Below are 45,877 nucleotides of genomic sequence, written 5' to 3'. Positions count from 1 at the left end.
TCTTGTTGCCACTCAAATTTAAAGTATAACTATCTAACTCGCTATCAAGCTAGTTATTTCTATAACCGCTTTAGTTTTATACCAATATATTATCTTTCAAACTCTATGCAAATATACTAACATATTCACATAATCTCATTATATAAGTTTTATAATTAAACCTCAAGAAAAGAGTGATACCTCCTTAGCACTTTGTTCTTATACTTTAAGAGAGAATTTATTAGATGTAGTTACAAGATTAACTTTTTTATTAAAAGAGGAAAAAGATATAGCTGCTTTAGAAGGCTTGTACTTAAAAGAGATTTTATATAGGTTACTTATTTCAGACAATAACATGGTGTTAAGACAACTTGCATACATCGAAGGAAATGCATATAAAATATCTACTTCAATATCTTTTATAAACAATAATTTATGTGAATATCTAGCAATAGAAGAGCTTGCAAAAAGTATAAATATGAGTGTATCTTCTTTTCATAAACATTTTAAAGCTCTAATTTCTGTTAGTCCTTTACAATATATCAAAATACAAAGACTACACAAAGCAAAAAAACTAATGCTTTCCTCAAATATGGACATAACAGGTGCTTGTTATCATGTTGGCTATCAAAGTGCATCACAGTTTAGTAGAGAATATTCAAAATATTTTGGAATAACTCCCAGTTTAGATATAAAAAATATAAAGAAAAATTGGTCTAAATCTTAAAAAACTAGTAAAATCTGAAAAACTTAAAAGTATCTAAATCAAAAAGCTGTTAGATACGAAAAAGTGCAAAGGTACTTTGTAAGAGTCTTTAAAAACAACTAATGTTCTAACATTAAATCAGACAAGTGATTTAATTGGGATGAGACCTTTTCTCTTTGTTATTAATACGAAATATTTATATTAAAATGGATAGTATGTTCTTCAAATAATACATATCATGGAGAGAAGAATATATGAGTGCATTAATAATAATTAGAATTGAAGTATTAAATCCTTCAGAATTAAAAAACTACCAAGATATTGCACCTGGAATTATTGCTAAATATAAGGGTAAACTTGTCGTAAGGGGAGGGGAATTGATTTCTCTAGAAGGCCTCGAAGAAAAAAGAAGAATAGTAGTTTTAGAGTTTCCATCCTTAGAAGAAGCTAAAACATTTTATTATTCAGATGAATATGAAAAAGCCATTAAACTACGTAAGGATGTTGCAAATTTTGAAATGATTGCAATTGATTGTATAAACTAGTGAAGTGAAATCGAACTGTTAAATTGAATTTTTTAAAATATATAAATTTAATTTACCTTCTCCATTTTTAAAGAAAGTAAAACTACAGTTCTCTCTTAGATTAGAAATAAGACATACTAATAATGGAATAAAAATTCCAATAGATATTCAATTCTAAATATTTAATCTATTAAAATAAATAAGGAAAAAAGACAATGAGACCAAGTACACAATTAAAACAAGAGAATATTGAAGATTGGAACAGCGCTACAAATCACCCTTTTACTACAGAGCTTGCAAATAACAGTTTATCCTTAGATAAAATGCGACTTTATTTAGCACAAGATTATACTTTTATTGATAATTTTGTACGTCTGGGATCTTGTGCTATTTATCATGCTCCCTCTTTGCCTGATCGTTTACCTTTAGCTCATTTTTTAGGAATTATTGCAGGTCCTGAAAATACTTATTTTCAACGATCTTTTGATATGTTGAACGTCCCTTTAAGCCAAAGAGAAAATCCAACACTCTTAAAAGCAAGCAGTGATTTTCAAGCTTTAATGTTAAAAGCAGCCAAAAGTGGAGAATATGCGAATATGATTGCAGTGTTATGTGTTGCTGAGTGGATTTATTTATCTTGGGCACAACCCTTTGCCAAAACTGTTGAATCCCTTCCTTTTTATTTCGCTGAGTGGATTTCTTTGCATACTGGTGAGTACTTTGAATCAGTAGTCGAACATCTACGCAGGCAGCTCGATACAGCATTTAATGAAGCAGATGTTAAAAAACAAGAAACAATCAAAGACTACTTTAAACAAGCAGTTCTGTTAGAAAAACAGTTTTTTGATGCTTGTTATCAATAGTTTTAGAACAAAGTGAAGTTTCTTTTTCTTATTTTATTTTGAGTTTTTGTCCTTCTTTAGCTCAGAAAGAAGAAGACTTTGTTCACTCGGTTTCGAGTTAGATTCTTCATTATTTCCTAAAACTTTTGCTTGTACATTTTCTTTTCCGTGAAACTCTTTTTCATTTGTACTTATAACAATAAGACTGGCTATTTCATCCGTTTGTTTTGCAATTTCTTGCACTACACTTGTTACATTTACATTTTCTTGTGTTTGATGATCCAGTCGATTGACAGAGTCATTAATTTGTTCAACTCCAACTAATTGCTCCTTAGAAGCTTTTTCAACATCAACAATTAACTCAATAGTTTTAGAAATATTGTGATTTAAGTCTTCATAACCATGAATCATGGAATCAGCAATTGATTTTCCTTCATTTGCTTTCGTATTTGCATTTTCAACTAAATTTTTAATTTCTTTTGCTGCTTCTGCTGATCTGGCTGCAAGGTTTCTTACTTCTTGTGCAACAACTGCAAAACCTTTGCCGGCTTCGCCAGCAGTTGCTGCTTCTACGGCTGCATTAAGAGAAAGTATGTTTGTTTGGAAAGCAATTTGATCAATCACTCCTATAGCATCATTAATAGCACTTACTTGTTTATTGATTTCATCCATAGCAACCGTTGTATCAGTAGCTAGTTTTTGTCCTGTGGTTGCAGAACTTGTTAATTCATTTGCAAAAGAAGCCATTTTTGCAATATTTGTAGTATTTCCTCTTATATTTCCTGTCATTTCTTCTAGAGAGGCAGCGGTTTCTTCTAAAGAAACAGCTGTAATATTCGCATTTTTATTTAAAGTATCTACATTTGAGAGAAGTATATGTGAGCTATTTTGTAGACTTAATCCAATAGATTTATTTTCAATAAGCATACTTGTTATTAGTTTTGCAACTTCATTTAGTGCAAGGGCAATTTTACCATTGTCATTACGAACAGAGTTGGTAAAATCAAGTTCTCCAAAACTAATTAATACATCTAGAACTTTATTGGTGCTTCCTGCAATATTATTTTGAAGATTTTCTAACATTTTATTAAACGTTAATCTTAGTTCTTCAAGATTAATAGAATTGCTTTTATGCTCAAGTCTTTTGTAGAGATATCCTTGACTAACTTCTTCTGATATCATATTTAATTTTTGCAAAAATACATGCTCTTCTTCAATAATAGATTTTGATTTTTCTATATTATGATTGATGATATTTGATAAGATACCAATCTCATCGTATTTATTTATTTTTATAGCTTGAATCGTTTTTGATTCTTTATTCAAAAATTTAAAAAATTCTTCTAATCCTGCTTGTAGGTTTTTTAGAGGGTTCAAAATCATACTCCCAAATAAAACATAAATTGTTATTAAGATGAGAAGTAATAAAATTAAAAATATAGCAATAATTTGTTTATCCAATTCTTTTGCACTAATAAGTTGTGATTCAATGGGAACAATTACTTCTAAAGCACCTCTTACATCTCCTAGTTTCCAATCTGTTTTAGGAGAATCTGCTCTGCTATTATGACAGTTTACACATCCTTGTGCAACCATAAAATCAGGAATTGAGACTCTAACAGATTCTTTTCCTTCAAATATTTCTATTGAAGTAACAGGTTTATTAACTTGGCCACTTCTAAATGTTTTCATTGCTTTTGAAGAAAATGCATCAAGTGTTCCAATACTTCTATTAGGAAAAGGAAAATCGCTGTAAAGTTTTAATTTAATACCATCTTTATCCTTCCCTATTAAAGCACCCATATCATGGATCATTGTTGCGGGTAGAGGAATAGTATCACTCTTATCTTTATGATCAAAGTTTATTTTGAGTTTGCCATCACTGTTTTTCTTAACTTTTGCTATCACATTTGTTGCATAGTATTTTCTAAGTGTTTTATATTGTTTAACGGTATTAGTAGCATTAACAATACTTTGATTAATTATATTTTCTTTTATTTGATGGGAGATAAAAAAATATGTTCCTGTGATTATTAATAAGGAAATAATAATAATTGGTATAAAAAACTTTAATCGTAATTTCATGTCATTATTCATATTCTGCCTTTGAAAAAATTATTTTTTATTTTTCTATAACAATATTACATAATATAAATAAGTTAATTCTTAAAAATAAATTTTAAAATGTTATATTTGTTATTTTATAATTATCAAATAGTTATTTCTAATAAATTTAACTAATCCCTTTACTAAAGCATAATGGTATAAATGTCATCATTCTCTTAATCTAACTTATGATTATAATATGGAATATTTTATCTTCTTTTACTTGTAGCATTTTGATTAAAATAATGATTATTATTAATAGTAATAGTGCTACTATATTTTTAAAATAAATACGAATAAATAAGGAATTTAAATGAATAAAATTGTACCTTATAAAAAAAGAGCAGTTACTTTCATAAAAGAGATTGGCTATGAAGGTTGGAGAATGAAGGTTTACGGAATTTCATCCAAAGCAGAAGTTCTTTCAAAAGAACTCGTTTCAGAAGGAATAGAAGCTGTTCTATTTCATTTACCAAAACCTGCTTTAAGTGAACAGCGTTATGGAGTTGGATTTTTAATTATTCATCAAGGAGTTATACGTAATTGGTTTTTATTAGACTGGTGGGAAAAGGAAGATATTATTCATCATCGTTTATTTTCTTCTTCGTTAAATGAACCCAGTTCAATTACTTCAGAAAAAGATAGTTCTTTAATTGCTTGCGTACATGAATTAAGAGTCATTGCTTTTGAAAGTGAAGCATGGATAAAAACAGTTCTTTGTAGTGAACCAAACTTTGATGCGTACATGAAAGAAAAGTTTACTTCTAAAGGATAAAAAACGAAATTGAATTAGCACAAAGAAGAAAAAAAATATTTGCAAGAATAAATCTTAAATTTATTAAATAGGGACAGGTAAGTTTAAATAGAGAACTTTACTATTTGTAGTATATATTGTGTGTTGCAAGAAGTATCATTCTTTAAGTTTTTCTTTTTTACTGTCTATTTACTTTTGGTAAACAGCAAAAAAATGCCAAACAGAAGGTTCTTGATTGTCATAATAATCAGTAAAAATCAATTCTTTTAATTTATCCTTGTAAATAAATTCATTCATTTCTTTTTTGTCTAATGGTTTTGGGATGTCATTTTCTTGTTTTCCTAGAAGTCTGCTTCTACAAGATATTACCGCGTTTCCACCTTTATTTAATAAAGAAGATATTTTTTCTCTGGCTAATATTCTGTATTTTCCAGCTAATATTTGAATGGTATTACATTCATAAACTAAATCATAGTTTTCTCTCCAATTCTTGGGGTATGAAAATAAATCCGCCACTAAAAAATTTATTTTTGAATGGGGATACCTTTTTTTACACAAGTCAATAGCAGAGGGTGAAATATCAAATGCAGTTACTTCATAGCCTGCATCACTTAAGGATTTTGCATCATCTCCAACACCACAACCAATTACTATAGCTTTTTTATCTTTTGTTCTATTCTTTTTTAAATATTGAAGCAAATAAGGATTGGATTCTAAATCTGCCCAAAATACCTTAGTATAATCTCCTTGTGCATCTTTATAAATAGAATCACACCAAGATGTTGGTTCATCCTTGTCTTGATGCTCTTTTACCATTTGTTTGTATGCTTCAAAATCAAATTCTTCCATAATCTTCCTTTTTTTAGAAACTACAGTTTTCGTATACTAAGAAATAACAATAAATTATTTTCAGACCAAAAATCTCAAAGGTACTTATTCCGCATTGCACTATTTTAAAAAACTATAAATTATATTTTTCTTTAAAATCCTCACCTTTAAATTCTACCTTATCTTTTAAGTTTAGTTGAAACATAATATTAGGATTAGTATTTATGTCTTTTTTCTTTATATAATATTGACAATCCACATTGGTAATACTTAATAAATATCGCTCCCCAATATTAAAATTTGATACTCTTTTGTTCATTGTTAGTAAGTATTTGTTATTCGTTTTTTTTATTATGTAGTCTTCATTTAATAAGTCCATTTCTTCTTTAAAATGTGTTATGTCTTTACCTGGAATATGTGTATTCCCTGTTTTTTTTCTTCTAAATACTAGGCTAATATCAAAGTAGTTTTCTATTTCATTTATTGGTACGAAAAGTAAATCATCTAGGCTTAAATTGTTAAACTTTTTTGAAGATATAATCCATTCAACATCTTTATCATTATAAATTGTTTTTACCCAATTATATAATGTACTCTCATCAATATCTACATGAATAGAAGCAGTTTTTACGCCGGCAAAGGATGAATAGTTTTTATTTAAATATTTTATTATCTCTTGTGTATATGAATTTGAATCATTTTTACTTTTATCGCAAAAGCTAAACTTATTACCATCTGCTATCAATACAATTTGTCCTGCTTGTGTTGATGCAAACTTTGCTTCTATAGTTGTTATAACTTTATTTGCTTTTCTTGCTGTAATGTGGGATGTTGTTGCGTCATAGCCACCTTCCATTTTAAAGTTAGCATTACAATAATTGTTTAAAAAAACTGTTGCTTCATCTTGGAATATTTCCCACTTTTGTAATGTCATAATCTTGCCCTTAAAATAAATTACCGTATTATAGCTGATAATGTTAATTTTAAAATGTGAAGGGAAGCTTTATAGGGTGAAAATTTGATAAATTTTTGTAGCTATATTTAGCTATAATCACAAAAACACCTATAAGAAAAAGGATATTAATGGCCGCTAATGCGATTATTCACAAAGCTTTACTAAATATTGCAAACATGGATCAACACTATTATTGCGAACATAATTTAACACTGGCACAGCATCCGTCAGAAAATAATTTACGACTAATGATTAGACTGATTGCTTTTGTATTAAATGCAAATGAGGAACTGATGTTTTGTAAAGGAATATCGGAAGATGATGAGCCTGATTTATGGGAAAAATCATTGGGTGGGGATATTAAGATGTGGATAGATGTGGGACAACCAGATCTTAAGCGTATAAAAAAAGCATGTGGACGATCTGAGAAAGTAATAGTGTATACATTTAAAGAAAGTCTAAGCCTGCCTTGGTTTAAACAAATAGAAAATTCTCTTATTCGTTTTAAAAATCTTCAAATAATATATCTGAATATTGATGGGGATATAGAGTCACTAAACAGTCGTTCTATGAATATACAGTGTAATATACTGGATAATGAACTTACTCTTATTGATGATGATAAGAGTGTAATAATCGCCCAAGATATTTATAAATAATAAATTATAAAAAAGCGAATGAATTTTATTATCAAAGCTTCTGCGTAAATAATTAATGCAGAGCGTTAAGTTTATCTTGGAATTAAACTTTGAGAAGGCTATTTTTAAGTATTTGTAGATGAAGTATTGTTATTGCTTAATATTATTTTATCAAGAGAACATATTCTATCTTGTAATAAAGCAAATTCTAGGCACTCAAATATATTTCTTGCGCTTAAATAACGAAGATCTGTATGATTTCTTTTTTCTTTCCATTCTTCTTCATTAAGAGGAGAGGTATTATCAAAATTTGGTGGATAAATAGAGATTATTCGAATACCAGAACCTTTTAGCCTTTGTCTTAGTCTGTCTGCAAAGGTAGATTGAGCTGCTTTTGCTGCGCAAAAAGCTTCATTTGCATTTACAGAGAAAAAATTTTCCAAACTTGCAAGGCTATTAATAAAAACAATATCAGGACATGAAGACTCTTTTATTAAGGGTAAAAAATGTTTTGTAATTAAAATACTACCACTTGCGGTTGAGTTAATTGTTTCCATAATATCTTCATCACTTACATCCTCTATCTTTCCTTCTAACCAAAAAGATGCATTATTAATGAGAATATCTATTTTAGAAGTAATCTTTGTAACTTCTAAAGCAAAGTTTACTATATCCTTAGGTTTTGATACATTTGCTTTAAAAGTGTGTATTTTGGCACTTGGTACAAGCTTTATAATTTGTTTAGCAGTATCATTTGCTTTTTCAATGCTTCTAGCTGATAAAAATAACTCAGCTCCTAATTTAGCGAATAAGATTGCTAGTGTTTGACCAAAATCTGGACTTGCACCTGTAATTAGTATTTTTTTATTTTTAAAAGTCATTTATAATATCCTGTAAAATATTTTTAAAGCACTTGGATAATAGCCAATTTCAAATAAAAGAATCTAGTTCTTATTCAATGCTTATAAAGAAAAATTACACCTAAAAGCTATGCTTTTGTTATTGTAAGTATATGTTATTTAAGGGCAAGATACAAAATAAAGGAGATAAGCCCCTTTATTAAAAGGTTGATTTATATATTATTTACAAGACAATATTGTATTAAAATCATCTGTATTCTTGAATGGTGCTACTTTTACACTTTGAAGTTTTTTTTCAATAAACTTTGTGCTCATAATATGACTCCAATCACCATTGGCTGTAATTATTTCTATTTCACCCTTACAACTTTTTATACCACCTGAAATAAAATTATTTCCAATACGATGATTACTTAAGCCTCTTATACTTGCCAATTCATAAAAATCATTGTTTTTATAGGTCCAAACTCTTAATATATTGGCTAAATGTGGTCTATCAATATAAACAATATCCATAAAACCATCTTTATTTATATCTGCAATAGCACTAATCGCAAGCCACCTATATCGTTTGCCTATAAAAGGTGTACTAACAAATTCTTCGAGTTTATTTTCGTGATTTAATTTATAAACAACAATTCTAGCACCTAAATTTTGATGACTTTGAATAACAATAATCTCCAAATTCCCGTCATTATTTATATCCTTAAGTCTGGGGTTTATGTCTTCAAATACAAGCGATTTATCTAATGTAAGGCTAGCAGAATAAATACCATCTTTATTTTTTATCTTAAACCTCAAAATAGAAGCCTCAATTTCATCCCCTAATACGCCATGATCATATCTACTTGTAGCTCCATCATACCAAGCTTCATAAATACCAGTTTTGGCAAAATTATTCGTTACCAAAGAGCTTGGAAAATCACTGGAAATAATATTAGCATTTAGAGATAAAGTAAAAAATAAAATAATTATAAATTTTTGCATTTTTGTCCTTATTAATATTATTCTATCAAATAAAATATTAAATGGGACGAATTTTCGTCTAATGATATTAGTATAACCTTTCGTTCAAATTCGTGTCTTTGTTTATTTTATACTCTAAAGTTTGAAAAAGATTTTAAATTTTATTTTTCTTAAATAAAAATATCTTATACTAAGAAAAACAAAAGGATCAATAATGTTAGAAACAGTTGCTGTTATAGGATTAGTATTGCTTACATGGCTAAATATAAGCAGATATTTAAAAAACAAAAAATAATATCTTACTTCATCTCTAAGTTTACCCTAGGTTAACAAAACTCATTGTTTATAAAAATAGCAATAATAAAGTTTTTAGTTTACTATGGATAATATTAATTAAAGTAAAATTATTTATAATTTTTAATTAGTATCAATAGGAGTGCACATGAAATCATTTTTTCCCTTAGTTATGGTGATATTTTTATCTTTATCTTTTTCTGGTTGTAGGCTTCTTCAGGTAAAAGGAGAAGTTTCAGGAGTAGAAGTTGATGTTAAAACAAAAAAAGAAATAAAACAGGAAAAAACAAAATTTTGTCCTCCTGGTCAAGCAAAAAAAGGTAAGTGTTAAAAATAAAGGAAGTATATGCACGTTAATTCAAAAGAATATTTACATCATTTGGATAAGGTATGTTCTGATTATTCTATGAATGCTTTTGATGTTTATAAGGTGTTAATGAGTAAAGAGGATGATCTTTTTCCCCTTTCCTTTGAAATCGTTAAATATAAGGTATTAAAAGATATTGCTTGTGATACATTAAAAAATATCTTTACGCTTGAAGAATTAAAAAGTATTTTCTCGAATACTAATGTCAAAAAGATTAAAAACCCGCAAACAAGAAAATTTATTCAGACTTTTAATTAAGATAGGCCCTAGACCCTTAGTGATTTTTTAATGAATACTTTCTTGTTTATTTTAATGCCTAATATCTTATAAAAATAAGATGTATATCTAAAATATAGGAGATAAAAACAGTGAAAATTTCTTATCACAGACGACGTAAAATGAAAACCAGAAGAATAGCTATAAGAGATTTAATTTTACGAGGGATTGAAGATCCAAAAGATTTAGCAAAAGAATTAAAAGTTACGATTCCTACTATTAAAAGAGATTTAGAAGCACTTAAAACTATGAGCGAAGAAGATTTGACTTTTGAGAGCAGAGCTACATCCCAAGAACTTCTTGATAAAAAAGATAGAATCTTAAGTATGTTAGATGATGAAGCGTATTATAACGACAAGGGTGATCTCAATATATCAAAAATAACATCTGTGCTTAAAACAAGCAGAGCAACAGTTCTAGCTGTTTTAAATGGAGAATAAATAGCTTATTTATTCTCTGTAAGATATAAAACTTTGAAGTAAATACTTCTCTTTTAAAACAGATTCTCATGTTTTTATTTTAACTTTTGATAAATTCAATAAAATAATAGTAGCAAGTGCTGAAATTAAAATACCCAAAGAAGTCCATAAATTCGTTGTTTTACCTTCTAAAAAAAACAATAAAATACTAATAGATGCGGGATTTAAATATATATAAGACATTACTATTTTAGGTCCTAATATTATATGCGCTTTTTGATATAAATATGAAGTAATCAAAGTAGCAATAATACTTAAATATATCATATAAAGATAAAAATCTTCTTCTATTTCTCCCCATAACAAGGGAATATCTAAGAGTAATAAAGCACATAACATCCAAATACTTCCACCAAGTAAAGTCATAAAAACCAATACAATTAATTTATCATCTTCTTTATAAAAATACTTTGCACATATTGAGTATAAAGACATTGCAATAATAGAAAATAAAAAGATAATATCTCCTTTATTTAAAGATAACAATAAAAACGAATCCATGTCCCCTTTAAAAACAACTATTAAGGTCCCAATAATACCTAGAAGATAAATAATATATTGTTTTAACTCAATAATTTGTTTAAAAACAAAAAAGGCAAATACTGCTGTAAGTAGAGGTAATAAAGTAAAAATAGTTCCAGTATTTATTGCACTTGTGTATTCTAAAGCTTTAAACATTCCTATGAAAAACAAAGCATAAAAAAAGCTAATAATCATGGCTCTTTTAAAGGTAGGAAGTATTTTTACTCTAAACTCTTTTTTAAAAAATACAAAAGGTGCCAAAAAAATGGATGCAATAACAAAACGCAAAAGTGTAATGGAAATGGGGTCAAGTTGTCCCGATAATTTTTGTGAAACAATAAATGAGCCAGCAACTAAAAATGTTGATAATAAGACGTATAAATGTGCCTGTAAATTTTTATTCATAAAACCTCTTTTTTTATTTAAAGAATAGTATAAATCAAAATTTTTCTTCTACACATAGGTTGATTTTAAGAAAATTATATTATTCTTATAAAAAAAGAGAAAGAATAATTTTGGATACTAAAGAAATATTTGATGCACTTAAAAAAAGCCTAGATTCATATCATGAGCTTTCAGAAGATACTTGGAATAAATATATGGATATTTGTACGATAAGACAAATAAAAAAAAACGAATATGCTTTTGATGTATATGATAACGTTGAGTGTATTACTTTTATTTATTCTGGTTTATTTAGAGCTTGTACAACCAATGAAGATGCACAAGAGTATAATAAAAACTTTTTTTGGGAAGGACGATTTTTTGGTCCGATAATCGCTTTATTAAAAGGTACAGACATAGAATCTTCGGTTCAAGCACTGGAAAATTCTCTTGTTGTTGATATCAATTATAAAAAATACAGAGAACTTTTATATCAAAAAGAAGATTTAAAACTATTGCATATATTGTATTTAGAAAAACATTGGGTTCTAGAGAAAGATAAAAATGCACAAGCTTTGGTTTTAGAAGATGCGCAGCAAAGATATGAAAATTTTGTAGAAGAATTTTCTCATATTTTACCAAGACTTTCACAATATCATATCGCACTGTATTTGGGGATTTCACCTACTCATTTAAGTAGAATTAGAAAAATACTAAAAGAAAATAAGTAAAATTTACTTTTATTCTTTTAGTGATTTTAAATGTAAATCTATTGTAGAGAATATTATAGAAGAGTGAAAAGCCTTCTATTTCATATTGTCTTTGATGACACCGTATAATATTTTTAAAAATGTTTCTGGATTTAAAAAACCTTTTCCCCAAGTCTCATCTAAATCAGCATTGGGTTTCATTGCAATAATCTCATCAATACTTTTACCTTCTTTAATAAGTGCTTGCATTCTATCTCTTAATATTATTAAAGTATCACGATAAGAAATCAATTCTTTTTTATTGGAGAGTTTTCCATGACCAGGAATGATTTTTGTCTCATCATTAATACGAGATAAAATATAGTTTACAGAAGTAATAATACCATTCATACTTCCTTGGCTTGAACTGTCTATAAAAGGATAAAAACCATTAAAATAAATATCTCCCGTATGCACTACATTTGAAGACTTAAAAAAGATAATACTGTCTCCATCGGTATGCGCATTTTTTTGATGAAGAACTTCTATTTCTTCATTATTAAAATAAAAATTTATTTCATCATTAAACGTGATGATAGGAAGAGCTACTTTGGGTGCTGCTGGAATGGTTTTATTAAAGGCTTTTATAAAACCTTCTTTTGACATTCTTTTACGTACATTATTATGGGATACAATGATGGCACCGTCTTTACCAAAGTTTTCATTTCCACCTGTATGATCAAAATGCCAATGTGTATTAATCACAAATTTTAAGGGTTTCTTCGATATTTTTGAAATGGCTGCTTTGATTTTTGCACTTAAAGGTGCAAATTGGTCATCAATCATAAAAACCCCATCTTCACCTACAGACAGACCAATGTTTCCACCTTGTCCCATTAACATATACACACCATTGTTGACATTAATTGTTGTTATTTTAATTTCAGATTCTTTTGCTTGAAGCAAGTTTGCTGTAACAATAATCAAAGCACTAAGAGAAATTTTTTTGAAATAGTTCATTTTTTATCCTTTTAAACTTGAAAAAGTATACTCCATACAATCTTAAATGTTTCTTACTTTACTTTAGGTAAGTAAAGAGTAATATTGCTAAATTTATTTTTTTGAACTGTGCCTGCTTATGTCATAAAAACGTAAAGCACTCTCTTTCAAGCTTCTTTTATTACAGAACTATTTGTATTGGTAGATAAAAATCGACGTTTAATACTCCATTGTTTAACAGCTGTTCAGGATTTTTATATTCTACATAAGCAGGAAAGTTTCTTGCTTCATATTGGGAAGCTGGCAACCATTTTATATAGGCTAAATGCATCATTTTATACAATTCAGAGTGTGTACATGTAAATTCAAACTTGGCAAACTTTCCGCTGCTTAATTTACATCTTCCCACTTTTCCAGAACGGGATGTATTTTCTTCTGTTCTTATACAAGCAGAATATCTCATAGTATTGTAAGGAAGAAAAGAAGGATGATTATGAAACAGTCCTATATATTTATGTGGTGCCTTAAAAACATTCATCACTTCACACCATTCATACATATCTTGCCACAGTGAACTTATGTCGTTTTCATATTTATATACTCTCATATATAAGATAGAAATACTTTCATTATTGATTATTTTAGGGCTAGGTAATAACATAGTGCTAGCTACTTTTATCATATGAATATCGCTTTTAGAGGTTTTTGTTTCATAACCTCCCTTTCTCCAATCTTTTGGTGTCATTAAAAACATGTTCTTAAAAGCTTGAGTAAAACCAGTAGCAGTTGAAAAGCCACAGTCCAATGCAATCATTTTAATCGTTTTATGTTGATTGTACAGTAGTAGGTTAGATGCTTTTTCTAAGCGTGTATTTCGTATATAGTTATTGACATTTTCACCCGTAAGTTCTTTAAAGATTCTATGAAAATGAAAAATGGAATAACCACTTTCTTTGGCTAAATCTTCTGCGCTTATATTTGAACTAAAATTATTTTGAACATATACCAGCGCAAGATTTATTTGTTCAAAGTGTGATTTTACAGTCATTGATTTTTTCATATATTATTATACATTGATAGGAAATATTGCTGGCTTAAATATTAAAGCCAGATATGTAATTGGAAATAATCGCACAAATGGTGGATAAAATTCGCAGAATTTCTATTTTTTAAACGTAAATTTTTTCATATACTTTTCTGTCAAATAATATTTAGATAGGAGAAAAATGGAAGAAGTAGTGATTGTTGCAAAATTAAAAATTAAAGAGGAATTTTATGCTGAAGTCTATAAAGAGTTAATAATACTTCATGAGAATACACATAAGTACGATAACGGTTGTCTTCAATACGATTTACATCAAAATACAGAAGATAGGTACAGTTTTGTTTTTGTTGAAACGTGGAGTGGTATGGATATGTTAAAAGAGCATGAATCAAAAGAACATTTTAAAATGTTTATCAAAAAAATAGAAAATCAATTAGAAAATCTTCAAATAAATACATTTAAAAAAATAAAAGGATAGTCTTATGAAAAATATTTTTAATACTTATACTATGGAAAGTTTAACGCTAAAAAATAGAGTTTTAATGGCTCCAATGACAAGATCAAGAAGCAAAGATTATTGTATTCCTAGTCAGATAAATGCAAAGTATTATGCACAAAGAGCCAGTGCGGGCCTTATAATATCTGAAGCAACTCAAATATCATTACAAGGGCAAGGTTATGCAGATACCCCAGGCATTTATTCAAAAGAACAAATAGAGGGATGGAAACTAGTTACAAAAGCAGTACATGAGAAAGGTGGAAAGATAATTTTACAATTATGGCATGTAGGTAGAGTATCAAGCTCACAAGTAAACGGACTACAACCTATTGCACCTTCTGCCTTAATAGCAAATGATACGCAGGTATATATATTTGATAGCAAAATAAGCAAAGATGCAACTATGATTCCAGTAGAAACTCCAAGAGAAATGGAGAAGGACGATTTGTTCCAAGTTATAGAAGAATTTAGACAAGCATCAAAAAATGCAATAGAAGCTGGTTTTGATGGTGTTGAAATACATGCAGCGAATGGTTACTTACTTGACCAGTTTTTAAGAAGTAATTCAAATAAAAGAAAAGACGCTTATGGGGGGAATAAAGAGAATAGGATTAAATTTTTATTAGAAATAACAAAAGAAGTCATCAATGAAATTGGTGCGAATAAAACAGGAGTGAGACTTTCTCCTTTTATAAAATTTAAAGACATGGCTGATCCAGAAATGTTAGATACTTTTATGTTAGCATCTGAAAAATTAAATGAACTTAATATTGCATATATACATTTATGCGAAGCTGATTGGGATGATGCACCAAAAATTCCTGAAACATTCAGAAAAGAGTTAAGAGAAGTATTTAAGAATACTATTATAGCTACAGGGGGATATACCCTTGAAAAAGCAAAAGAAGTGATAGAAAAAGACTTGGTTGATATTGTAGGATTTGGTAGATATTATATTCCAAATCCTGATTTACTTGAAAGATTTAAAAATAATTGGGCATTGGCAGATATTAAAGATTCCCATACTTTATTTGGTGGAAGAAATGAAATAGGATTTAGTGATTATCCAAATTATATATAAGGAAATAGTATGATTAAATCATTTTATAAATTAATTAGTATCTTCCCCATTGCTCTTTCTGTTGGTTTAATGACTTTTATAACTGCTTGGGTTTGTATGTATATGGGATGGACAATGTGGATTTCTTTTTTAAGTTGGGCATTGTATTTTCTTCATGGAGGTACTGCAAAAAATGGCATGGGCGCTTTTACTTCTTTTGTTTTTGGAATTATTCTTGCGCAGATGGCAATTTTATATATTCCATGGATGTCACATATTCTTCAAGATACAAACTGGCTGCAATTTGTAATACCCTCCTCAGTATTTCTTATTTCAACGGTAATTACACTTATTATGAGAATAGAGGAAGCTGCGGCTTCTTACATTCCAGCTGTTTATATTGGTACTGTATTTAATTTTTCATTTTTAGATTTAAAAATGGCAAATACTAAGATAGATGACATAATTACAGATTTAATATTTCCAATAATCTTTGGTTTGTTTATTGGTTGGTGCACGGTATCTTTTCTGCTCTTATTAGATAGATTAGGACTTGCGACTTGGCACAGACGTTGGGAAGTTAAGTAGTTATTATACAAAGGATGAAAAATGAAGATAACATTTGACCACATAGCATTAAGAGCTAAAAAACCTTCTCTAATGAAAGATTTTTTAATTTCTTTACTTGGACTTAATATAGGCTTTAGGCCCAATTTCCCCTTTGAAGGATATTGGTTGTACTCAGATAAAAAAGATGTGATTCACATTTTTAATGAAGAAGCATCTTTTTATAAAACGGACTTAATGAATGAGAGTATAAAAGAAGAAACAAGTGTAAAAAGTATCATTAATCATATCTGTTTTTTCAGTGATAATTATGAAGAAGTTATGCAAAGAATTCATACTATGAATTTAGACTATTCTAGTAGTGATGCTCCTGATTTAGCTATTAAACAGATTTTTATAAAAGCACCTGAGAATTTACTGATTGAAATACAAGCAAAAATAAAAACTACTTAGAATATCTATTTACATAAAACATATATACTTTTGACAGTAGACTTATTAAACATTTGTTTTTTTAAGTCCACTTTCAAAAAGAGTTTTTACAGCAGTAATCCTTACAATGCAGATGTTTGTAAATAACATTTAATATTAAAAAAACAATAATTTTTGTTTTTCCATTTAAGTTCTTAATTATATGACTTAGAATAAAATTTCATAAGAGAGTAAAAAACAAAAACATTAATTGGGATTATTTTGTTTTTGCTTTAAAAAACAAATATAAAAAGGAGATAATTATGCCTCATGTAGAAATAAAATATTCTAATAATTTGAAGCTAGATATGCTAAGTTTATTTGATAGTATTGAAAAAACTATTAATGAAAAAGATGACAGTGCAGGGGAGTGTAAATCCAGAGCTTATCCCTGTTTAGAATATAAATATTCTCACCTATTAGTCAATATTGCTTTATTAACAAAATCGCATAGAGATAAAATATTTACTAAAGATTTAAGTAAAAAAATTGAAAAAACAATAAAAATACATCTTCATCAAAGTGCATATTTTTCTTTAAATATTGAATACAGCAGCTCTTATTATACTACGAATGCTCATCTTGTAAAAGGTGATAAACTAGAAGTACTCTGAAGAATTATTTCACTTAGGGTATGAGAAAAGGTTTAGTTTTACTTGGAGGTAATGGTTTTGTTTTTAGCTTATTTATTCAAGTATTTAAAATCTAACAAAGTCAAAATAGTAGTATAATTATATAAGAACTTGTATTTTATATCTGCTTCTAAAGGAGTTTTATTATGAAAAATATACTCTATATTGCTTTTAAATATTTTTTGGCACTGTTTTTGTTTTTTGCTGGATCGGCACATTTTATAAAAACAGAATTTTATATTAAAATGCTGCCTGATTATTTACCTTATCCTGTTTTATTAGTTTATTTAAGTGGTTTTATAATGATAGTTTTATCTCAATTGTTTCTTTATCATAAAACACAAAAATTTGCAGCTTATGGAATAATACTACTTTTTATTGCTATTTTTCCAGCCAATCTAAATATGTATTTTCATTATGAAGACTTCACCTCTTTTACAGAACAAGAGTTGTTTGTACGACTCTTTCTACAAATACCTTTAATTTTCTGGGTTTATTTTTATATCAAATAAGATAATGCAGCTAAAAAGAGTATCTTATATATAAACCTTTTATATTCTCCTCTTTATATAAAAGGTTTAAAATAATATTATATTCCTTCTGCAATCATAGCATCAGCAACTTTTTTAAAACCAGCAATATTTGCACCATCGACATAATTTCCTTCAACACCATAATCTTTTGCTGTTAAAGAAACTCTTGTACATATTTGTTGCATTGTTTCTTTTAGTTTATTGTCTACTTTTTCAAAACTCCATTTTTGCATAGAAGCATTTTGACTCATTTCAAATTCACTTACGGCAACGCCTCCTGCATTAGCAGCTTTTGCTGGACCAAAACAGATTTTATTGTCAAGGAATATATTTACGGCTTCTTTACTAGAAGGCATATTCGCACCCTCACTAACACAAATACATCCATTTTCAATAAGTTTTAATGCATCTGTTTTCGTTAATTCATTCTGGGTTGCACAAGGAAATGCGGCATATGCTTTAATAAACCATACGGCATGGCCATTTTTTGGATATTTGGCTACCGGGATATATTTAGCTTCACCGTGTTTTTTTGTATATTCTTCTAAAGAAAGACGTTTTTCCAGTTTGAGTTCTTTTAAAAATTTTATATCAAGACCTCTTTCATCGTATAGTGTTCCTTGTGAATCACTACAGCTTACAGGAATTGCTCCCAGTTCTAAAAGTTTTTCAATAGCATGTAAAGCTACATTTCCTGAGCCACTTACTGTACAAATCTTACCTTTTAAATCTTCTTTATGTTCCATTTCAAGCATTTTTTGCGTAAAATAAATGACTCCATAACCCGTAGCTTCTGTTCTCATAAGAGAACCTCCAAACATAAAGGGTTTTCCTGTTAAAACACCTTCAAAAGCTGAAGTGATTTTTTTGTATTCTCCAAATAAATAACCAATTTCTCTTGCTCCCACACCTATGTCTCCTGCAGGAATATCTATTCTTGGCCCAATATATTTATGCAATTCAGTCATAAAAGCAGAACAAAATTTCATAATCTCAAAATCACTTTTTCCCTTAGGGTCAAAATCACTTCCCCCTTTAGCTCCACCAATAGGCAAACCAGTTAGGGCATTTTTAAAAACTTGTTCAAAAGCTAAAAATTTCAATATACCTTCATTCACACTGGGGTGAAAACGTAAACCACCTTTATAAGGCCCAAGCGCATTGTTAAACTGAACTCTATATCCTGTATTAACTTGCATTTGATTTTTATCATTCAACCATGAGACTTTAAATTTAATGATTCTATCGGGGGTTAATAAGCGTTTGATAATGGCATTTTTTTCATAAATATCATCGGCTTTAAAAAGTGGGGATATGGATAATAGTACTTCTTCCAACGCTTGGAAAAAGACATCGCCTTTCGCATTATCGATATTTTTGTATTTTTGTATCTCTTTTCTAATATCAATCATTTCTTCTCCTTTCTCGTATTTGTATGAGGAGACGTGATATTTAAGTATAACAAAGAAAAAATATTTAAGAACTCGGAATAAAAATTAATTTAAATATTATATAATTTTATAATATATAAAATAATATATACTTTTGAGCCCTGTGTATTTAATGTATTAAAAGTTTTTAAAGAACTTTGATACATAATTATTAGAAAAAAATGTTAAGTTTTTTAGCTTATTTTCTGGACTATAATATAATAAATTATAAAAGGATATGCAATGAAAAAACTAACATCTACTGCTGGTAATATTATTGGAGACAATCAAAACTCTTTGAGTGCAGGGGAGAGAGGTCCTGTATTAATGCAAGATTATTATTTGATTGAAAAACTTGCCCATCAAAACCGAGAGCGAATACCTGAACGTGTAGTGCACGCAAAAGGTACAGCAGCTCATGGAAAACTAACCATTACTCATGATATTACCAAATTCTCAAAAGCAGATTTATTTTCTTATATTGGAAAAGAAACACCTGTTTTCCTTCGTTTCTCTACAGTTGCTGGGGAAAAAGGTGCTGCTGATGCAGAAAGAGATGTTAGAGGTTTTGCTATTAAGTTTTATACCCAAGAAGGAAACTGGGATTTAGTTGGAAATAATACGCCTGTATTTTTCATCTCCGATCCTTATAAGTTTCCTGATTTTATACATACTCAAAAAAGAGACCCCAAAACAAATATGCGTTGGAGTACTGGTATGTGGGATTTTTGGTCACAAAATCCTGAAAGTCTACATCAAACTACTATTCTTTTTTCAGATCGTGGTTTACCAACAGATTTAAGACATATTAATGGTTATGGATCGCACACTTACAGTTTTATAAATAAAGAAAACGAGAGATTTTGGGTTAAATTTCATTTTAAAACACAACAAGGCATAGAAACCATGACAAATGAAGAAGCCGAAAAAGTTGTAGGAAAAGACAGAGAGAGTTCCCAAAGAGACCTTTATGAAGCTATTTTGAATAAAGATTTTCCACGTTGGGATATGCATGTACAAATAATGACCCAAGCTCAAGCCTGTACACATGAAGACAATCCCTTTGATTTAACAAAAGTTTGGTCGCATCAAGATTATCCTTTAATAAAAGTAGGTGTTTTAGAGCTTAATAGAAATCCTGAAAACTATTTTAATGAAGTAGAACAATCTGCTTTTAGCCCTTCTAATACTGTAAGAGGGATTGGTCTTTCCCCTGATAAAATGTTACAAGCAAGAGCTTTTTCTTACCCAGATGCCCACAGATACAGAGTAGGTACCCATTATGAAAGTCTTCCTATTAACAGACCCTTAAATGAAGTAAATACCTATCATATGGATGGGGCTATGAACTATAAGGATATAAAAGAAGTTGAAGGGGTTAATTATGAACCCAATACTTTTGATGGGCCCAAAGAAGATGAAGCGTTTAGAGAACCTGCTTTAGATATTGAAGGCAAGGTTGATAGATATGATAAAACAAAAAATAATGATTATTTTAAACAACCACGTGCTTTATTTAATTTAATGTCTGCCTCTCAAAAAGAACAACTTTTTTCAAATATAGCAGCTTCTATGCAAGGGGTGCCACAATATATTATTGATAAACAATTGGCCTTGTATACACAAATTTCAAAAGAGTATGCAAATGGGGTGAAAGGCGCTTTATCATGAAAACAGATATAAGCCAAGAAGAAGAAAGACGATATGAACAATTACAAATAATTGCTCTTGATTATGCAAGAACAGGAGAGAGTAAAGAACTTGAAAAAATGATTAAAGCAGGAATGAGTGTCAATTTAACAACGCATAAAGAGGATAGTTTATTGATGTTGGCTTCTTATAATGGAAACTATGAAACATGTAAAATGTTAATTTCATATAAAGCAAGATTAAATCAAAAGAATCAAAGAGGGCAAACACCCTTAGAAGGTGTTTGTTTTAAAGGTTATTTAAACATAGTAAAACTGTTAGTAGAGAATAAAGCAGAAGTGAATTCAAAAGCTATTATGTATGCAAGTATTTTTGGAAATATTGATATCGTAAAATACTTAAAATCTAAAAAAACAAATGTTTCTATAATGATGAGAATCTTAGAAGTTTTTTCTGCTTTTGTTGCTTGTTTTAAAGTTAAAGCCCAGCAGTAAAATAAAAAATGCTGCTTATTTTTATAGTCAATTGTTCTTTATTAGAAGAATGAAAAGAAAATTTGATATAATTTATTATGAAAAAAATAATTATAAGTAGTATTTTTATACTGGTATCCGTAATTTCTTGGTGGTTGCTTTCTCCTTTATTTATTAATGTTGAAGTCAATGAAGCTGTGCCTATTTCTTTATCTGAACATGAAAAGATAAAAAATTCTATGCAAGACAGTATTATAAAAGATGTTATTCCAACATCTCTTGCAAATCAAAATAAAAAACTGGGTTCTTTTGTAGATGGGGATTCTTCACATAATGTATCTGGAGATTTATTATTGCTTACAAATAATGACAGCTCATATTTACGTTTTGAAAATTTTGATTCTACAAATGGACCTGATTTATATGTGGTTTTATCTTCCAATAAAAATCCAAAAAAAGATGGCCTTGGAAAGATGTTAATAATTGAGAAACTAAAAGGAAATAAAGGAAATCAAAACTATTCTTTAAAAGGTATTTCTCTTAATGAATATGAATCCGTTTTGATATATTGTAAGGCTTTTTCTGTTGTTTTTGGTTATGCAAGTATAAAAGAATAAATTAGTTTTTTAAGAGTAAAAAGAGAAAGATTGTATAAATCTTAAAAAGGTCAGTTTTAACTGGCCTTTTTTATTGTTATTGTAACTTTTGTGCTACGAGTTCATTTACTACTTTTGGATTTGCTTTTCCAGCTGTTTTTTTAAGAACTTGTCCTACAAAAAAGCCTAAGAGTTTTTTGTTTCCTGCTTTAAACTTTGCAACATTATCTGCATTGTTTGTCATTATTTCATCAATTATTGGTAAAATTTTAGCAGGATCGCTTATTTGTATAAGCCCTTTATCTTCAACTATTTTTGTTGGATCTTCTCCTTCTTTTATCATTTCTTCAAATACTTGTTTTGCTATTTTACTTGAAATAAGTTCATCATCTAACATTTTTACAAGTTTGCTAATTTGATTTGCTGTAAATTTTAGGTCTTTTGACTCTTTTTCTTTTAGTTCTCTTGCTACTTCATTTGCTACCATATTTGCTAAACTTATTGGACTTGAAAGAAAGCTTAGTGTTTCTTCATAAAAAGAAGAGAGTTTTTCATCTCTTGCTAAAATATTAGCTACTTCTGCATTTAATTTAAGTTCGTTTGTATACTTATCAAATAAATCTTGTTGCTCTTTATTCATAGCTGTAATTTCACCATCTATTTGTGCTTTTTTATTTACTATTTTTTCTGTAGGTTTATCTGTATTTGTTTTTTTAGTCCAAGAGTCTTTTAGTCCTACAATCTTATTAAATACAGGTTTTTCATCTGTATAATCAAGTGGATCAGCATAAAAATATCCCTGTCTTTCAAACTGAAATCTGGTATTTATTTTATCATTTATAACAGCAGGTTCAATTAAAGCCGTTTTAATAATTTGTAAAGAGTTTTCATTGATATCTTCTATCCCTTGGGGGGCTTCATTTTTAAATAAACGATCATAAACTCTTACTTCTACTTTTTTAGCCTGCGCTGCACTTACCCAATGAATCGCACTTTTTACTTTTATAGAACTAGAGTCACTTCCACTTTTAGAATCAGCATGATAGTTGACTTTTATTTCTATTATTTTTCCACTTTCATCTTTAATAACTTCTTTACACGTGATTATGTATCCATGTCTAAGTCTTACTGCTTGATCTTTCGTAAGTCTGAAATATCCTTTTGGAGGATTTTCCATAAAATCTTCACGTTCAATATAGATTTCACTTGAAAAAGGAAGTTTTCGAGATCCTTCTTTAGGAACATCGTGTGGATAATAAGAAGCATCAATTTCTTCTATGCCTTCATAGTTTTCTATTGTTACTTTTAAAGGATCAAGAACACACATAACACGTGGAACTTTTTTATTTAAATCATCTCTTATACAAAATTCAAGTTGGGAAACATCTACCATTGAATTGGCTTTAGCTATTCCAATTTGATCACAAAAATTTAAAACAGATTCTTTGGTATAACCTCTTCTTTTATATCCAGCAATGGTAGGAAGTCTTGGGTCATCCCATCCTGAAACTACTTTTGCTTCTACTAGTTCTAAAAGTTTTCTTTTGCTCATAACCGTATAATTAATGCCCAAACGCGCAAATTCATGTTGAAAGGGACGAGGGGCTTTAAGTTCAAGAGTATCTAATACCCAATTGTAAATATCACGATTGTTTTCAAATTCAAGCGTACAAATAGAATGGCTTACCCCTTCAATATAATCAGATAAACAATGTGCAAAATCATACATAGGGTAAATGCACCACTCATCTTTTGTTCTAAAATGATGTGAATGTCTGATACGATATAAAAGAGGATCTCTTAATTTCATATTAGCTGCACTCATATCAATTTTTGCTCTTAAAACATGAGAACCATCTTTAAACTCGCCTTTTCTCATTTTAGAAAAAAGCTCTAAGTTCTCTTCTATTGAACGTTTGGCATATTTACTTCTTTTTCCAGCACTTGTTACTGTTCCTCTAAACTCACGCATTTCTTCTTCATTGATACTATCAACATAGGCTTTGCCCATTTTTATTAAAGTAACAGCATAGTCATATATTTTGGGAAAATAATCAGAAGTAAATTTTACATTATCTCCCCAGTCAAAACCAAGCCACTTCACTGCATCTTTTAATGCATCTACATATTTTGTGTCTTCTTTTGTGGGGTTTGTATCATCCATTCTAAGGTTACAATGTCCTTGATAATCTCGTGCAATTCCAAAATTTATACAAATAGACTTAGCATGTCCAATATGTGGAAAACCATTAGGCTCAGGAGGAAATCGTGTAATAATCTCGCTGTATTTGCCTTTTTTTAAATCTTCTTCCACTTTGACACGTAAAAAATCTTTACTTTCACTCATTATAATTAAACCTTTTGATTTTAAAACTCTTATTTAGAGTGGTATTCTAGCAAATTTGAGCTTATATCATCGGAGAAAATACTTAACTTATAGCTTGTGTTTGGGATATTAAATACAAGAAGAGTGCTTTTTTATAAATTTTTTTAATAAGTTTATTTTTTGCTTGATTTTTATAAAAAGAAGTGTTATTCTATCTTTATTATAAATTGAATTTAAAATTAAAAGAGAAGGATTTTCATTGAAAGATTATATTTGTACTGTACGTGGTTATATATATGAAGTGAAAAATGGTGATCCTGACAATGGAATTAAAGCAGGAACTGCATTTAAAGACATTCCAAGTGATTGGGAATGCCCTGATTGTGGCTCTTACAAAGATGATTTTGAAGAATTAGAAGAAGAACTCTAAACTTAGAAAATTTTTTATTAAAAATGAAAAACCTTCATTTTTAGCTTTTTTATTTTAATGTATACTTAAAAATGAGCATTTTTTTTAATGAAGATTAATACTAAATAAAGCAAATACGCTCTAAACTCTTGTTTATTAATCCCTAAGGAGCAATTATGAATATAGTTACATTTAATCAAATTATTAGAACGCTTCTTAAACTCTGGCTTTAGCCTCTTAATTCTCACTGATACTTTTATCACTTTTTTCAAATACTTTTGACGTAATTTATTACCCCATTTCATATTTCATAGGAGAAATAATGGAACTTACTTTTATCACATATTTACTTATAAACTTTATTTTAATTCTTGGCTCAATTCTACAAATGGCTACAGGCGTAACGGCTGGTATGATAATCGTACCTTTTTTAGCAATGATTTCTTATACTTTAATTCCTGCGCCCATTGCTTTTGCATCGTTGGCTTTAACTATCATGATGTCCTACAAAGGAAGAAAACATATAGATACGAAAAACATGCTGCAAATTTCTTTGGGTATGTTAGCTGGAATCTTGCTTTCAATTTTTATTTTAAAAAATATTAAATTTGAGCACTTAGGACTTGTTTTTGGAATATTTATTTTAATCTCTGTTTTTATAAGTATTAAAATAAAATCCTTTAGTTTAAACACGGGTATTAACTATTCTGGAGGTTTTATAGCTGGAGTTATGGGCTCAATGGCTGCAGTGGGAGGTCAAATCTTAGCTTTGTTATTTCAAAATCATCCGTTGGAGTCTTTAAAATCTACCTTGGCATTTTTATATACCTTATTTTCAATAGTGATGTTACTGCTTTTTTATATCTTTGGTGAGTTTTCAGGCGTACAATTCTTATCAGGAATTTATATGATGCCCGGTTTTATTATTGGGTTTTTTCTTGCACCTGTATTTTCTAAGTATTTTAATCCTAAATACAGCAAAATAATTGTGCTTTCTATGGCAACACTTGGGGCTATAGTTCTAATAATAAAAAGTATTGTATAGTTTTAATAAATAGGAAAAAAGTAAACAATTTGTCAACTTATACTAATACTTGTATCTTGACTTTTTAAAAATAGAGCAGATAGCTCTATTTTTTTATTGTACTCTGTTTAACCATTTCGTTTCAATAAACCACTTCTTATAAATTTTATCCGAAAAACCAACTACTTTGTCTTCTTGTATTTGTCTTAGGAAATTATTAAGCCAATTCATAAAATCAGCATCCCCTTTTTTTATAGCCCAACCCAGTGGTTCATAAGTAAGAGGCGTATCTAAATGTATTAATTGGCCTTTTCCTTTATTGGCTAGAAAAATCCCATTGTATGGTTTATCATATATAACCGCATCTGCTTTTCCATTTAATACTTCACTTATTGCATCTGTTATTCGCTCAAATGTTTGTATTTCTGCTTTTTTAAAAAATTTTCTAGCAGCAATTTCACCAGTAACCCCAAGTTTAGTTACTATTTTATAACCTTTTTTATCCAAATCTTTAGCACTTAAGATTTTTCCTTCTAAAGATTTGTTTAAAAGTAAGGTTTGACCCAAAATAATATGAGGTTTCGAAAAACTAATTTTTAAATTTCTTTGTTGTGTTATTGTCATTCCTGACATGATGATATCAAATTTATCTGTTAATAAACCTGCAATTATTCCATCCCAATCCGTAGGAACAATTTTAAGTTTTACGCCCATGTCTTTTGCCATTTTTTTAGCCATATCGATATCATAACCAATAAGTCTTCCATTTTTGTCTTTCATTTCAAAAGGCATATATCCAGGGTCTAAACCAATTCGTAACTCACCTCTTTGTAAAATTTTGTTTAATGTAGAACTTTTCCACAGATCTATATCTGAAGCAAAAAAACTTGTTCCAAGAAACAAGATAATCATTAATATAACTTTTTTGATAATTTATCCTTTAATTTTTTAAAAAGTATACACTTTGATAATTAATTTAATATTAAAACAGTAGGTAAAAAATTAAAAAGTGATTTACAATAAGTAAAAAAGTCATTTTATTAAGATAAATATTGAACAGTTTTGTTTTAACTTTAGTGTATATTATGAATAAAAGTACTGTCAATTTAGTTATTCATTATTTTATTATTGATTTAATCAAATAAGAACATAAGCCTGTATACAATATTATGACATATAAGGGAATAATTATAGGATTCAAGAAATAAGAAATTTGAATTGTTGGTTTTATTTCCTAAATATAATTAGGACTAGTATTGAGCGATTTATTAATTATAATAATGTATTCATTTTTTTCTGGTATTACTGTTTTTTTTGGGGGAGTATTTTCTTTTTTGTTTGAAAGATACTTTAAAGAAAGTCCTATAAAAAGGAATCTTATTCACAGCTTTATGGCTTTTGGGGGAGGGATTATAATTGCAGCCGTTGCTTTTGTATTAGTACCTAAAGCTATTGAAACACTGGGTATTCTTCCAATAGTACTTAGTTTTTTAAGTGGCGCACTCTTTTTTCTTCTTTTAGATCGTTATATCGAAAAGAAAGCTGGAAATATTTCTCAAGTATTGGTTATGTTGGTTGATTTTATTCCTGAAGCTATTGCTTTAGGTGCTGTTTTTGCTACGGATCATAAACTTGGATTGTTATTGGCTATTTTCATTGGTCTGCAAAACTTTCCTGAAGCTTTTAATTCTTATGGGGATTTACGAAAAAACCACTACAGTGTAAAAAAATGTTTAATTATTTTGTTTTTTCTTTCTTTCTTAGGAATAATATCTGCTCTTTTAGGAAATATGTATTTAAGTGATATGCCTGAACTTACGTCCTCTTTAATGTTATTTGCAAGTGGAGGAATATTATATTTGGTTTTTCAAGATATTGCACCTTTGGCCAAGGTAAAAAAGAGTTATTTCCCTGCACTTGGAGTTAACTTTGGTTTTCTTTTGGGCATTATTGGGCATAAATTATTAGGCTAAAACAATAATTAAGGAATTATGATGTTTGAAATTCTTAGCGCAAAGGTCAAAGATGCAAACAAAATCTGTTCGTTACTTCGAAGAAGTATTAGTGAAGTTTGTGCGAGTGATTATGGGTATAACGAACAGGTATTAGAAGAATGGCTTGCTAATAAAACTATAAAAAATGTAAGGTATTGGATTAATCATACACATAGAAGTTCTTTTATATGTATGAATGAAAATAATGAGATAGTTGGTTTTTGTCTGCTTGATATTTCAGGTGAAATATTGCTTAATTATGTTTTACCCGAATACTTGTATAAAGGTGTTGGTAAATTATTATTAGAGGCTATGGAACAAGACTTACTTAATCATAAAATCTTTAATGTTAGAGTTATAAGCAGTATAACTGCCAAATCATTTTATGAACGTAATGGTTATATTAAAAATGGAAAAGCTTCATTAGTAGGTGAGATAGAAGGAGATTTTCCTTTGATTAAGAAACTTTAAAAACGAAAAATATTTATTCTTTAAAATAAAATAAGAAGGACAAAGATGGAAATAATTAAAAGTAAAGATTTCAGACCAAAAAAAGCTTGGGATTCAAAACAAATAGCCTGTATGAACGGAATTACAACGAAACTGCATTGGACTAATAAACCGTATATTTGGCATACAAATGATGGGGAAGAAGTATTTGTTGTTTTAGATGGACAAGTGAAAATGTATTATAAAGAAAATGGCAAAGAAAAATTTTGTGTATTAAATGTTGGTGATATTTTTTATGCTTCTGTTGGAACAGAACATTATGCACATCCTATAAAAGAAGCCAGAATATTGGTTATTGAAAAAGAAAACTCTGTATAAAAATGCTTAATTTAACGTTAAAAAGAACGTACATTAGATAAATTTTCTTAATTACTCTATAATTTGGCTATAATCACAAAAAAACACAAAGTTTAACATGAAAATATTATCAAAAAACTCTTCCCTTGAAGATTCATTGGAAAAAATGACACAAACATTAAAAAGCGTTGGTTCTGAAATAACTTTTGCACAAGAAAAACATCCTTTAACAAACTGTTTTTCGGTGAACTTAAGTTCAAATGATGCACCTAAACATCTTTATTCAAACGGTAAAGGTACTTGTTCTGAATCTAGTATCGTAAGTGCTATGGGAGAATATATAGAAAGATTACAAACAAACAATTTTTTTATAGAATTTTATATTCCTAATAGAGATGCTTATCCTGATCAAAAAGTATTTTCTTTTGATGAAGAATACTTAGATAAAGATTTGGCTAAGTTTTATAATAAAGACAATGAATTAGAAGCAAAAGATTTTATTGATTATCACAGTGATCATTTTGATAAAGTAGTTTCTTTGCCTTTTGTAAATTTAAGTACAAATAAAGAAGCATACTTACCCGTTAACTTAACACATAATTTATATGTTAGTAATGGACTTGCTACTGGAAATACTCCAAAAGAAGCACAAGTACAGTCTTTAAGTGAAATCTTTGAACGTTATGTAAAAATTGCTATTATTAAAGATGGATATTCTTTACCAACATTCCCTAAAGAGGTTCTAAAAAACTTTACAAAACTAAATGAAGATATTAAAGCTTTAGAAGACTTGGGTTATATTATTGAAGTAATTGATTGTTCTTTTGAAGGTAAGTTTCCAGTAACTGCAATTTCGTTGATTAATCCTCTTACTTCTACTTTATTCGTATCTTTTGGGGCTCATCCAATTTTAGAAGTATCGCTTCAAAGAACGATGACAGAATTAATGCAAGGTAGAGATTTAAGTGACTTATCTACATTTGAGAAACCAAGTTTTGATAAAGATCTTATTCAAACCAATTCAAATATTGAATCGCATTTTATCGATTCAAATGGTAAAATAGGTTTTGAATTTTTAAGTGCTAAAAAAACTTTTGAATATACTACTTGGGCTTACACTGGGTCTAATACCGATGAAGAGTATGATTATTTATTAGCTATTGCAAAAACTATGAAAAAAGATATTTATCTTAGAGAATACAATTATTTGGGATTTTATTCTTGTCAAATCATTGTTCCAGGTGTTTCAGAAGTTTATCCTTTAGAAGATATGATTTATAATAATACCAATACTGGTAAATATCTTAGAGATATGGTTTTGAATTTTAAAGACTATAATCCACAAGAAATCTTAGATGAATTGGAATCGTTTGATAATAACTTAAATATAGAAAAATATATTGGTGTTATTTTTAAAAATAACTTTACTATTTGTGATTTTAAAGCACAATTACATTTAATGCTTGGTAATTATGAAGAAGCTATTGAGTTATTTGAAATGTCTTCTGCTCCTTTGGCTTATTTATTGGCTCAATTAACAAGAATGTATGTTAATGAAACTTCTTGGGAAGATTATGAAGAAGCTTTAAATAAAGTATTTACTAAAGAAAAAGTGGAAGAAGCTACACGAATATTTAATGGGGATGAAGATTTTACTAGTGTTACTTATCACCAAGATTATTTAAATATTCTTGATTTATATGACAGATTATGGATTAAAAAATTAAATAAATAAACTGTATTTTCTCAAAGAAGGACTAACATACTTTATTGTTAGCCCTTCTGTTCTTCTTTTAGTTTCTCATGTAAATTTCATTCTATTGTTAGCGTAAGTGTAACTCTAAGCTTATTATTGTCATAATTTTATAGTTAGTAATTTGATTTAATATAATATATATATCTTTTTGCTAAGATAACACAAACATCTAAATGTTACTAATTTTAAAAAAAACTTCAAAGTTCTTTTAAAGATTCTTATTTTTTTTGTTATTAGTGTTTAGAAAGGTCGATATGAATGTTGCTGAAAAAGATATTTCAAAACAATATTTAAATCTTTATAATGATTATAAAAAGTTATTAAAATATATTTCGAGTGAGAATTCTATTTTAGACATATTAAATAAAATAATAGATTCTGTTGAAAGAAGAAATCCTCATATGCTTTGTTCTGTTCTTTTATTAGATGATACGGGAAAAAAACTCTTAAAAGGTGCTGCACCTTCTTTACCTGATGAATATACTAATAAGTTAGATGAAATGTTAATTGGTGAAAATGTTGGTTCTTGTGGGGCCGCTGTATATTTAAAACAAAGAGTGGTTGTTTCTGATATTAGTACTCATGATAATTGGAAATACGCTAAAAAACTCGCAGCCAGATTTAATCTTTATGCCTGTTGGTCTCAACCATTTTTTTCTGCAAATAACGAAGTTTTGGGTTCTTTTGCTATTTATTATAATGAAATAAAAGAACCCAGCGATTTTGACATTCAACTTATTGAAGATATAGCAAGTATTGTTGGAATTGCTATTGAAAAATACAAGCAGGGTTTAAAAGAAAAAGAATATAAAAAAGAATTACATCAAATAAATCATTCCCTTGAAGAAAAAGTACTTGAAAGAACGTCTGAACTTGAACGTTTAAATGATAAATTAGAAGATACTATTTTTAATCTTGAAACAACTCAAAATAAACTGGTGGAATCTTTAAAAATGGCAAGTTTAGGTGGTTTAGTTGCTGGTGTTGCTCATGAAATTAATACTCCCATTGGTATAGGGCTTACTGGTTCAACGCACTTTTTAGAACTTACAAAAAGTATCAAGAATAAATTTGAAAATGAAGAAATGACTAAAAAAGATTTTGAAGAATATTCAAATGATGCTACAGAGCTTGCAAATTTAATATATTCGAATTTAAAAAAGACAAATTATTTAATAAAAAGTTTTAAACAAATATCAGTTGATCAAACAAGTGAAGAAAAACGTGAATTTAATCTCAATACGTATATAAATGAAATTCTAATTAGTATAAATAATGTACTTAAACAAACAAATATTAGTGTTATAGTCAAAGATGATGATAAAATATCATTAAACTCATACCCTGGGGCTTTTTCTCAAATATTTACCAATCTTATTTTGAATTCTTTAAAACACGGATATACAAAAGATGAGTTTGGTACTATTATTATTCAATTAAAAAAAGAGAATAATAAAACGCTTATTATATATACAGATGATGGAAAAGGGATAAAAAAAGAGAATTTAAACAAAATATTTGATCCTTTTTTTACGACAAACAGAAATAACGGTGGCAGTGGTTTGGGATTGAATATAATCTACAATATTGTCACAAGTCAGTTGAAAGGTACTATTTCATGTGATAGTACTGTTGATATGGGTGTAAAATTTACTATAAAGATTTAAAGTAAGGAGTAGTATATGGATTTTTTTAAAGATGAACCTTTAGTTACAAAAATACTAAAAAAAGAAAAAATAAAAATCATAGTTGCTGATGATGAAGAAGATGTTCATATATTAACAAAAAATGTTTTAAGAAAATTTGAATATGACAATAAAGAATTAGAAATTATAAGCACGTATACAGGAAAAGAAACAATAGAAGTTCTAAAACAAAACCCTGATGTTGTATTGCTTTTATTGGATGTTATTATGGAAACAGATGATGCAGGATTAGAGGTCTGTAAAAAGATTCGAAATGAACTAAATAATCATTCGATACAAATTATCCTAAGAACAGGACAATCTTCTGATATTCCACCTTATACTGTAGTAACGCAGTATGAAATTAATGATTATAAAGAAAAAACAGAACTAAGTTCAGAAAAATTAAAAATCTCTTTAATTACAGCAATACGTGCTTATGAAAATATAAAACAGCTTAAAGAAGCCAATGAAAAAATTGAATTTTTAATTGATGAAATTGTAGATACTCAAAAAGAAGTTATATTTAGATTGGGTTCTGTTGCTGAGACACGTAGTCAAGAAACAGGAATGCATGTAAAAAGAGTTGCTGAATATTCAAAACTTTTTGCCTTATATTCTGGTTTAAAGGAAGATGAAGCAGAAATCTTAAAACAAGCAAGTCCTATGCATGATATAGGAAAAATTGGAATTCCCGATAATATTTTAAATAAACCAGGAAAACTTAATGCAGAAGAATTTGAAATTATGAAAACGCATGCTACTATTGGATACGAAATGTTAAAAGGATCTGATAAATCAATATTAAAAGTTGCAGCAATTGTTGCAAATGAACATCATGAAAAATACGATGGTTCAGGATATCCTAGAGCATTAAAAGGTGAAGATATCCATATTTATGGAAGAATAACAGCAATTGCAGATGTATTTGATGCTTTAGGTAGCGACAGGTGTTATAAAGTAGCCTGGGAGGATGAAAGAATATTTAATCTTTTTAAAGAAGAAAGAGCTAAACATTTTGATCCAAAATTAGTGGATATATTCTTTGATAAATTACCAGAATTTTTAAAAATAAGAGATACGTTTAAAGATTGATTATTTTATTAAGGTAAACTTTTTTGATTGCCTAATAAAATAACGCAAACACCTGCAAATACTATAAATGTTCCTATAATATCCCATTTATTAAAGGATTGTTTTTCTACAAAATACAACCAAGCAAGTGATGAAATAATATAAACCCCTCCATATATAACATAAGCACGCCCTGCAAACTCCAAATTCACTTTAGTTAATATATAAGCAAAGGTTATAAGAGAAAGAATACCTATACTTAAATATAAAGTTGGTTTTTGTTCTTTAAATACCATCCAAAAACTGTAACATCCTAAAATCTCAAAAAATGCTGCTAAAAAAAATATAAAAAATTCTTTTATCAAAATATTTCCTTGTAAAAATTGATATTAATTATTAAAATACTACTGGTATAGTAGTTAATTTTTGTTTATAAATCAAATAAAAGGGTGAGTATTGTTTGTAATTATTAAATAATTTGAATATCAGATTAAAGTTAAAGAAAAAGAACAGCATTCATAAGCTGTTCTTTAAAAAAGAATTTTTATACTACTTTTATTTGTACTTCATCTTTTCCATGAAATTCTTTTTCATTTGCATTTTTTACAATTAATTTTGCAATTTTATCGGTTTGTATCGCAATTTCTTGTGTTCTACTAGCGATTGCTGCATTTTCTTGTGTTTGTTGATCCAAAGAGTTAACTGCAATATTGATTTGTTCTATACCTCTTTTTTGCTCTTGGCTGGCACTTTTAATATCAGAAATAAGAGAAGTTGTTTCTGAAATATTTTCATCTAAACCTGTATAACCTTCAATCATTTTTGAAGCAATTGTTTTACCCTCATTTGCTTTTTTACTTGCTGTTTCAACCAGAATTTTTATTTCATTTGCAACTTCTGCCGATCTTGATGCCAGATTTCTTACTTCTTGTGCTACTACTGCAAAACCTTTTCCTGATTCTCCAGCTGTTGCTGCTTCAACAGCTGCATTTAAAGAAAGAATATTGGTTTGAAAAGAGATTTGATCAATTAATGAGATGGCATCACTTATTGCTTTTACTTGTTCATCTATTTCAATCATAGCTTGAGTGGTTTCATTTGCTAATTGTTTTCCTTGATTTGCTGAAATGGTTAATTTTTCAGAAACAGAAGATATTTTTAGAATATTTTCTGTGTTTGATGAAATAGTAGATGTGATTTCATCTAAAGCAGCTGCTGTTTCTTCCAACGCTGCTGCTGCTGTGTTTGAGTTTCTATTTAAGGTACTTACATTTTCAAGTAAAATATCACTGCTTTGATCAAGTGTTAAACCATTGGATTTATTATCAATTAACATTTCTGTAATTAGTCTGGTTACATTGTTAATAGCCATACTTATTTTACCCTTGTCATTTTTGATTTCATTTCTAAAATCAAGTTGCCCAATATTATCTAAAACAGCCAAGACTTCATGTACATTATTAGCTATATTACTGTTTAAACTTTTAATCATTTCATTAAAGTTAATTCTTAATGTTTCAAGACTTTGTGTGCTGCTTTCATTATCTAGGGTGTGAATTAGTTTTCCTTCTTTAACTTGTGCTACAACAGCTACAACTTCATCTAAAAAGGCATCGTCTCTTTTTATCATAGCTCTTGTTTTATTAATATTTTCATTTAATATTTTTGCCATTCTTCCCATCTCATCCCCACAACTTTCATCTAAGAGTTGAACCTCATTGTTTTCTTTATTTATAAATCTGAAAAATCCAAGAAAACCTTCTTCAAAGTTTTTAATGGAGGATTTAACAGAACGTACAATAATAAATGATAAAATAATAGATAAGATAAAAGTGATAGCTGAAATTATTTCAATGGTTTTTAGAATATTTTTCTCATCTTTTTCTGCTTGATGGGTTGAATGTTCTAAGAGACCCGCCATTTGTTTCATTAATACTTGAATATTATGATCCATTTCTTCTAACTCTTGATGCAATACTTCTTTTTCATGTTCGATGTTTTCTGTATTCCCCGCATCTAAATCTGCTTCAAAAATTGCCAAACTTTTTTCAAAAGCTGTTTGTTCATGCTCTAGAACCTTAAGTTCTTTTAAAAATAGTTTATAGGTGTTTTTTGTTTTTATATCTGTATTGTGATTAATGGCTTTTTGAACCAAATGTTCTGCTTCTTTAATCGTTTTATCTGTTTCTTCTTCAAGTTTCGTAATTTTATGTTTTAAGCTTTTAAATTCTTCACTGTGTACATCTTTGCTGGCAATAATTAATTCATAAGTAAGAATTTCTTCTTGCAGAATGTCTTTTTCTAATTCTGTAATAAGTGTATTAATAGGAATCTGATATTGAGAGATTTCTTCTATTTCATCTCCTATTTTACTAAGTCCTAAATAAGCAGAAGTAGAAATAATTGCCATTCCAAACATTAAAGTACTTATAACCAATACAAACTTTGTTGTCATTTTGATATTTTTAAACATCTATGTCCTTTTTTTATTAGAGCATTAATTAATTTATTAATCATTTAAAAAGATTGTTTTTTATTAATTAAGCATTTAATAATCTATATAATTACAATATCATAACATAAAATCAAGACTTTATTGATAAAAATAATAATTTTAAAACTTTTTATAAATTCATTATAACTATAAATAAGACTAAGTGTTTTTGTTGAGAGCAAAGCAGTAGCTTAGTTGTATGAAAATTACTTCAATATATTTTTTATGAAATTTTATGAAAATAAATAAAAAATAATATTTTCTAGCATACTTCAAAATATTAGAATATTAAAATAATATGTTTTTAGGCGTAAATTTCCATTCTAATATTAATGCAATTTTATTAAAGATTGTAAATACTCTTGTACCAGTTTGTGGAACTGTTTTTAGAGCAGCTATTATGGCAGGTGCACCTTGCTTAAGTGTTGCGTCAAATATATATTGTACCTTTGGCTTTTATTGTTAATGAATCTTTTCCTTACCTCTCAAAATAACTTCTTTTTGGCTTTTTTTGCATTTTGTAACATTGCACTTGCTTTGTACCTTATTTCAAATGTTTTAGTTAATGATAGTTTAAAACTATTTATAAGAGTTTTTTTATTAATTATTCTTTAAAGTAGGATGTTCTATCCTCTTTTTTAGATTAAATAATTTTTAAAATCTAAATTTTATTATCAATAAATATAAACTTTGATTTTGTTTATAAATATTATATTTCACGTAATTTTCTTGCAATTATTAGTAAATAATCTTTTAAATTTTTATTATATCCCTTAATATCATGCATGTGTAAGTATTAATTATCATCTAATCATAATAATAATTAATATCGATTTAAGCAGTATTTTGCTATTTTATACAAAAAATATAATAATTATAAAGGGTGATAATGTTAACAAATGTAAACTTAACAACAAAAATAATTTTATCTATGTGTATTAGTATTTTTGGAATGTTAATAATTTCAAGTTCGGCTTATTTGGGTCTTAAGAAAATAGGAAGTGAGATAGAGGAAATTGCAGAATATCAAATTCCTTTGAACAAATTAATTACAGAACTTGGTCAAGATATAATGAATGAAGAAATTCTAACTTATGAATTAATTATGCACAGTAAGGATGTCAATAGTAGTACTTTTAAGAACATTGAAAAAAAAATAAATGATTTGGAAGAACGAACCGAACATACAATTAAAACAGCAGAATATTTATCTCAAAAAGCAATTGATCATAACAGTGATGAAAAAAGCAAAAAAATATACACTCTTTTTTTAAAAGAGTTAAAAGTACTAGAAGTTGAGCAATATCATTTCAAAGCATCACTAAAAGTATTTGAACATAATTTAGAAATAGGAAATATAAAAAACATTGAAGCAGAAAAAAATATTTTACTTTCTGAACTTAAAGAAATGGATGAAAACATACACATCTTGATGAAACAAATGGAGGAACTCTTAGATCATTCAACACTTCAAGCAGAAAAAGATGAACATGAGATCTTAAGAATTATAGAAATAATTGCAAGTTTATCTTTGTTTATTGCTTTACTTTCTTCTTATTTTATTGTTAAAACGGTACGCTCTAAAATAGACTCTTTTCAAAGTGGCTTAATTTCTTTTTTTGATTATTTAAACAGAGTTAACCCCGATGTAAAACTCTTAGATGATACAAAGAATGATGAATTTGGATTAATGGCAAAAGTTGTTAATGAAAATATCAAAAAAACAAAAAAATCCATTGATGAAGACAGAGAATTTATTGATGAAACAATTGATGTATTATCTGAATTTGAACAAGGTGATTTGTGTCAAAGAGTTAAAATGAGTGTAGAAAATCCTACTTTGATGAAACTAAAAAATGTTTTAGATTCAATGGGAAATCAAATGGAAGATAATATCAATTCTGTATTAGATATATTAGAACAATATTCTTCTTATAATTATATGAATAAAGTAGATAATTCAAAGGTTAAAAATCAATTATTATCTTTAGCCAATGGAGTGAATTATTTAGGAGATTCTATTACTACAATGTTATGTGAAAGCAAACAAATTGGATTAACCTTAAATAAAGCCTCAAAAAATTTATTACAAAATGTAGATGTTTTAGATAAAACATCTACTGAAGCAGCTTCTTCTTTGGAAGAAACATCTGCTGCATTAGAAGAAATTACTGGAACTATTTCTCATAATGGAGACTCTGTCTCTAAAATGGCTGATTATGCGAATAAAGTAGTAAATTCAATTGAAGCGGGAAAAGAACTGGCAGTTAAAACAACGCTATCAATGGAAGAAATCAATACACAAGTAAGTGCAATAAATGACGCAATTTCTGTAATTGATCAAATATCTTTTCAAACAAATATCTTAAGTCTTAATGCCGCAGTTGAAGCAGCAACTGCAGGAGAAGCGGGAAAAGGTTTTGCTGTAGTTGCACAAGAAGTAAGAAATTTGGCGAACAGATCAGCCGAAGCTGCTAAAGAAATTAAAGCCTTAGTAGAAAATGCAAATATGAAAACCAATGATGGTAAGAAAATAGCAAATGATATGATTGAAGGTTATGGTTCTTTAACCCAAAATATTTCAAAAACCATTGAATATATTAATAATGTAAAAATATCCTCAAAAGAACAACAAATTGGAATTGAACAAATTAATTATGCTGTAATTGAGCAAGATACTCAAACACAAAAGATTGCAGAAGCTGCAAGACAGAGTTATGAAATTGCCATTGAGTCTTCTGATATTGCTAGTAAAATTGTTGAAAATATTAATGCTAAAAGTTTTAAAGGTAAAGAGAGCATTATTGATAGAAGAGCAGGTAACTCTAATGCTTATGCAAAAGATGAAAGAAGAAGCTCTTATATTGCTATATCAAAATATAATGAAGGATTAGATCAAAAAAAAATATCTTAATTACACTTGGCTAAGGAAAGAAAAAATGATTAGTATTAGAGAATATAAAACAGTTATTAAATCAAATGCATTTGAAAAAGAAGAAGTTATAAAAGATATGGAAAATAAAGAAAGACAAAAAAATTATTAAAAAGTATAAATAATATTATATTAAGGCTTTTTTTATAAGAGAGTAACAGTATTTCTATTGTTTTTTTTGGACAAAAACAAGGCTTTATCTGTACGCTCAAAAAGAGTAAGTTTACTGTCTTCACTTTCAAATTGACTGACTCCAAAACTACAAGTAATGGGGGTGTTTTTTATTTTAAGAGTATTTTCTATTAAAATCTTTAACTTGTCTGCTTTTTCTTTCGCTTGTTTTTTTTCTGTATTTGGTAAAACTAAAATAAACTCGTCTCCTCCCCATCTAGCAATAAGATCCATATTTCTAATGTTTTTTTGCAATAAAGAGGCCAAATGTTTTAGAACTTTATCTCCTCTTCTATGCCCTAGCTTATCATTGATGTTTTTAAAATTATCGATATCAAGTAAGATTAGGCTTAAGGGATGTGAATAACGTTTGGCTCTGTTCATTTCATTATTTAATAATTCTTCAAACTTACGTCGATTATAGATACCCGTCAAAACATCATGAAAAGCATTGTATTCACTTTTTTCTATCTTTTTTTCAAGTTTTTTATTGAGTTTTTCAAGCTCTTTTGTTCTTTCTTTTATGATATTCTCAAGTGAACTTTGATTGATTATTAGGGATTTGTTTTGTTCTTGTATTTGTTTATAAAAGATTTCCTCTTTATTAATATTGACATGTGAGCCAATCATTCTAAGCACTGTTCCATCTTTTTTTTCTTCAACAATTTTAGCTGTATCTTGAATCCATAAATAAGAACCATCTGCTTTTTTACAACGATATTTGATGTGGTATTGGAGAATTGTTTTATTGAGATAGGACTCAAAATGTTTCATTACTCTTTCGTAATCATCTGGATGAATTAAATTCTCCCAGGTGAAAATATCTTTTTTCATTGAATGAATGTCATAGTTTAGCATACGATACCAACTTGGACTTCTTTCTACTCTTCCTGTACAAGCATTCCAATCCCATACTCCATCACTTATGGTATCCAAAATATAATGAAGGGTTTTTTCAGATTCTTTAAGCGAAGAATGAGAATAATAAGAACTCATAATTATCCTTTGAATAGAAATAACTTAATTATAACAAAAGAATATTTAAGTAAAGAGCTGAATAATTTTTTAAGTTAAAAAAATAAAGTATTCTTATTATGGAATATTTCAGAAAAGATAATCAAAGAAAAACTGCTTTTTTGTTATACTTTCATAAAATTATTATTCTAGGATTAAGGGAAAGAATGAGAATAGCTATTGTATCAGATATTAAATCTAATGTGTATGCATTAGAAGAAATAATAAAAGACATAGAAAATAAAAATGTAGATCATATGATTAATCTTGGAGATTCATTTTATGGGCCAATCGCTCCACGAGAAACGTTTGATTTATTGCAAAAACATAAATTTATAACAGTGTGTGGAGACGAAGACAGAAAAATCCTAGAAGCATCGTTAGATCAGCTAAAAAATGATTCTTTGCTTAAATTTGTTTATGAGGATTTAAAAGAAGAAGTGCTGTATTGGATTCAAGATTTACCTTTTGAAAAATTTTTGAACGAGGATGTTTATTTTACTCATGGAACACAACATGATGATTCTAAATATTTATTAGAAGATGTGAGTTCTGGGCAAGCAGTTTTAAGAAATGAAAAAGAGATTATTAAACTCATTGATGATGTAGAATCTAAATTTGTACTTTGCGGGCATTCACACAAAGCCAGATGTGTTAATTTAAGCAATGGGCAAGTTGTAATTAATCCTGGTTCTATAGGTCTTCAAGCCTTTAAAAGTTCTAATCCTTGTTTACATAACATTGAGAACTTGAGTCCAAAAGCTTCTTATATCATTCTTGACATTAACAAAAATGAATATAATATTGTTTTACATAGCGTTTCTTATGATTATAAAAAAGCTATAAATAAAGCCAATATAAGAGATGAAAAAGCATGGGCCTATGCTTTAGAATATGCTAAGGTTTTAGAAGATTAAACGTATCTTAAAGGAAAATAATGTCGGTATTAATTTTAGGGGCAAGTGGAGCTACTGGAAAACTATTACTTAGTTTCTTAGTATTACAAAATATTAAAGTAAAAATCATATTAAGAAAAGGTGCTTTTTTAGAGGATGATTTTATTAAGCATGAAAATGTAGAAATAATTAGGACAAATGTTTATGACTTAAGCAAAGAGGACATATCTTTACTTCTTAGTGATGTGAAAAGTGTCTTTTCTTGTTTAGGCCATACCTTAAGTATAAAAGGAATGTATTTTGATCCTAGAAATCTTGTTTGTGAGATTACTAAACGATTCTGTGAAGTAATTCAGGAACAAAAAGAAAAAAATATTAGAAAATTTATTTTAATGAATACTGCTGGTAATTCTAATCGTGATTTAAATGAAAAAATTTCATTTGCACAAAAATGCATTATGTCTGTACTTCGTAATTTAATTCCTCCTCATAAAGACAATGAAAATGCAAGTGATTATTTAAGAAAAATCATTGGACAAAATAATGAATATTTGCAATGGTGTATAATAAGGCCGGATGCATTAATTAATGAAATAAAACAAAGTGAGTATGAATTATATGCTTCACCCATTAGAAGTGCTATTTTTAATTCAGGAAGTACTTCACGAATAAATGTAGCACATTTAATGAGTACTTTACATATTAATAGTGATACTTGGGACAAATGGCAAGGTCAAATGCCAGTTGTTTATAATAAAACATCTTCCCTATAATAAAAAAATATGCAGGTGTTTTTAAATTTGATAATTGGACGTATCGTTCCATTCAAATATGAAACACATGGGTAATTTATTATACTTGTTTAAAATTTTTGCTGTTATAAAACCTGAAATAAAAATACAAACAATGGCCAATAAAGATGAAAATGCAAGGGTAGATAAACCACTTAATCCTTGACCTACTGTACATCCAATGGATAATATCCCACCAGTACCCATAAGTGCTCCACCTATCATATTGTATTTTACTTTATTTATATTGACATTGGAGGTACAGCCAAAACTGTATTTTTTATTTACAGATGACATTAAAAATGAACCTAAAACAACACCTAATAATAAAGCAACTGAAAACTGCAGTTCATTTACTTGATAAAACATAAAAAGCTCTAAACTTTGAGCACTTGGATAAATAAAACTTATAGCTTGTAAATCAATAAGTCTTTCCATACTTTCTTCGCCTAGAATTCCAGTTAAAGCCCAAGCACAAGCAATTAATAAACCAATGAAAAAACCATCTGCTAAAGAAAAAATACGTTTGATTTTTCTTACAAAAAATGCCAGTAATACAAACAATACAAATATAAGCGCATATATATTTAATGATATGTTTGTAATATAAGATGAAAGTTCTATTAAATAATCATTTTGAGTAAAAGGACGTAAAAAACCGCTTAAAAAACCTTTACTCGTACCATAAGCAAAAATAGCAATAAACAGCAAGGTTACTAAAGCATTACTATCACCTTGGGCAAATTTTACTAAAGATCTGTTCCCACATCCATCTGCTATCATCATTCCTGCTCCAAATAAACAAGAGCCAAAAATTATGGCAAAATAATTGATATTTTCTTTGTAATAAATACTTTGACTAATATCAATATCATAGTAAAAAAACAAACTTTGTGAAGATATAATTGCTACAAGCATAGCCATGATGACTGATGAAGCGCGTTTTGTGGATTTTGTTAGAATATAGTCTTTGATAGATCCAGAAAAACAAAATTGTTTTTTTTGAGCAATCATGCCAAAAATAAGGCCTATACATACAGCCAAAACGTTAACTATTTGATATGTTTCTAAATCTAACATGTTTCTCCTACTTCTTAAACTTGATTTTCAATTCTCATTTCTTCTAAAACTTCAAGAATATCTTCTGCATCTTTTTCGCTTAATTTATTGTTGTCAATATCTATAATCACATCATTAAAATAGGCTTGAATTTCTTCCATATATTCTAATTCTTCTTTTGCTTCTTTATTGTTCTTTTTTTTATCAAGTATATTAAGGGCTTCTTCAATATTTTCTTCTACTTCTACTAAAACGTCTTCTTTTAATAGTATTTCAAGTTCTTTAACTTTACTCATAATCTCTCTTTATTTTTTTCTAATTATAACCAAAAAAATCTGCTTTCATTCTTTGTTTATCAGATTAGAGTATACTTCTTTTAATACAAAAGAATTGTTTGGATATTAAATGAATTGGTTAGCACACTTATTTTTATCAGAAAAAAAAACAGACTTTCAATTGGGAAATATCTTAAATGATCCCATGAAAGGAAGATACTGGATAGGCGCTAGTAATGAACTTATTATGGGTATGAAAACCCATCAAAAAATCGATTCTTTTACAGATTCACATGATATAGTATCTAAAAGTAAAAAATGCCTAAGAGAAAAAGGTCTTCTTAAAGCAGTTGTTATTGATTTGACTTATGATTATTTTTTAACAAAAAACTGGCATGTATTTTCACCTATTTCTTTAGAAGAATATCTTAGTGACTTTTATAAAAAGGCCGCTTTACGAAAAAGTTCTTTTCCTATAAAAGCAAAGGATTTTGTTTCTAATCTTATTGTTTATGATTTTTTAAGTAAATATAAAAGTATGGAAGACCTGGAGAAATCTTTTTTACGTATGGACAAACGTTTATCTCCACGCTTATTAAAAAGAGAAAGTGCTTCTTCATATTATCCTGCTGTTTGCAGTAATATTGATGTTCTAGAAAAAGATTTTTTGAAGTTTTTTCCACTTTTGTGTTTGCATGTAAAAAAGAATTTAGACCCTAAACATCTTTCTCATTGGAAAGCTATTTAGTTTTGAAATTTAATAAGAGTGAATATTTTTAATAGTTTTTTTTTGAATATCAATAGGTGTTTCATGCTTATGTTTTACAAATGTTAAGTGTATCCTTTTTGAAAAATAAATTCCAACTATTAATTAAGCGTTTATTTATTTCCTTTTTCAAAAATACGTTCTGTAAATTCTGCAAATTTTCCACGCACTGCTTTTTCCAGTTCAATAGCAAACATATTTAGTTCTTCGTGAGCATTGTTGGTTTGTTTGAGTAAAGATGTTAAACCATTATTATATTTGTTTAAATACATATTATCAATTTGTCTGTTTGAACCAATAACGATTGCCATACATGTTTCATCCAGTCTTGATAAAATAAGTTGAGTGGTTTTTTCACTTGAATTTTGCCACTCATCCATAATTACAATAGCATTTCCTAGGGTTCTTCCTCTAGCTTCACCAGGCCATAGGGTTTCTATACAGTATTTAGAAGTCAGTTCATTTATTTTTGATTCAATAGATTCTTTATTTTCTCTGTTTTCACTTTTTTTAAGATGTTTTTTTGAGATAAATTCTAGGGTATCGTTTAATGCCATATTATAAATTCTAAACTTTTCATCATTCCCAGATAAATAACCAATATCAGCACCTTTATCTAAAGATTCAATTGAATTTCTAACATAGATTATTTTGTCATACATTCCTAAATCAATAAGTCTGATTGCCGATACTACAGACATTAATGTTTTTCCCGAACCTGCTTTTGCATCAATTACTAATAAATCAAAAGCATTTGATAATATGGCTTTTGTAAAAAGTTTTTGTTTTAAATTAACCGGTTTTACACTCAAAGCTTTAAAGTCATTTTCTTTTAAAAGATCTATTTTTTCATTATGTACTAAAGCATATGTTTTGTTTCCATCTTCACTGTTAAAAGAATAAGAAAAATTTTGTAAACTATAATCTTTATCTATATCTTTAATTCTTTTGCCATCTAAAGTATTAAATACAGATGAATCCAAATTAAAGTTTTTGATAAATTCAAAACGAGGAACGGTTGATTTATCATCATGAAGTGTTTCTGTTTTTATAGCTTTAAATTGTGCAAAGGTTCTTGCATATACATCTAAAGATAAGAATATTACTTGAGAACCTTTATAATATTCTTGTGCAATAACAGCAACTTCAATGATACGTTTATCATTGCATTCACTTAAATGCACTTGTTCTATGTTCTCTTCATATGTATCTTTTGCAATTACATGAAGTACCAGTTCATCATTAAAGTATTTAACTACCTTAAAGCCTTTTTTATGATCAATCTCTTTTGTTTTCATTTTTGCCAGTAGTCTGGCAAACGCTCTTGAATAATAACCCAACTCGCTTGATAACTTTTTTTTGTCTTCTAATTCAAAAAGAACAGTTTCTGGTACGACTAAAATATTTGTACCATTATCAGAGATTCTGTATAGGTTTTGGATATTTTGTAAAATGATGTTTGTATCGATGACATATATTTTTTCTTTCATAGAAAAAGTATAGCACTATATAATTACAATCTCATTACAAAGTAGAATTTTATTTGAAAAATAGATACTATTAATTCGATCTTATTTTCTTAGAAAAATATAAGGGGAGTTGTTGTGGAAGAAAAAATATATTGTAAAAATAAAAACAAAGGATTCTCCTTTGTTTTTAATCTTGCCAATCTAATATAACTTTTCCAGAAAGACCTGAATTCATAATATCAAAGCCTTTTTGAAAATCATCTATTTTAAATTCATGAGTAATTATAGGGTTTAAATCCAAACCTGATTGAATCAAGTTTGCCATCTTATACCAAGTTTCAAACATTTCTCTGCCATAAATTCCTTTTATAATCAAACCTTTGAATATTACTTCATCCCATGATATTGCCATTTCATTGGGTGGAATTCCTAACATGGCAATTTTTCCACCATTGTTCATGTTTTTAAGCATAGCTTTAAAAGCAGAAGGAGCTCCTGACATCTCTAAACCTACATCAAAACCTTCACACATATTCAAACTTTTCATAACATCTTCTAGGGATTCTTCTGCTACATTAACCGTTCTAGTAGCCCCCATTTTTGAAGCAAGTTCTAAACGATGATCATTTATATCTGTAATTACAATATGTCTGGCTCCTACATGAGAAGCTACGGATGCAGCCATTGCCCCAATAGGACCAGCTCCTGTTATTAAAACATCTTCTCCCACTAAATCAAAAGACAAAGCAGTATGTACAGCATTACCAAAAGGATCAAAGATTGCTGCTTGAGAGTCAGTAATTGAAGCGGG

The 45,877-nt window shown here is 28.2% G+C and carries 48 protein-coding genes and 2 pseudogenes (1 of these 50 running past the window's edge); 32 read left to right on the top strand and 18 right to left on the bottom strand.

Annotated features, from left to right (window positions below; genetic code table 11):
• Positions 1-142: 142 nt before the first annotated feature.
• From HRT41_13800 to HRT41_13785, 4 genes and pseudogenes are all read left to right on the top strand, one after another.
• Positions 143-331 (top strand): annotated as a pseudogene (locus HRT41_13800) (AraC family transcriptional regulator N-terminal domain-containing protein).
• 3 nt (positions 332-334) lie between these two features.
• Entirely contained in the window at positions 335-706 is a 372-nt protein-coding gene (locus HRT41_13795; GenBank protein ID NQY25096.1) for a helix-turn-helix transcriptional regulator, read from the top strand.
• Between the two features lie 233 nt (positions 707-939).
• Positions 940-1,230, top strand: a complete 291-nt coding sequence (locus HRT41_13790) for a DUF1330 domain-containing protein (protein ID NQY25095.1) — start codon at positions 940-942, stop codon at positions 1,228-1,230.
• A 194-nt stretch (positions 1,231-1,424) separates the two neighbouring features.
• The gene (locus tag HRT41_13785) at positions 1,425-2,072 is read left to right on the top strand and encodes a TenA family protein (protein ID NQY25094.1); all 648 of its coding nucleotides are present in this window, start codon (positions 1,425-1,427) and stop codon (positions 2,070-2,072) included.
• A 33-nt stretch (positions 2,073-2,105) separates the two neighbouring features.
• Here HRT41_13785 and HRT41_13780 read toward each other — a convergent pair whose 3' ends face one another.
• On the bottom strand, positions 2,106-4,148 hold the full coding sequence (locus HRT41_13780) for a DUF3365 domain-containing protein (protein NQY25093.1): 2,043 nt from the start codon (positions 4,146-4,148) through the stop codon (positions 2,106-2,108).
• Between the two features lie 322 nt (positions 4,149-4,470).
• Here HRT41_13780 and HRT41_13775 point away from each other — a divergent pair, with 322 nt between their 5' ends.
• On the top strand, positions 4,471-4,932 hold the full coding sequence (locus tag HRT41_13775; protein ID NQY25092.1) for a hypothetical protein: 462 nt from the start codon (positions 4,471-4,473) through the stop codon (positions 4,930-4,932).
• 168 nt (positions 4,933-5,100) lie between these two features.
• Here HRT41_13775 and HRT41_13770 read toward each other — a convergent pair whose 3' ends face one another.
• Positions 5,101-5,760, bottom strand: a complete 660-nt coding sequence (locus HRT41_13770; protein NQY25091.1) for a class I SAM-dependent methyltransferase — start codon at positions 5,758-5,760, stop codon at positions 5,101-5,103.
• A gap of 112 nt (positions 5,761-5,872) precedes the next feature.
• Positions 5,873-6,673: a hypothetical protein gene (locus tag HRT41_13765; protein ID NQY25090.1), complete on the bottom strand. Its 801-nt coding sequence runs from the start codon at positions 6,671-6,673 to the stop codon at positions 5,873-5,875.
• A gap of 149 nt (positions 6,674-6,822) precedes the next feature.
• Here HRT41_13765 and HRT41_13760 point away from each other — a divergent pair, with 149 nt between their 5' ends.
• A complete protein-coding gene (locus HRT41_13760; GenBank protein ID NQY25089.1) occupies positions 6,823-7,353 on the top strand; it encodes a YaeQ family protein in 531 nt (176 codons plus the stop codon).
• 104 nt (positions 7,354-7,457) lie between these two features.
• On the opposite strand, the gene HRT41_13755 is transcribed toward HRT41_13760, so the two are convergent.
• Together HRT41_13755 and HRT41_13750 are read right to left on the bottom strand one after the other, a co-directional pair.
• Positions 7,458-8,213: an SDR family oxidoreductase gene (locus HRT41_13755; GenBank protein NQY25088.1), complete on the bottom strand. Its 756-nt coding sequence runs from the start codon at positions 8,211-8,213 to the stop codon at positions 7,458-7,460.
• Positions 8,214-8,411: 198 nt separating this feature from the next.
• Positions 8,412-9,179 (bottom strand): VCBS repeat-containing protein, encoded by a 768-nt coding sequence (locus HRT41_13750; GenBank protein ID NQY25087.1) that lies wholly within the window; start codon positions 9,177-9,179, stop codon positions 8,412-8,414.
• Positions 9,180-9,600: 421 nt separating this feature from the next.
• Between HRT41_13750 and HRT41_13745 the strand changes: the two genes are divergently transcribed.
• The 3 genes from HRT41_13745 (at position 9,601) to HRT41_13735 (ending at position 10,535) form a co-directional block, all read left to right on the top strand.
• Positions 9,601-9,783 (top strand): hypothetical protein, encoded by a 183-nt coding sequence (locus HRT41_13745; protein ID NQY25086.1) that lies wholly within the window; start codon positions 9,601-9,603, stop codon positions 9,781-9,783.
• Between the two features lie 15 nt (positions 9,784-9,798).
• Positions 9,799-10,077 carry a hypothetical protein gene (locus HRT41_13740; GenBank protein NQY25085.1) on the top strand — a complete coding sequence of 93 codons (279 nt, stop codon included), beginning with the start codon at positions 9,799-9,801 and terminating at the stop codon, positions 10,075-10,077.
• Positions 10,078-10,187: 110 nt separating this feature from the next.
• Positions 10,188-10,535, top strand: a complete 348-nt coding sequence (locus tag HRT41_13735) for a hypothetical protein (GenBank protein NQY25084.1) — start codon at positions 10,188-10,190, stop codon at positions 10,533-10,535.
• Positions 10,536-10,601: 66 nt separating this feature from the next.
• On the opposite strand, the gene HRT41_13730 is transcribed toward HRT41_13735, so the two are convergent.
• Positions 10,602-11,501 (bottom strand): DMT family transporter, encoded by a 900-nt coding sequence (locus HRT41_13730; protein NQY25083.1) that lies wholly within the window; start codon positions 11,499-11,501, stop codon positions 10,602-10,604.
• A gap of 110 nt (positions 11,502-11,611) precedes the next feature.
• Here HRT41_13730 and HRT41_13725 point away from each other — a divergent pair, with 110 nt between their 5' ends.
• The gene (locus tag HRT41_13725) at positions 11,612-12,211 is read left to right on the top strand and encodes a Crp/Fnr family transcriptional regulator (protein ID NQY25082.1); all 600 of its coding nucleotides are present in this window, start codon (positions 11,612-11,614) and stop codon (positions 12,209-12,211) included.
• Positions 12,212-12,286: 75 nt separating this feature from the next.
• On the opposite strand, the gene HRT41_13720 is transcribed toward HRT41_13725, so the two are convergent.
• Together HRT41_13720 and HRT41_13715 are read right to left on the bottom strand one after the other, a co-directional pair.
• Positions 12,287-13,189, bottom strand: a complete 903-nt coding sequence (locus HRT41_13720; protein ID NQY25081.1) for an MBL fold metallo-hydrolase — start codon at positions 13,187-13,189, stop codon at positions 12,287-12,289.
• 160 nt (positions 13,190-13,349) lie between these two features.
• On the bottom strand, positions 13,350-14,228 hold the full coding sequence (locus HRT41_13715; protein NQY25080.1) for an AraC family transcriptional regulator: 879 nt from the start codon (positions 14,226-14,228) through the stop codon (positions 13,350-13,352).
• 166 nt (positions 14,229-14,394) lie between these two features.
• On the opposite strand from HRT41_13715, the gene HRT41_13710 reads away from it, so the two are divergent.
• From HRT41_13710 to HRT41_13685, 6 genes are all read left to right on the top strand, one after another.
• Positions 14,395-14,691 carry an antibiotic biosynthesis monooxygenase gene (locus HRT41_13710; GenBank protein ID NQY25079.1) on the top strand — a complete coding sequence of 99 codons (297 nt, stop codon included), beginning with the start codon at positions 14,395-14,397 and terminating at the stop codon, positions 14,689-14,691.
• A 4-nt stretch (positions 14,692-14,695) separates the two neighbouring features.
• The gene (locus tag HRT41_13705; GenBank protein NQY25078.1) at positions 14,696-15,793 is read left to right on the top strand and encodes an alkene reductase; all 1,098 of its coding nucleotides are present in this window, start codon (positions 14,696-14,698) and stop codon (positions 15,791-15,793) included.
• Between the two features lie 9 nt (positions 15,794-15,802).
• A complete protein-coding gene (locus tag HRT41_13700; protein ID NQY25077.1) occupies positions 15,803-16,360 on the top strand; it encodes a DUF1097 domain-containing protein in 558 nt (185 codons plus the stop codon).
• A 21-nt stretch (positions 16,361-16,381) separates the two neighbouring features.
• Positions 16,382-16,792 carry a hypothetical protein gene (locus HRT41_13695; GenBank protein ID NQY25076.1) on the top strand — a complete coding sequence of 137 codons (411 nt, stop codon included), beginning with the start codon at positions 16,382-16,384 and terminating at the stop codon, positions 16,790-16,792.
• A gap of 281 nt (positions 16,793-17,073) precedes the next feature.
• On the top strand, positions 17,074-17,424 hold the full coding sequence (locus HRT41_13690; protein NQY25075.1) for a hypothetical protein: 351 nt from the start codon (positions 17,074-17,076) through the stop codon (positions 17,422-17,424).
• A gap of 164 nt (positions 17,425-17,588) precedes the next feature.
• Positions 17,589-17,954 (top strand): hypothetical protein, encoded by a 366-nt coding sequence (locus HRT41_13685; GenBank protein NQY25074.1) that lies wholly within the window; start codon positions 17,589-17,591, stop codon positions 17,952-17,954.
• Between the two features lie 77 nt (positions 17,955-18,031).
• On the opposite strand, the gene gdhA is transcribed toward HRT41_13685, so the two are convergent.
• Positions 18,032-19,387: an NADP-specific glutamate dehydrogenase gene (gene gdhA / locus HRT41_13680; protein NQY25073.1), complete on the bottom strand. Its 1,356-nt coding sequence runs from the start codon at positions 19,385-19,387 to the stop codon at positions 18,032-18,034.
• 261 nt (positions 19,388-19,648) lie between these two features.
• Here gdhA and HRT41_13675 point away from each other — a divergent pair, with 261 nt between their 5' ends.
• From HRT41_13675 to HRT41_13665, 3 genes are all read left to right on the top strand, one after another.
• Positions 19,649-21,076, top strand: coding sequence for a catalase (locus HRT41_13675; protein NQY25072.1), 1,428 nt, complete (start codon positions 19,649-19,651; stop codon positions 21,074-21,076).
• Entirely contained in the window at positions 21,073-21,549 is a 477-nt protein-coding gene (locus tag HRT41_13670; protein NQY25071.1) for an ankyrin repeat domain-containing protein, read from the top strand. The genes HRT41_13675 and HRT41_13670 overlap by 4 nt, the downstream gene beginning before the upstream one ends.
• A 77-nt stretch (positions 21,550-21,626) precedes the next feature.
• Positions 21,627-22,145: a DM13 domain-containing protein gene (locus HRT41_13665; protein ID NQY25070.1), complete on the top strand. Its 519-nt coding sequence runs from the start codon at positions 21,627-21,629 to the stop codon at positions 22,143-22,145.
• Between the two features lie 76 nt (positions 22,146-22,221).
• Here HRT41_13665 and HRT41_13660 read toward each other — a convergent pair whose 3' ends face one another.
• A complete protein-coding gene (locus HRT41_13660; protein NQY25069.1) occupies positions 22,222-24,471 on the bottom strand; it encodes a glutamine--tRNA ligase/YqeY domain fusion protein in 2,250 nt (749 codons plus the stop codon).
• Between the two features lie 238 nt (positions 24,472-24,709).
• Between HRT41_13660 and HRT41_13655 the strand changes: the two genes are divergently transcribed.
• Together HRT41_13655 and HRT41_13650 are read left to right on the top strand one after the other, a co-directional pair.
• Complete coding sequence (locus HRT41_13655; protein NQY25068.1) at positions 24,710-24,880, top strand: rubredoxin; 171 nt, start codon at positions 24,710-24,712, stop codon at positions 24,878-24,880.
• 301 nt (positions 24,881-25,181) lie between these two features.
• Positions 25,182-25,904: a sulfite exporter TauE/SafE family protein gene (locus tag HRT41_13650; GenBank protein ID NQY25067.1), complete on the top strand. Its 723-nt coding sequence runs from the start codon at positions 25,182-25,184 to the stop codon at positions 25,902-25,904.
• 93 nt (positions 25,905-25,997) lie between these two features.
• Here HRT41_13650 and HRT41_13645 read toward each other — a convergent pair whose 3' ends face one another.
• The gene (locus HRT41_13645; GenBank protein ID NQY25066.1) at positions 25,998-26,813 is read right to left on the bottom strand and encodes a transporter substrate-binding domain-containing protein; all 816 of its coding nucleotides are present in this window, start codon (positions 26,811-26,813) and stop codon (positions 25,998-26,000) included.
• A gap of 350 nt (positions 26,814-27,163) precedes the next feature.
• On the opposite strand from HRT41_13645, the gene HRT41_13640 reads away from it, so the two are divergent.
• The 6 genes from HRT41_13640 to HRT41_13615 all read left to right on the top strand — a co-directional run bounded on the left by HRT41_13640 (position 27,164) and on the right by HRT41_13615 (position 33,220).
• On the top strand, positions 27,164-27,856 hold the full coding sequence (locus tag HRT41_13640; GenBank protein NQY25065.1) for a divalent cation transporter: 693 nt from the start codon (positions 27,164-27,166) through the stop codon (positions 27,854-27,856).
• A 21-nt stretch (positions 27,857-27,877) separates the two neighbouring features.
• Positions 27,878-28,348 (top strand): GNAT family N-acetyltransferase, encoded by a 471-nt coding sequence (locus HRT41_13635; protein NQY25064.1) that lies wholly within the window; start codon positions 27,878-27,880, stop codon positions 28,346-28,348.
• 45 nt (positions 28,349-28,393) lie between these two features.
• A complete protein-coding gene (locus HRT41_13630) occupies positions 28,394-28,705 on the top strand; it encodes a cupin (GenBank protein NQY25063.1) in 312 nt (103 codons plus the stop codon).
• A 97-nt stretch (positions 28,706-28,802) separates the two neighbouring features.
• Positions 28,803-30,419: a YcaO-like family protein gene (locus tag HRT41_13625; protein ID NQY25062.1), complete on the top strand. Its 1,617-nt coding sequence runs from the start codon at positions 28,803-28,805 to the stop codon at positions 30,417-30,419.
• 275 nt (positions 30,420-30,694) lie between these two features.
• Entirely contained in the window at positions 30,695-32,107 is a 1,413-nt protein-coding gene (locus HRT41_13620) for a GAF domain-containing sensor histidine kinase (protein NQY25061.1), read from the top strand.
• Positions 32,108-32,122: 15 nt separating this feature from the next.
• Positions 32,123-33,220 (top strand): HD domain-containing protein, encoded by a 1,098-nt coding sequence (locus HRT41_13615; protein NQY25060.1) that lies wholly within the window; start codon positions 32,123-32,125, stop codon positions 33,218-33,220.
• Between the two features lie 8 nt (positions 33,221-33,228).
• On the opposite strand, the gene HRT41_13610 is transcribed toward HRT41_13615, so the two are convergent.
• Both HRT41_13610 and HRT41_13605 read right to left on the bottom strand, forming a co-directional pair.
• Positions 33,229-33,561 carry a YnfA family protein gene (locus tag HRT41_13610; GenBank protein NQY25059.1) on the bottom strand — a complete coding sequence of 111 codons (333 nt, stop codon included), beginning with the start codon at positions 33,559-33,561 and terminating at the stop codon, positions 33,229-33,231.
• A 182-nt stretch (positions 33,562-33,743) separates the two neighbouring features.
• A complete protein-coding gene (locus HRT41_13605) occupies positions 33,744-35,672 on the bottom strand; it encodes an MCP four helix bundle domain-containing protein (GenBank protein NQY25058.1) in 1,929 nt (642 codons plus the stop codon).
• 910 nt (positions 35,673-36,582) lie between these two features.
• Between HRT41_13605 and HRT41_13600 the strand changes: the two are divergent.
• Together HRT41_13600 and HRT41_13595 are read left to right on the top strand one after the other, a co-directional pair.
• A pseudogene (locus HRT41_13600) lies at positions 36,583-36,888 on the top strand (MCP four helix bundle domain-containing protein).
• Complete coding sequence (locus tag HRT41_13595; GenBank protein NQY25057.1) at positions 36,799-38,607, top strand: chemotaxis protein; 1,809 nt, start codon at positions 36,799-36,801, stop codon at positions 38,605-38,607. Before HRT41_13600 ends, HRT41_13595 begins: the two are co-directional and overlap by 90 nt.
• A 162-nt stretch (positions 38,608-38,769) precedes the next feature.
• On the opposite strand, the gene HRT41_13590 is transcribed toward HRT41_13595, so the two are convergent.
• Positions 38,770-39,792, bottom strand: coding sequence for a sensor domain-containing diguanylate cyclase (locus HRT41_13590; GenBank protein NQY25056.1), 1,023 nt, complete (start codon positions 39,790-39,792; stop codon positions 38,770-38,772).
• A 185-nt stretch (positions 39,793-39,977) separates the two neighbouring features.
• On the opposite strand from HRT41_13590, the gene HRT41_13585 reads away from it, so the two are divergent.
• A complete protein-coding gene (locus HRT41_13585; protein ID NQY25055.1) occupies positions 39,978-40,727 on the top strand; it encodes a metallophosphoesterase family protein in 750 nt (249 codons plus the stop codon).
• Between the two features lie 20 nt (positions 40,728-40,747).
• Positions 40,748-41,479, top strand: coding sequence for an SDR family oxidoreductase (locus HRT41_13580; protein ID NQY25054.1), 732 nt, complete (start codon positions 40,748-40,750; stop codon positions 41,477-41,479).
• 21 nt (positions 41,480-41,500) lie between these two features.
• Here the strand turns inward: HRT41_13580 and HRT41_13575 are convergent, their stop codons facing one another.
• Entirely contained in the window at positions 41,501-42,577 is a 1,077-nt protein-coding gene (locus HRT41_13575) for a YeeE/YedE family protein (protein NQY25053.1), read from the bottom strand.
• A gap of 14 nt (positions 42,578-42,591) precedes the next feature.
• On the bottom strand, positions 42,592-42,852 hold the full coding sequence (locus HRT41_13570; protein NQY25052.1) for a hypothetical protein: 261 nt from the start codon (positions 42,850-42,852) through the stop codon (positions 42,592-42,594).
• A 109-nt stretch (positions 42,853-42,961) separates the two neighbouring features.
• Between HRT41_13570 and HRT41_13565 the strand changes: the two genes are divergently transcribed.
• A complete protein-coding gene (locus HRT41_13565; GenBank protein ID NQY25051.1) occupies positions 42,962-43,579 on the top strand; it encodes a DUF479 domain-containing protein in 618 nt (205 codons plus the stop codon).
• 131 nt (positions 43,580-43,710) lie between these two features.
• Here the strand turns inward: HRT41_13565 and HRT41_13560 are convergent, their stop codons facing one another.
• Together HRT41_13560 and tdh are read right to left on the bottom strand one after the other, a co-directional pair.
• Positions 43,711-45,087, bottom strand: coding sequence for a PhoH family protein (locus tag HRT41_13560; GenBank protein ID NQY25050.1), 1,377 nt, complete (start codon positions 45,085-45,087; stop codon positions 43,711-43,713).
• 166 nt (positions 45,088-45,253) lie between these two features.
• On the bottom strand, positions 45,254-45,877 hold the 3' portion of the coding sequence (tdh, locus tag HRT41_13555) for an L-threonine 3-dehydrogenase (GenBank protein NQY25049.1). The gene runs 405 nt beyond the window's last position; 624 of the gene's 1,029 nt are visible here — the last part of the coding sequence; its start codon lies beyond the right edge, outside the window — the gene reads right to left on this strand; the stop codon is at positions 45,254-45,256.

The organism is Campylobacteraceae bacterium, from assembly GCA_013215945.1.
Taxonomy (GTDB): domain Bacteria; phylum Campylobacterota; class Campylobacteria; order Campylobacterales; family Arcobacteraceae; genus NORP36.
This window is presented reverse-complemented; position numbering and strand designations above follow the sequence as displayed.

Coding starts and splice junctions, on each gene's coding strand:
- HRT41_13560 (NQY25050.1), bottom strand. CDS start 45,087: ATGAAAGAAAAAATATATGTCATCGATACAAACATCATTTTACAAAAT.
- HRT41_13695 (NQY25076.1), top strand. CDS start 16,382: ATGAAGATAACATTTGACCACATAGCATTAAGAGCTAAAAAACCTTCT.
- HRT41_13570 (NQY25052.1), bottom strand. CDS start 42,852: ATGAGTAAAGTTAAAGAACTTGAAATACTATTAAAAGAAGACGTTTTA.
- HRT41_13755 (NQY25088.1), bottom strand. CDS start 8,213: ATGACTTTTAAAAATAAAAAAATACTAATTACAGGTGCAAGTCCAGAT.
- HRT41_13650 (NQY25067.1), top strand. CDS start 25,182: ATGGAACTTACTTTTATCACATATTTACTTATAAACTTTATTTTAATT.
- HRT41_13740 (NQY25085.1), top strand. CDS start 9,799: ATGCACGTTAATTCAAAAGAATATTTACATCATTTGGATAAGGTATGT.
- HRT41_13730 (NQY25083.1), bottom strand. CDS start 11,501: ATGAATAAAAATTTACAGGCACATTTATACGTCTTATTATCAACATTT.
- HRT41_13590 (NQY25056.1), bottom strand. CDS start 39,792: ATGAGTTCTTATTATTCTCATTCTTCGCTTAAAGAATCTGAAAAAACC.
- HRT41_13720 (NQY25081.1), bottom strand. CDS start 13,189: ATGAACTATTTCAAAAAAATTTCTCTTAGTGCTTTGATTATTGTTACA.
- HRT41_13745 (NQY25086.1), top strand. CDS start 9,601: ATGAAATCATTTTTTCCCTTAGTTATGGTGATATTTTTATCTTTATCT.
- gdhA (NQY25073.1), bottom strand. CDS start 19,387: ATGATTGATATTAGAAAAGAGATACAAAAATACAAAAATATCGATAAT.
- HRT41_13580 (NQY25054.1), top strand. CDS start 40,748: ATGTCGGTATTAATTTTAGGGGCAAGTGGAGCTACTGGAAAACTATTA.
- HRT41_13615 (NQY25060.1), top strand. CDS start 32,123: ATGGATTTTTTTAAAGATGAACCTTTAGTTACAAAAATACTAAAAAAA.
- HRT41_13620 (NQY25061.1), top strand. CDS start 30,695: ATGAATGTTGCTGAAAAAGATATTTCAAAACAATATTTAAATCTTTAT.
- HRT41_13640 (NQY25065.1), top strand. CDS start 27,164: ATGTATTCATTTTTTTCTGGTATTACTGTTTTTTTTGGGGGAGTATTT.
- HRT41_13685 (NQY25074.1), top strand. CDS start 17,589: ATGAAAAATATACTCTATATTGCTTTTAAATATTTTTTGGCACTGTTT.
- HRT41_13790 (NQY25095.1), top strand. CDS start 940: ATGAGTGCATTAATAATAATTAGAATTGAAGTATTAAATCCTTCAGAA.
- HRT41_13585 (NQY25055.1), top strand. CDS start 39,978: ATGAGAATAGCTATTGTATCAGATATTAAATCTAATGTGTATGCATTA.
- HRT41_13575 (NQY25053.1), bottom strand. CDS start 42,577: ATGTTAGATTTAGAAACATATCAAATAGTTAACGTTTTGGCTGTATGT.
- HRT41_13750 (NQY25087.1), bottom strand. CDS start 9,179: ATGCAAAAATTTATAATTATTTTATTTTTTACTTTATCTCTAAATGCT.
- HRT41_13625 (NQY25062.1), top strand. CDS start 28,803: ATGAAAATATTATCAAAAAACTCTTCCCTTGAAGATTCATTGGAAAAA.
- HRT41_13565 (NQY25051.1), top strand. CDS start 42,962: ATGAATTGGTTAGCACACTTATTTTTATCAGAAAAAAAAACAGACTTT.
- HRT41_13705 (NQY25078.1), top strand. CDS start 14,696: ATGAAAAATATTTTTAATACTTATACTATGGAAAGTTTAACGCTAAAA.
- HRT41_13780 (NQY25093.1), bottom strand. CDS start 4,148: ATGAATAATGACATGAAATTACGATTAAAGTTTTTTATACCAATTATT.
- HRT41_13785 (NQY25094.1), top strand. CDS start 1,425: ATGAGACCAAGTACACAATTAAAACAAGAGAATATTGAAGATTGGAAC.
- HRT41_13765 (NQY25090.1), bottom strand. CDS start 6,673: ATGACATTACAAAAGTGGGAAATATTCCAAGATGAAGCAACAGTTTTT.
- HRT41_13710 (NQY25079.1), top strand. CDS start 14,395: ATGGAAGAAGTAGTGATTGTTGCAAAATTAAAAATTAAAGAGGAATTT.
- HRT41_13700 (NQY25077.1), top strand. CDS start 15,803: ATGATTAAATCATTTTATAAATTAATTAGTATCTTCCCCATTGCTCTT.
- HRT41_13775 (NQY25092.1), top strand. CDS start 4,471: ATGAATAAAATTGTACCTTATAAAAAAAGAGCAGTTACTTTCATAAAA.
- HRT41_13670 (NQY25071.1), top strand. CDS start 21,073: ATGAAAACAGATATAAGCCAAGAAGAAGAAAGACGATATGAACAATTA.
- HRT41_13795 (NQY25096.1), top strand. CDS start 335: ATGGTGTTAAGACAACTTGCATACATCGAAGGAAATGCATATAAAATA.
- HRT41_13595 (NQY25057.1), top strand. CDS start 36,799: ATGCACAGTAAGGATGTCAATAGTAGTACTTTTAAGAACATTGAAAAA.
- HRT41_13665 (NQY25070.1), top strand. CDS start 21,627: ATGAAAAAAATAATTATAAGTAGTATTTTTATACTGGTATCCGTAATT.
- HRT41_13715 (NQY25080.1), bottom strand. CDS start 14,228: ATGAAAAAATCAATGACTGTAAAATCACACTTTGAACAAATAAATCTT.
- HRT41_13770 (NQY25091.1), bottom strand. CDS start 5,760: ATGGAAGAATTTGATTTTGAAGCATACAAACAAATGGTAAAAGAGCAT.
- HRT41_13605 (NQY25058.1), bottom strand. CDS start 35,672: ATGTTTAAAAATATCAAAATGACAACAAAGTTTGTATTGGTTATAAGT.
- HRT41_13675 (NQY25072.1), top strand. CDS start 19,649: ATGAAAAAACTAACATCTACTGCTGGTAATATTATTGGAGACAATCAA.
- HRT41_13760 (NQY25089.1), top strand. CDS start 6,823: ATGGCCGCTAATGCGATTATTCACAAAGCTTTACTAAATATTGCAAAC.
- HRT41_13635 (NQY25064.1), top strand. CDS start 27,878: ATGTTTGAAATTCTTAGCGCAAAGGTCAAAGATGCAAACAAAATCTGT.
- HRT41_13630 (NQY25063.1), top strand. CDS start 28,394: ATGGAAATAATTAAAAGTAAAGATTTCAGACCAAAAAAAGCTTGGGAT.
- HRT41_13660 (NQY25069.1), bottom strand. CDS start 24,471: ATGAGTGAAAGTAAAGATTTTTTACGTGTCAAAGTGGAAGAAGATTTA.
- HRT41_13690 (NQY25075.1), top strand. CDS start 17,074: ATGCCTCATGTAGAAATAAAATATTCTAATAATTTGAAGCTAGATATG.